The sequence below is a fragment of the Kitasatospora sp. NPDC057738 genome (assembly GCF_042798815.1).
Taxonomy (GTDB): Bacteria; Actinomycetota; Actinomycetes; order Streptomycetales; family Streptomycetaceae; genus Kitasatospora; species Kitasatospora lactacystinica.
Genome location: NZ_JBHVJT010000031.1, coordinates 28,913 through 70,725 on the forward strand (window position 1 = coordinate 28,913; position 41,813 = coordinate 70,725).

Annotated in this window: 35 protein-coding genes; 14 read left to right on the forward strand and 21 right to left on the reverse strand. The window is 74.7% G+C overall.

The features are described 5' to 3' along the window. Window positions 1-111 precede the first annotated feature (111 nt). Together ACFVGO_RS18670 and ACFVGO_RS18675 are read right to left on the reverse strand one after the other, a co-directional pair. On the reverse strand, window positions 112-528 hold the full coding sequence (locus tag ACFVGO_RS18670) for a hypothetical protein (RefSeq protein WP_380632911.1): 417 nt from the start codon (window positions 526-528) through the stop codon (window positions 112-114). Between the two features lie 6 nt (window positions 529-534). Beyond that, window positions 535-1,083: a universal stress protein gene (locus ACFVGO_RS18675; RefSeq protein ID WP_359900302.1), complete on the reverse strand. Its 549-nt coding sequence runs from the start codon at window positions 1,081-1,083 to the stop codon at window positions 535-537. 280 nt (window positions 1,084-1,363) lie between these two features. On the opposite strand from ACFVGO_RS18675, the gene ACFVGO_RS18680 reads away from it, so the two are divergent. From ACFVGO_RS18680 to ACFVGO_RS18690, 3 genes are all read left to right on the forward strand, one after another. Continuing rightward, window positions 1,364-3,154, forward strand: a complete 1,791-nt coding sequence (locus ACFVGO_RS18680; RefSeq protein ID WP_380632913.1) for an oleate hydratase — start codon at window positions 1,364-1,366, stop codon at window positions 3,152-3,154. A 122-nt stretch (window positions 3,155-3,276) separates the two neighbouring features. After that, complete coding sequence (locus ACFVGO_RS18685; protein WP_359900298.1) at window positions 3,277-3,624, forward strand: GntR family transcriptional regulator; 348 nt, start codon at window positions 3,277-3,279, stop codon at window positions 3,622-3,624. Then, window positions 3,621-4,634, forward strand: coding sequence for a DUF1648 domain-containing protein (locus ACFVGO_RS18690; RefSeq protein ID WP_380351115.1), 1,014 nt, complete (start codon window positions 3,621-3,623; stop codon window positions 4,632-4,634). Before ACFVGO_RS18685 ends, ACFVGO_RS18690 begins: the two co-directional genes overlap by 4 nt. Window positions 4,635-4,739: 105 nt before the next feature. Here ACFVGO_RS18690 and ACFVGO_RS18695 read toward each other — a convergent pair whose 3' ends face one another. Further along, window positions 4,740-7,538 (reverse strand): hypothetical protein, encoded by a 2,799-nt coding sequence (locus ACFVGO_RS18695; RefSeq protein ID WP_380632916.1) that lies wholly within the window; start codon window positions 7,536-7,538, stop codon window positions 4,740-4,742. A gap of 454 nt (window positions 7,539-7,992) precedes the next feature. Between ACFVGO_RS18695 and ACFVGO_RS18700 the strand changes: the two genes are divergently transcribed. After that, complete coding sequence (locus tag ACFVGO_RS18700; protein WP_359900292.1) at window positions 7,993-8,742, forward strand: hypothetical protein; 750 nt, start codon at window positions 7,993-7,995, stop codon at window positions 8,740-8,742. A gap of 145 nt (window positions 8,743-8,887) precedes the next feature. Next, on the forward strand, window positions 8,888-9,727 hold the full coding sequence (locus tag ACFVGO_RS18705; RefSeq protein WP_359900290.1) for an SAM-dependent methyltransferase: 840 nt from the start codon (window positions 8,888-8,890) through the stop codon (window positions 9,725-9,727). A gap of 111 nt (window positions 9,728-9,838) precedes the next feature. Here ACFVGO_RS18705 and ACFVGO_RS18710 read toward each other — a convergent pair whose 3' ends face one another. Both ACFVGO_RS18710 and ACFVGO_RS18715 read right to left on the reverse strand, forming a co-directional pair. Further along, window positions 9,839-10,474 (reverse strand): response regulator, encoded by a 636-nt coding sequence (locus ACFVGO_RS18710; RefSeq protein WP_380351156.1) that lies wholly within the window; start codon window positions 10,472-10,474, stop codon window positions 9,839-9,841. A gap of 50 nt (window positions 10,475-10,524) precedes the next feature. Next, window positions 10,525-11,754 carry a sensor histidine kinase gene (locus ACFVGO_RS18715; RefSeq protein ID WP_380632919.1) on the reverse strand — a complete coding sequence of 410 codons (1,230 nt, stop codon included), beginning with the start codon at window positions 11,752-11,754 and terminating at the stop codon, window positions 10,525-10,527. A 126-nt stretch (window positions 11,755-11,880) separates the two neighbouring features. Between ACFVGO_RS18715 and ACFVGO_RS18720 the strand changes: the two genes are divergently transcribed. Together ACFVGO_RS18720 and ACFVGO_RS18725 are read left to right on the forward strand one after the other, a co-directional pair. Next, on the forward strand, window positions 11,881-12,804 hold the full coding sequence (locus ACFVGO_RS18720; protein ID WP_380351108.1) for an ATP-binding cassette domain-containing protein: 924 nt from the start codon (window positions 11,881-11,883) through the stop codon (window positions 12,802-12,804). Further along, the gene (locus tag ACFVGO_RS18725) at window positions 12,801-13,676 is read left to right on the forward strand and encodes an ABC transporter permease subunit (RefSeq protein ID WP_380351106.1); all 876 of its coding nucleotides are present in this window, start codon (window positions 12,801-12,803) and stop codon (window positions 13,674-13,676) included. The genes ACFVGO_RS18720 and ACFVGO_RS18725 overlap by 4 nt, the downstream gene beginning before the upstream one ends. 118 nt (window positions 13,677-13,794) lie before the next feature. Here ACFVGO_RS18725 and ACFVGO_RS18730 read toward each other — a convergent pair whose 3' ends face one another. Together ACFVGO_RS18730 and ACFVGO_RS18735 are read right to left on the reverse strand one after the other, a co-directional pair. Next, window positions 13,795-14,436, reverse strand: a complete 642-nt coding sequence (locus ACFVGO_RS18730; RefSeq protein ID WP_359900280.1) for a maleylpyruvate isomerase N-terminal domain-containing protein — start codon at window positions 14,434-14,436, stop codon at window positions 13,795-13,797. After that, window positions 14,433-15,938: an MFS transporter gene (locus ACFVGO_RS18735; protein WP_359900278.1), complete on the reverse strand. Its 1,506-nt coding sequence runs from the start codon at window positions 15,936-15,938 to the stop codon at window positions 14,433-14,435. Before ACFVGO_RS18735 ends, ACFVGO_RS18730 begins: the two co-directional genes overlap by 4 nt. Window positions 15,939-16,228: 290 nt before the next feature. Here ACFVGO_RS18735 and ACFVGO_RS18740 point away from each other — a divergent pair, with 290 nt between their 5' ends. After that, window positions 16,229-18,295, forward strand: coding sequence for an MDR family MFS transporter (locus ACFVGO_RS18740; protein ID WP_359900276.1), 2,067 nt, complete (start codon window positions 16,229-16,231; stop codon window positions 18,293-18,295). A 2-nt stretch (window positions 18,296-18,297) separates the two neighbouring features. Here ACFVGO_RS18740 and ACFVGO_RS18745 read toward each other — a convergent pair whose 3' ends face one another. From ACFVGO_RS18745 to ACFVGO_RS18755, 3 genes are all read right to left on the reverse strand, one after another. Beyond that, a complete protein-coding gene (locus ACFVGO_RS18745; protein ID WP_380632923.1) occupies window positions 18,298-18,867 on the reverse strand; it encodes a Uma2 family endonuclease in 570 nt (189 codons plus the stop codon). 290 nt (window positions 18,868-19,157) lie between these two features. Further along, window positions 19,158-20,417: an MFS transporter gene (locus ACFVGO_RS18750; RefSeq protein ID WP_359900272.1), complete on the reverse strand. Its 1,260-nt coding sequence runs from the start codon at window positions 20,415-20,417 to the stop codon at window positions 19,158-19,160. A 104-nt stretch (window positions 20,418-20,521) separates the two neighbouring features. Continuing rightward, window positions 20,522-21,193: a GntR family transcriptional regulator gene (locus tag ACFVGO_RS18755; protein ID WP_359900270.1), complete on the reverse strand. Its 672-nt coding sequence runs from the start codon at window positions 21,191-21,193 to the stop codon at window positions 20,522-20,524. A 192-nt stretch (window positions 21,194-21,385) separates the two neighbouring features. Between ACFVGO_RS18755 and lysA the strand changes: the two genes are divergently transcribed. Both lysA and ACFVGO_RS18765 read left to right on the forward strand, forming a co-directional pair. Then, window positions 21,386-22,732, forward strand: coding sequence for a diaminopimelate decarboxylase (gene lysA, locus ACFVGO_RS18760; protein WP_380632926.1), 1,347 nt, complete (start codon window positions 21,386-21,388; stop codon window positions 22,730-22,732). 9 nt (window positions 22,733-22,741) lie between these two features. Next, the gene (locus ACFVGO_RS18765) at window positions 22,742-23,668 is read left to right on the forward strand and encodes a LysR substrate-binding domain-containing protein (protein WP_359900267.1); all 927 of its coding nucleotides are present in this window, start codon (window positions 22,742-22,744) and stop codon (window positions 23,666-23,668) included. Between the two features lie 65 nt (window positions 23,669-23,733). Here ACFVGO_RS18765 and ACFVGO_RS18770 read toward each other — a convergent pair whose 3' ends face one another. The 7 genes from ACFVGO_RS18770 to ACFVGO_RS18800 all read right to left on the reverse strand — a co-directional run bounded on the left by ACFVGO_RS18770 (window position 23,734) and on the right by ACFVGO_RS18800 (window position 32,907). Then, complete coding sequence (locus tag ACFVGO_RS18770) at window positions 23,734-24,597, reverse strand: serine hydrolase (RefSeq protein WP_380632929.1); 864 nt, start codon at window positions 24,595-24,597, stop codon at window positions 23,734-23,736. Continuing rightward, window positions 24,594-26,222, reverse strand: a complete 1,629-nt coding sequence (locus ACFVGO_RS18775) for a D-aminoacylase (protein ID WP_359900263.1) — start codon at window positions 26,220-26,222, stop codon at window positions 24,594-24,596. The genes ACFVGO_RS18770 and ACFVGO_RS18775 overlap by 4 nt, the downstream gene beginning before the upstream one ends. Window positions 26,223-26,251: 29 nt before the next feature. Then, on the reverse strand, window positions 26,252-27,052 hold the full coding sequence (locus tag ACFVGO_RS18780) for an amino acid ABC transporter ATP-binding protein (protein ID WP_380632931.1): 801 nt from the start codon (window positions 27,050-27,052) through the stop codon (window positions 26,252-26,254). Next, on the reverse strand, window positions 27,049-28,059 hold the full coding sequence (locus ACFVGO_RS18785; protein ID WP_380632933.1) for an amino acid ABC transporter permease: 1,011 nt from the start codon (window positions 28,057-28,059) through the stop codon (window positions 27,049-27,051). The genes ACFVGO_RS18780 and ACFVGO_RS18785 overlap by 4 nt, the downstream gene beginning before the upstream one ends. Before the next feature lie 31 nt (window positions 28,060-28,090). Next, complete coding sequence (locus ACFVGO_RS18790; protein ID WP_359900259.1) at window positions 28,091-28,981, reverse strand: ABC transporter substrate-binding protein; 891 nt, start codon at window positions 28,979-28,981, stop codon at window positions 28,091-28,093. Window positions 28,982-29,207: 226 nt separating this feature from the next. Further along, window positions 29,208-30,017 carry a hypothetical protein gene (locus tag ACFVGO_RS18795; RefSeq protein WP_359900257.1) on the reverse strand — a complete coding sequence of 270 codons (810 nt, stop codon included), beginning with the start codon at window positions 30,015-30,017 and terminating at the stop codon, window positions 29,208-29,210. 118 nt (window positions 30,018-30,135) lie between these two features. Then, window positions 30,136-32,907, reverse strand: coding sequence for an SdrD B-like domain-containing protein (locus tag ACFVGO_RS18800; RefSeq protein WP_380351092.1), 2,772 nt, complete (start codon window positions 32,905-32,907; stop codon window positions 30,136-30,138). Window positions 32,908-33,288: 381 nt separating this feature from the next. Here ACFVGO_RS18800 and ACFVGO_RS18805 point away from each other — a divergent pair, with 381 nt between their 5' ends. After that, on the forward strand, window positions 33,289-34,263 hold the full coding sequence (locus tag ACFVGO_RS18805) for an NAD-dependent epimerase/dehydratase family protein (protein ID WP_380632936.1): 975 nt from the start codon (window positions 33,289-33,291) through the stop codon (window positions 34,261-34,263). A gap of 165 nt (window positions 34,264-34,428) precedes the next feature. On the opposite strand, the gene ACFVGO_RS18810 is transcribed toward ACFVGO_RS18805, so the two are convergent. Further along, on the reverse strand, window positions 34,429-35,466 hold the full coding sequence (locus ACFVGO_RS18810; protein ID WP_359900365.1) for an aldo/keto reductase: 1,038 nt from the start codon (window positions 35,464-35,466) through the stop codon (window positions 34,429-34,431). A gap of 117 nt (window positions 35,467-35,583) precedes the next feature. Here ACFVGO_RS18810 and ACFVGO_RS18815 point away from each other — a divergent pair, with 117 nt between their 5' ends. Continuing rightward, window positions 35,584-36,219, forward strand: coding sequence for a TetR/AcrR family transcriptional regulator (locus ACFVGO_RS18815; RefSeq protein WP_359900251.1), 636 nt, complete (start codon window positions 35,584-35,586; stop codon window positions 36,217-36,219). 163 nt (window positions 36,220-36,382) lie between these two features. On the opposite strand, the gene ACFVGO_RS18820 is transcribed toward ACFVGO_RS18815, so the two are convergent. Further along, entirely contained in the window at window positions 36,383-36,997 is a 615-nt protein-coding gene (locus ACFVGO_RS18820) for an SUKH-4 family immunity protein (protein WP_380632937.1), read from the reverse strand. A 114-nt stretch (window positions 36,998-37,111) separates the two neighbouring features. Further along, window positions 37,112-38,230, reverse strand: coding sequence for a TerD family protein (locus ACFVGO_RS18825; RefSeq protein WP_380632938.1), 1,119 nt, complete (start codon window positions 38,228-38,230; stop codon window positions 37,112-37,114). A 296-nt stretch (window positions 38,231-38,526) separates the two neighbouring features. Between ACFVGO_RS18825 and ACFVGO_RS18830 the strand changes: the two genes are divergently transcribed. Further along, window positions 38,527-39,786 (forward strand): pyroglutamyl peptidase, encoded by a 1,260-nt coding sequence (locus ACFVGO_RS18830; protein ID WP_359900245.1) that lies wholly within the window; start codon window positions 38,527-38,529, stop codon window positions 39,784-39,786. 50 nt (window positions 39,787-39,836) lie between these two features. On the opposite strand, the gene ACFVGO_RS18835 is transcribed toward ACFVGO_RS18830, so the two are convergent. Continuing rightward, window positions 39,837-40,337, reverse strand: coding sequence for an inorganic diphosphatase (locus ACFVGO_RS18835; protein ID WP_359900243.1), 501 nt, complete (start codon window positions 40,335-40,337; stop codon window positions 39,837-39,839). 295 nt (window positions 40,338-40,632) lie between these two features. On the opposite strand from ACFVGO_RS18835, the gene ACFVGO_RS18840 reads away from it, so the two are divergent. Next, window positions 40,633-41,709: a restriction endonuclease gene (locus ACFVGO_RS18840; protein WP_380351086.1), complete on the forward strand. Its 1,077-nt coding sequence runs from the start codon at window positions 40,633-40,635 to the stop codon at window positions 41,707-41,709. Window positions 41,710-41,813 lie beyond the last annotated feature (104 nt).

The following is a 41,813-nucleotide window of genomic DNA, read 5'->3' on the forward strand; positions in this document are numbered from 1 at the left end:
GGTCCGCGGGCTCTGAGGGAAAGCAACGTGGACAACCGCGCCTGGGGCGACCGGGGAGGGGTGGCAGCCGGAGTGGGCCGGCGAAGGGAGAAGACCGTCGCGGGCGGCGCCTCAGCGCGGGCCGTCGGGGCGCGGCGGGAACGCCCCTACGGTGCGGCGCGGAAGGGCGGCGGACAGCGCCGCCAGCAGCGCGGCGGCGGTGAACAGCGCGTAGTGCCCGGCCTCCGGCCCGGGGCCCGCCCAGCCGAGTTCGCCGTGGCGGTGTTCGGAGAAGGCGTTGTGGCAGAGCCAGGCGGCCAGGCCGATCAGCGGTGCGTCAACCGGCCGGGAACGACGGCCGACCAGGGCGCACAGCGCCAGGTGGGCGAGGTACGGCAGCGGGCCGGCGTGCAGTTCACCGACGGCACCGAGGGCGAGCGCCAGAGCGCCGCCGGCGAGCAGCGCGACGGCGCCGGAGGTGCCGTCCGGGAACCGGTAGAGCACCGGGCGGCAGCGCCGCCCGCCGGGCCGGGCCGAGTACATCCGCACCGCGGACTACCGCTGCATCGAGGCGAGTTCGCGCTCGGTGGCGACCGGCAGGTGCCATCGGGTGCGCCGGTGCAGGGCCTCCAGGTCGTGCAGCAGCTCGGGCACCGGGACGGTCAGCACCGGACAGCCCGCCCGCCGGGCGCAGTGGCCGGGCACCGATCGCCGCAGCCGGCGGTGCAGCGGGCCGCCGCTGCGCCCGAGGACCAGCAGGTCGTCCGGGCGGTCGGCGATGTGCAGCAGGGCCGGTCCGGTCTCGCCGCGGACCACGACCGGGCTCAGCGGCACGCCGGGGTCGGCGCCGCCGAAGGCCTCGTCGAGGGCGTCCCGCAGCCGCCGTTCGGCGGCCTCCCGGACGGCGGCGAGCAGCGGCGGGCAGGGCGAGCGCCGGTAGCCGTGTTCGCCGCCGGGCGGCTCCCAGGCGAGCACCGGCACCAGGACGGCGCCGCGGTCGCGGGCCTCGGCGACGCCGCGGTGCAGGGCGGCCAGGCTTCCCAGCGACCCGCTGACCCCGACCACCACCCTGGGGGCGGCCTTCGAACTCCCGTTGCCGTGCATGATCCGTCCTCGTGTGGTCGTGTTCGCCGTCGTCCTCCACCCAACCGCCGCGACGGTGCTGACCTGCTCTCCTTGACGGCTTCCTGACGTTCCGGCCGGTGTTCCCAACGCGCTCCATACGCGGCCCGCCGGGTGTCCGGACCGTCCGGATCGTCCGGGCCTCACCCGTTCGGCGTACTCAACAGGCGAGGGTCACCGCCGGATGGGTGGATGGAGACGGCCCGCCGGGATGCGGCATGCCCGACGGGCGGTTCTGTCGAACGTTCTAGGGAGCACGGGCTTGTACTACAGCAGCGGCAACTACGAGGCGTTCGCCCGGCCGAGGAAGCCCGAGGGGGCCGAGCGCAAGCGGGCGTGGTTCGTGGGGTCGGGGCTCGCGGCGCTGGCCGGGGCGGCCTTCCTGGTCCGGGACGGACAGGTGCCCGGCGAGCGGATCACGATCCTGGAACGGCTCAAGCTGGCCGGCGGCGCGCTGGACGGGATCGAGGTGCCCGAGAAGGGCTTCGTGGTCCGCGGCGGGCGCGAGCTGGAGGACCACATGGAGTGCCTGTGGGACCTCTTCCGCTCGGTGCCCTCGCTGGAGATCGAGGGCGCGTCCGTGCTGGACGAGTTCTACTGGCTCAACAAGGACGACCCGAACTTCTCCCTCCAGCGGGTCACCGAGCGCCGCGGCCAGGACGCCCGCACCGACGGCCTGTTCGCACTCGACGACAAGGCCCAGAAGGACCTGGTCCGGGTCTTCCTCGCGACCCGCGAGGAGCTGGAGGGCAAGCGGATCGACGAGGTCTTCTCGCGGCACTTCCTGGACAGCGACTTCTGGCTGTACTGGCGGACCATGTTCGCCTTCGAGGAGTGGCACGGCGCCCTGGAGATGAAGCTCTACCTGCACCGCTTCATCCACCACATCGGCGGCCTGCCGGACCTGTCCGCGCTGAAGTTCACCAAGTACAACCAGTACGAGTCGATGGTCCTGCCGCTGACCCACTGGCTGATGGACCAGGGCGTCCGGTTCCGGTACGAGGTCGAGGTCACCGACATCGACTTCGACGTCTCCCCCGCCACCCGGGACGCCCCCGGCCGCAAGCAGGCCACCCGGATCCGCTGGCGGGAGGCCGGCCGGGAGGGCGGGGTGGACCTCGGCCCGGACGACCTGGTGTTCACCACCATCGGCTCGCTCACCGAGAACTCCGACGACGGCGACCAGCACACCCCGGCCCGGCTGGACGAGGGCCCGGCCCCGGCCTGGGACCTGTGGCGCCGGATCGCCGCCAAGGACCCGGCCTTCGGCCGCCCCGAGGTGTTCTGCGGCAACATCGCCGAGAGCAAGTGGGAGTCGGCGACCGTCACCACCCTGGACCCGCGCATCCCGCACTACATCCAGAAGGTCGCCAAGCGCGACCCGTTCAGCGGCGGCGTGGTCACCGGCGGCATCGTGACCGCCCGGGACTCCTCCTGGCTGCTGAGCTGGACTGTCAACCGCCAGCCGCACTTCAAGCAGCAGCCCGCCGACCGGATCGTGGTCTGGGTCTACTCGCTGTTCGTCGACCGCCCGGGCGACTTCGTGCGCAAGCCCATGCAGGCGTGCACCGGCGAGGAGATCACCCAGGAGTGGCTGTACCACCTGGGCGTGCCGGTCGGCGAGATCCCCGACCTGGCCGCGAACGCCGCCCGCTGCGTGCCGGTGATGATGCCGTACGTGACGTCGTTCTTCCTGCCCCGGCACGCGGGCGACCGGCCGGACGTGGTGCCCGAGGGCGCCGTCAACTTCGCCTTCATCGGCCAGTTCGCGGAGACCACCCGGGACTGCGTCTTCACCACCGAGTACTCGGTGCGCACCGGCATGGAGGCCGTCTACCGGCTGCTCGACGTCGAGCGCGGCGTGCCCGAGGTGTTCAACTCCACCTACGACGTGCGCAAGCTGCTCGCCGCCACCACCCGGCTCCGCGACGGCGCCGAACTCGACCTGCCCGGGCCGGAGTTCCTGCGCAAGCGGCTGCTGCGGCGGCTGGAGGCCACCGAGATCGGCGAGCTGATGCAGGAGTTCGGCCTGATCGAGGACGAGCGGAAGTAGCCGACGAGCGGGGGGGTAGCCGACGAGCGGGGGTGGCCGCGGGCGGTGAGCACCGCCCGCGGCCAGTGGCAGTGGCAGTGGCAGTGGCACAAGACATGGATGGTGCTATCGTCAGTAGCACTATGTTGCTGAAGCTGGACATCGGGGACACCCGACCGCTGCACGAACAGGTCGCCGGCGCGATCAGACGGGCCGTCGCCGAGGGCGAGTGCGCCCCCGGGGACAAGCTGCCCCCGGCGCGGGAGCTCTCCCGGGCGCTGGGGGTGAACACCAACACCGTCCTGCGCGGGCTGCGGACGCTGCGCGACGAGGGGGTGCTGGAGTTCCGCCGGGGCCGCGGCATCACGATCGCGACCGGCGCCGACACCCGCTCCGAACTGGTGGACCGCGTACGGCAGTTGGTCGAGGACGCGGCCCGGTTCGGCTACAGCAGGAACGATCTCGTGGACATGATCAGGGGGATGTCGTGACGGACGACGGCACAACGAAGGAAGCGACCACGGCGGAACGACCGGCGGCTCGCGGTGCCCTCTGGGCCGCGGCGGCCTGGTCCGTCGGCGTGCTGGCACTGCTGGTCGCCCTGCCGCTGGTGGCGCGCCACCGGCTGCCGGACCCGCTGGCCACCCACTGGGGCGGGCGGGAGCCGAACGGCTCGATGTCGCTGACGGCGGCCGCGCTGTTCCCGGCCGCGTTCTGGGCGGTCCTGGTGCTCACCTCGGTGGCCGTGCGGCGGTACTGGGCCGACCGGTCGCCCGGGGCGGCGGCGGCCACGCTGGCGGCCGGCGGGGTGCTGCTGACGGGGGCGCAGACCTCGATCGTGCACGCCAACCTCGACCGCGCCCGCTGGCAGGACGCCGCACCGATGGGCGTCGAGGTGGTCCTGATCCTGCTGGCCACCGGCCTCGCCGGGCTGCTGGCCCTGCTGGCCGGCCGCCGCTTCGGCGGCCGGCCCGAGCGGCTCCCGGCGGCCGGGGCGGATCCGCTGGAGATGCCCGCGGGCGAGCGGTTCGTCTGGCTCTCCCGGGCCGCCAACCCGTGGCTGCAGCTGGCCGCCGCGGTGTTCGCGCTGGTGACGGTGGCGGGAGTGCTGGCCGCCGCGAGCGGGGTCGCCGAGCTGGACTGGGCGCTGGTGGTGCCGTTCGCCGTCGTCTCCCTCGCGTGCCTCGCCTGCTCCTCGGTGCGGGCGCGGGTGACCGCCGGCGGCCTGACCGTCGGATTCGGCCCGTTCGGCCGGCCCGTGCGCCACTGGTCCCCCGCCGAGCTCGAATCCGCCCGCGCCGAGCAGCGCACCGCCGCGCAGGCGGGCGGCTGGGGCTACCGGATGAACCGGCTCGGCACCACCGTGATGCTGCGCGGGGGCGTCTGCCTGGTGGTCCGCACCCGTCAGGGCACGGACTTCGCGGTCAGCGTCGACGACGCCGAGCGCGGGGCCGCCCTGCTCAACGCGCTGATCGCGCGCACCGGGCAGCCGGCCGGCTGAACCGTCCCGGCGGAGGCGAAGGGGCGGTTCGGCCACCACGGCCGGACCGCCCCACCGCTTCCACTGCTCGCACGGCTCGCACCGCTCGCACCGCTTCCGCCGCCGTCAGGACTCCCCCGCGCGCAGTTCGGTGGCGATCTGCCGCCGTCCCGCGACCAGCGTCTCCAGCACCACCCCGAGGCAGGCCACGAGCGCCAGTCCCGCCGTGGGCAGCAGCACCGGCAGCACCGCCGGGCCCAGGCCGTCGCCGGCCTCGGCGCCGATCAGGGTGGAGAGGTCGAAGGCCGGCCCGAGCAGGACGGCCGCCACCGCCGCGACCACCGCACCGCCGACGGCCGCCGCCAGCGTCCGCGGCAGTGCCTCGGCGACGATCAGCGCCAGCCCCTGACGGGGTCGCAGGCCCATGGTGCGCAGCCGGGCGAGCACCGCCGTCCGGTCGGGCGCGGCGCGCAGCAGCGTCAGCAGGACCGCGAGGACGGCGAATCCGGCACTGGCGGGCGCCGCGTACCAGAACAGCCGCCCGGCGGCCTGCTGCAGCGGGTCGGCGGCGAGCTGCGCGGCGTACTCGCGGCTGCTGCCCACCGCGTAGGCGGGCGGCAGCCCGTGGTCGCCCTTGCCGTCCGCCGCGGCGTTCTCCGAGATGAGCTTGGCGAGGCCGGTCGGCTCGACCAGGCCGCGTTCCAGGAGGAGCGATCTGATCCGCCCGGGGTCGAGGCCGTCGCCCACGGCCAGCCACCCGGTCCACCGGCCGAGCTCCGGCAGGCGTTCCACCGCCGGACCGCTGGGCACCACGACGAAGGGCAGGGCCGGCTCCGGCAGCGCCGGCGTCGCGGTGACGATCCCGGCGACGGTGGTGCGCAGCTCGCTCGCGGTGGACAGGTGCACCGTCGGCGCGCCGGCGCCCAGCCGCGCGGCCAGGTCGCTGCTGAACAGCGCGGGCACCGGGGTGTCCGGGCCGCCGGGGGTGCCGGCGAGCTTCGCCGGGTCGAACCCGCCGGCCCCGAGGGTGCGGGCGATCTCGGCGTACGCGGTCGGCTCGGCGACCACCAGGGTCACCTTGGTGTAGTTGTTCGCGTCGGCGCCGACGAACAGCGCCCGGGGGTCCACCCGGACCGCCGTCGCGCCCCGGGTCTGCGGAAGGTCGCCCGCGGCCTTGAGGAACGGTTCCGGCAGGGTCGCGTAGCCCGGGACGGAGACGGCGACGTCGCCGCCGGTCGCGAGGCGCGCGGCGCTCAGCCTGCCGCGGTCCACCGCGTCGAGCAGGGTGGCGCCGAAGCCGGTCGCGGTGACGGCGATCAGCAGGGCGAGCAGCGGCAGCGCGGAGGGCCGGCGCCGGCCGGAGTGGTCGCGGGAGGCCCGGGAGAGGCCGAGGAAGCCGATCAGGCCGCGGCCCCGGCGGGCCAGGGCGGCCAGTCGGCCGATCACCACGGGCTCGATCCGTGCCAGCAGCAGCCCGCCGGCGACGGCGAGCAGCAGCGGCGCGGCCACCAGCAGCGGATCCGCTCCCCGGCCGGGGTGGCCGACGCCGCGCCGGCGGACCTCGGCCACCGCCACCGCGGTGACGGCCAGCAGCGCGACTTCGCCGATCAGCCGGCGCCACGGCCCGGTCCGCCGGGGGTGCGTCCGGAGCAGGGCGGCGCGCACCGGGAAGGCGAGCAGGGCGAACAGGGTGGCGACCAGGCCGGCCGCCACCGCGAAGCCCCACCGGGGTGTGGGCAGCAGCACCAGGGCGAGCACCGCTCCGAGTACCGCGGCGGGCAGGACCGTCACCGCGCTCTCGCCGAGCAGCCGCAGCAGCACCCCGCCGCGCGAGCAGCCACGGGCCCGGAGCAGCCGCAGTTCGGCGGCGCGCCGGTCGGTGCCGAGCGCGGCGGCCAGGCAGAGCACCACGGCGGCGACGCCCGCGACGCCGGCCGGGCCGACCGCGCCCAGCGCCATCGCTGCCCGGTAGCGCTCGGCCGCCCAGGTGAGGACCACGGGCAGCGTCGAGACGACCCGCAGATCGGCGCGCCCGGTCGCGGTGACCAGGGCGTCGGCCTCCGGCCCGGCCAGCAGGGGCGCGACGGCGGCGCGGGTCCGTTCCAGCCGGTCGGCGCGCAGCGGGGCGGGGTCGACGGAGACCCGCCAGAAGTTCTGGACGGACGGGCTCCAGGCGGTCAGCGCGCCCACGCTGCCGTCGTCGACGAAACCGGTGACCTCCTGCCAGTTGCCGTGCTCCGCGTCGAGCCCCAGGCAGGGGCGGTTCGGGCAGCCGATGCCGACCCAGAACGGGTCCGAGGGGTCGTTCTGCCGGTAGATGCCGGTCACCACGGTGGTCCGTCGGCTGTCGGGGCCGCTGCTGCCGTTGTCGAGGACGTCTCCGACCTTGATGCCGATCGCCTCGGCGGCCTCCCGGCTCACCACCGTCGGCACCGGGGCGCCGGCCGCGGCGGGGCCGGGCCAGCCGCCCTCGGTCAGGGTGACCCGGTCGGCGAGGCCCTGCAGCCGGATCAGCAGGATCCTGGGCGGGATGTCCTGGCTCACCCGGTGGTAGCCCGGGTTGTACACCGGGTTGGTCTCGGTCCTGGTGCCGTGCGCCAGGCGGTCCGGTGCCAGCGCCACCGTCGCGCCGACGCGCGCCACGATGTCCCGGTCGACGGCGTCGAGGGCGGCGGCGGTGTCGGTCGGGCGGGCCTTGGAGGCGAAGTGCAGGCTGGTCGCGTGGATGCCCTTCTGGCGCACGAAGTCCCGCAGCGCCGCGTCCGCGTTCCGGTCCGTGACGCGGGGGACGGCCACGGCCAGCAGGACGGTGACGAAGGCGAGGGCGGCCGTCAGCAGGGCCGCCGAGGGGCTGGCGCGCAGCCGGGTGCGGACCCAGCGGGCCGGACGGAGGGCGGTCCCGGCGGGGTCGGCCTTGGTGGTCACGGTTCCTCCACGAGGCGCAGCGGGACGGCGGCCGCCGATCGGCCGGGGTGGACACGGCGCACGGCGGCGCACGGGTCACCGGTGCGCGGGGCTCCGGCGACCGGACAGCGGACGATGCTGTCAGATCCGATCGCCGATCGGAAGGGAATCGCACGAATCAATTCCCGCTAGGTCGGTGAGGATTGGGCTGGTGGCAGCCGCCTTTCCGGTTCTCCGCGGGGGAGTTGAACCGGTGGAGCCGTCACGGCCGTGGTGGATGGTGACCCGAGGTTCTCCGGACGGTCATTGAGGGCGTAAACCGCTCAAATCGGTGGTGCTTCGAACGCCGATGCGGGTACACAAGGTGACGGTCGCTCAGGTGTGTGGCGGCGCCCGTCCGACGCCGCCCCACCCCGTCCCCCGCGACCGGAGGAACAGCGGGCCGAGGAGCCCGTGGAAAGACAAGGAGGCGTCCGTGACGCACGACTCGCGCACGCAGAACTCCCCCGGTGTCCGGCGGAGCATCCAGGACGTTCGAACCATCGCGATCCTTCGCCTCGGCGTCGGCCTGATCGGCGTCCTGCTGCCGCCGGCCCTGCCGTTCGGCAACTGGCTGGCCGCCGAGGTGACGGGGCGCGGCACCGACGACTTCTGGCCGGGCTCGATGAGCGCCGCCTACTACACCGACACCCGGAACCTCTTCGTCGGCGGACTGTGCGCCCTCGGGGTGTTCCTGATCTGCTACCGCTTCGACCGCCGGGACGACCGCTGGAGCACGGCCGCCGGGTTCTTCGCGGTCGGGGTCGCGCTGTGCCCGACGGCCCCGGCGGGCGCCTCCGGCCTCCAGCGCACCGTCGGAGTGTTCCACCTCGTCTTCGCCGGCCTGCTGTTCGTCATGCTGGCGATGTTCTGCCTCCACTCCTTCCGCAATCCCCGCTCCACCCAGCCGGCCCGGGTGAGCACGGCCTACCTGGTGGCCGGGGTGGTGATCCTGGTCGCCCTGGCGCTCTCCGTCCTGGCCGGGGTGACGGGCCTCGGCTCGGGCTGGTCGGTACGGCCGCTGTACCTGTGCGAGTGGCTGGCGACGTGGGCCTTCGGCATCGCGTGGACAGGCGCCGCACTCGAACTGGCGGCGCACGGCCGGGGCGACGCCGGGTCCGCCGCCGTCCCCCGTCAGCCGGGCGCCGCCGCGCTCGACCCGGAGCACCCGGAGGCGCGGGCCTGAGACACCCGGAGGCGCGGGCCCGAAGCGCCCGGAGGCACGGGCCTGAGGGCCCGTCATTCCGCCGCACCGGTCGACCGTTACCATGCGCACCATGGGCCGCCACCTCGGCGGTCGCTGACGGACGCCCAGCAGCGGGAGAACGAGCATGGCGAACGAGATCCGGGCGGAGCGCGGTCCGCACGAGGATTACCCATCGGTGGACCTGCGGATGGACGTTCCGCACTCCGCCCGGGTCTACGACTACCTCATCGGCGGCAAGACCAACTTCGAGGCGGACCGGGTCGCGGCGCACGCCTCGGTGCAGGCCTGGCCGTCGCTGCCGATCTCGATGCGCACCACCCGCGACTTCATGCAGCGCTCGGTGCGCCGACTCGCCGAGCAGTACGGCGTGCGGCAGTTCCTGGACGTCGGCACCGGCATCCCGACCTCGCCGAACCTGCACGAGATCGCCCAGGCGATCGCCCCCGAGGCCCGGGTCGGGTACGTGGACAACGACCCGATCGTGCTGACCCACGCGCGGGCCCTGATGGACAGCACGCCCGAGGGCCGCACCTGTTACGTGGACGCCGACTTCCGCGACCCGGAGTCGATCATCAACAACCCCCGGCTGCGCGAGGTGCTCGACTTCTCGCAGCCGGTGGCGCTGTCGCTGATCGCGATCGTCCACTTCGTGCTGGACGAGGACGACCCGCAGGGCATCGTGCGCCGCTTCATGGACGCCCTGGCCCCCGGCAGCTTCCTCGCCCTGACGGTCTTCACGGGTGACACCGACCCGGTGGGCGTGGGTGGCGTCGGCCGCGAGTACAACGCGCGCGGCATCCCGCTCCAGATCCGCGACAAGGCCGAGGCCGAGGCGTTCTTCGAGGGCTACGAGCTGCTCGACCCGGGCGTCACGCTGGTGCACAACTGGCGGCCGGACGCCGACGCCCCGCCCGTCCGCGACCGGGACATCGCGATGTACGCGGGCGTGGCGGTCAAGCGCTGAGCCCCGGCTCCTCGTGATCGAGTGCCGAATCGTTTCTGCGATGGGCCCGGCCGACCGGCCGGGCCCGTTCCAGCAGGACCGTTGAAGGCAAGCCCGTTCCAGCAGGACCGTTCAAGCGGATACGGAGACCAGGCCCGCCTCGTAGGCCAGGATGACCAGCTGCACCCGGTCCCGGGCGTCGAGCTTGGCCAGCAGCCGTGTCATGTAGGTCTTGACGGTCGCGATGCTGAGCACCAGTTCGGCGGCGATCTCGGTGTTGGACAGACCCCGGCCGACCAGGGTGAGGATCTCCCGCTCGCGCCCGGTGATCGCCGCCAGCCGCTCGGCCGCCACCGCAGCGGCGGCGGGGGCGTGCCCACCGCCCCCGGGCCACTGCGGGCGGCCGGCGATGAACGCCCCGATCAGCCGCCGGGTGACGCCCGGCGCGATCAGCGCGTCCCCGGCGGCGACCACCCGCACCGCCCCGAGGATGTCGTCCAGCGCCATGTCCTTGACCAGGAAGCCGGACGCCCCCGCGTGCAGCGCCGCGTACACGTGCTCGTCCTCGTCGAAGGTGGTGAGCACCACCACCCGGGTCGGCCCGCCGTCGGCGGTCACCAGCCGGGTGGCCTCGATGCCGTCCATGCCTGGCATCCGGATGTCCATCACCACGACGTCCGGCCGCAGTTCGGCGGCCAGCCGGACGGCCTCCGCCCCGGTGCCCGCCTCACCCACCACCTCGACGTCGTCCGTCTCCGCGATCACCATCTCCAGCGCGGCGCGCACCAACGGCTGGTCGTCCACCAGCACCACCCGGATCACGCGCCCGCCCCCTCGACCGGGACCGGCCCGGGAACCGAAACCGATCCCGGCACCGGCACCGGCAGCCGGGCGGCCACCCGGAAGCCGCCGCCGGGCAGCGGCCCGGCCTCGAACTCCCCGCGCAGCAGGACGGCCCGCTCCCGCAGCCCGGCCAGCCCGAACCCGGCCCCGGGCGCCCGGCCCCGGCCCCGGCCCCGGTCGGTGACCTCGACGGACAGCTCCCCCGCCGTGCGGTGGTCCACCGCCACCACGCAGGCGTCCACGTCCGCGTGCCGCACCACGTTGGTGACGGATTCCTGAACGATCCGGAAGGCCGCCAGGTCGACCTCCGGCGGCAGCGGCCCCGGCTCGCCGTGCCGCCGGACCTCCACCCGCACCCCCGCCGCCGTGGTCGCCCCGGCCAGCCGGTCGAGGTCGGCCAGGCCCTGCGACAGCGTCGCCGAGGCCTCGCCGTCGGCCCGCCGCAGCGCGACCAGCATCCGGCGCAGCGCGGCCAGGGTCTCCCGCCCGGCGGCCTCGATCTCGCCCAGCGCCTGCGCTGCCCGCTCCGGCCGACGGTCGATCACCCGGCGGGCCGCACCGGCCTGGAGGGCGACGATGCCGAGGCTGTGCGCGACGGTGTCGTGCATCTCGCGGGCGATCCGCAGCCGTTCGGCGGTGACCGCCTCCTCGGCCGCCCGGGCGCTGAGCGCCTCGGCGTGCTCCCGGTTCTGCCGCACCGAACGGCCGACCAGCCAGGCGACCAGCGCGAGCAGCGCGGCGCCGTCGGCCGAGCCGATGTGGGTGCCCGTGAAGATGCCCACCGTGCTGCCGCGCACCAGGCCGATGTGCAGCACCAGGAAGACCATGACCAGCGCGAACGCGGCCCGGGAGCTGCGCCGGGGCCGGTCGGCGGTGATCAGGCAGAGCGCGGTGTCCACGGCCAGCAGCGCACCGGGCGGCACCTGGGCGCCGCCGGCCCAGCCGTCGGTCTCGGTGAACGCGGCGACCAGCAGCAGGGCGACCGAGAGCACCGGCAGCCGCCGCACCAGCGCCGCGCCCGTGAAGGCGAGCACCGTGTCGGCCAGGGTGAACGCCCAGCCGCCGTGCGCGGCGGCGCCGGGGTGCTGCGCAGCGGCGCCGCCGAGCCGTACGGCGGGGTAGCCGGCGGCCGCGCACCAGGCGAGACCGACCCAGACCTCGGGCGGGACGCGCCGGAACAGCGGCGGGGAGGGGGTCGTGGACATGGTTCGAGATCGTAGCGACGGCCGCCGCCCGCCGTCATCCAGCCCTGGTTGTACGACCGCGGGTGACCTGCGGTGTCGACGCCGGTCCGATGCGCCCGGCCGGTTCCCCCGGGCACCGTGGACCCCATGATCGAAGTTACCGAACTGACGAAGCGCTACGGCCGCGGCCGGCACGTCCGCACCGCCGTCGACCGCCTCTCCTTCACCGTCCGGCCGGGCCTGGTCACCGGCTTCCTCGGGCCCAACGGCGCGGGCAAGTCCACCACGCTGCGGATGATCCTGGGCCTCAGCACCCCCACCGCGGGCACCGCCACCGTGGCCGGCGTGCCCTTCGCCGACCGGCCGCGCGGACTGCGGCACGCCGGTGCGCTGCTCGACGCGGGCGACGCGCACGGCGGGCGCACCGGCCGGGCCCACCTGCGGGCGCTGGCCCGCGCCAACGCGATCCCGGCCGCGCGGGTCGATCAGGTGCTGGAGGAGGTCGGGCTCGCCGCGGCGGCCGGGCGCCGGATCGGCGGCTACTCGCTGGGGATGCGCCAGCGCCTGGGCATCGCCGGCGCGCTGCTCGGCGACCCGCCGGTGCTGCTGTTCGACGAGCCGCTGAACGGGCTCGACCCGGAGGGCGTGCTCTGGGTCCGCGGGCTGTTCCGGCGGCTCGCGGACGAGGGCCGCACGGTCTTCGTCTCCAGCCACATGATGGCCGAGATGGAGCACACCGCCGACCACCTGGTGGTGATCGGACGCGGGCGGCTGCTCGCCGACGAGAGCCTCACCGGGTTCGCCGCCCGGGCCGGCCGGGCCGCCGTCACCGTCCGGTCCGCCGAACCCGACCGGCTGGCGGCCGTGTTGACGGCGGCGGGCGCGGCCGTGCGGCCCGGCCCGGACGGCACCCTCGCGGTGAGCGGCCTGGACGCCACCCGGATCGGTGAACTCGCCCTGGAACAGCGCCTGTTGCTGCACGCCCTGACCACCCGGGGCGCCTCCCTGGAGGAGGCGTTCATGGACCTGACCGCCGACAGCGTCGAATACCTCGCCGGAGAGCCCCGATGAACACCCTGCCCACCCGCACCGCCGCCCTGCCCACCCGCACCGCCATCGAGCCCACCGGCGCCGCCACCGAGCCGCGCGCCCGCTTCGGCGACCTGCTGGCCGCCGAGTGGATCAAGTTCTGGTCACTGCGCTCGATCCCCTGGGTGCTCGGCCTCGGCGCCCTGGCGAGCATCGCCGCCAACCTCAAGTCCGCGGTGTACACCCGCGACCACTGGACGCCGGGCGAGGGCGATCCGGCGGTCATGGCGCAGACCGCGCTGAACGACGCCTTCAACGTCGTCTCCGCCGACATCCTGATGCTGGTCGCGGGCGGCCTCGGTGCGATCGTCATCGCGGGCGAGTACGCGACCGGGCTGATCCGCACCACCCTGGCGGCCGTGCCCGACCGCCGGGCGGTGATCCTCGCCAAGGCCTGCGTGCTGGCCGCCGTGCTGTTCGGCTACGGGGTGCTCACCGTCGGCGTCTCCTTCGGCGGGAGCCAGGCGATCCTGGCCGGGACCGGCATCGGACATTCCGTCACCGACCCGGCCGCGCTGCGGTACGTCGCGGCGGCGGTGCTGTTCGGCCCGGTCTGCGCCCTGGTCGGGCTCGGCCTCGGCACTCTGATCCGGCACAGCGCGGGTGCCGTGGTGGGGACCGTCGTGGTGCTGTTCTTCCTCCCCTCGCTGGTCACCGAGCGCTACCGCTGGAGCGCCGACCTGCTGCACGCCCTGCCGATGCCCGCTTGGCAGCGGCTGGCCCGGACCACCCTGGCGGGAATGCGCCCGTCCGAGTACCCGGCCACCGTCACGGGCGCCTGGGTCACCTTCGCGGTGTGGTCGCTGGCCTCGGTGGCGGTCGCCGCGGCCGCGGTCCGCCGCCGGGACCACTGACGGCCGGGAGGGCGCCCGGAGCGGAAGGCCCGCAGCGGATGGGCCCGCAGTGGAGAGCCCCGCACCGGATGGGCCCGCAGTGGAGGGCCCCGCACCGGAAGGCCCCGAGCGGAGGCGCTCAGAACGCCGCGATGCTCCCCGGCGCCCGCTCGGCCCGGCTGAGCGCCCGCAGCACCGCCGCCCGGCCGTGCCGCCGGGCGGCCAGCCGGGTCAGCAGGACGACGACGGACTCGAAGGCCTCCGGCGGGAGTTCGGGGCCCGGCACTCCGACGCTGACCGCCAGGTCGTCGCCGTGGACGGCCAGTTCCATCGTCCGGGTGGCCAGCAGGTCGTCCAGGGTGAGCGACCACGGGCCCCAGAACGGCAGCCGGACCGGCCGGGTGCCGTCCGCCGCCGCGAGCGTGCCCGCGAGCTCCGGCAGCACGGCGGCCAGCCGGCGGTGCAGCGCGGCCGGACCGTCGGCCGCGAAGGCCTCGCTGCCCTGCCGGATCCGCACGTTGGCGTCCGCGTCGAGCGCGGCGCCGACCCAGGCCGAGCGGGCGTAGTGCTCCAGCAGGCCGACCACCGGCTCGGCCGGCACGGCGGCGGCCAGCAGCTCCGGCAGGCAGAGGACCTGGTAGGCCAGGTGCCCGGCCAGCCCGCCGACGCTCCACCGCGCCAGCGCGCTCGGCCGCTGCCAGGCCCGGGCCACCTCCGGGCGGCGCAGGAGTTCCTCGGCCGTACCGGCGGCGGCCAGGAAGTCCCTCCGGGCGCCCGTCACGGCCCGTTCCCCACCCGCGGCCCGGCGGCCCGGAAGCCGCCCCGGCCCGAGGCCATGTCGGCGACCGCCACCAGCAGCGCCGTCAGCACCAGGCCGGCCGCCACCGTCACGCCCAGCTGGAAGGCCAGCGCCCAGTCCGGGCGGGGGCCGGCCGCGTGGGCGAAGAACACCGAGCCGACGACGGCGATGCCCACCGCCGAGCCGACCCGCTGCGCGGTCTGCATCACCCCGCCCGCGCTGCCCGCCCGGGCCACCGGCACCTGCTGGAGGGTCAGCGTCTGGTTCGGGGCGATCACCAGCCCGCTGCCCACCCCGGCGACCAGCAGCGGCAGCGCCGTCGTCCAGCCCACCCGGGGCCCCGACCACAGCTGCACCGCCAGCGCCGAGGCCAGCAGCCCGGCCAGCACCAGCACCAGTCCGGCCACCACCAGCCGCCGCCCCAGCCGGCTCACCAGGCGCCCGCCCACCGCCGCGGACACCCCCGAGCCGACCGCGAACGGCGTGATCGCCAGGCCCGCCGTCAGCGCCGAGTAGTGCAGGCCCGCCTGGAGGTAGAGCGTGAAGATGAAGAAGATCGCGGTGAACCCGGCGAAGTACACCAGCGACAGCAGCGTGCCCGCCGCGTACGGCCGCACCGCGAACAGCGCCATGCTCACCAGCGGTTCGCGCCGCCGCCCGTAGTGCAGTTCCCAGCCGACGAAGGCCGCGAGCAGCACCGCCGCCAGCGGCAGCAGCAGCCAGCGGGCCGAGCCGTGCCACTGCTGCGCCTGGACGAACGGCAGCAGCAGCGCGACCGTCCCGGCGCCGAGCAGCAGCACACCGACGGGGTCGAAGTCCCGGTGCCCGGCCCGCTGGTCGGCGGGCGGGGGCCCCGGGAGCAGCCGGCGGGCGATCGGCAGCACGGCGACCCCGATCGGCAGGTTGACCAGGAACACCCAGCGCCAGCCGTCCTGCGGGCCGACCAGGTGGATCAGCAGCCCGCCGAGCAGCGGCCCCACCGCGGTGGACAGTCCGATGGTGGCGCCGAGCGCGCCGAAGGCCCGGCCGCGCTCGGCGCCCTGGAACAGCACCTGGATGAAGCCGGACACCTGCGGCACCAGCACCCCGCCGGCCGCGCCCTGGAACAGCCGGGCCAGCACCAGCCACTCCTGGCTCTGCGCCGCCCCGGCGAGCGCGCTGGCCACCGTGAACAGCGCCAGCCCGGCGAGGAAGACGGCCCGTCGGCTGCGCGCGTCGCCGAGCCGCCCGGCGGGCACCAGAACCAGGCCGAAGGCCAGCGCGTAGCCGCTGAGCACCCACTGCAGACCGCTGTCGGACATGTGCAGCCCGGCCCGTACCGTCGGCAGGGCGACGTTGACGATGCTGACGTCCAGCAGGGTCATGAAGCCGGCGACCAGGCAGACGGCGAGCGCCCGCCAGCGCCGGGTGGCGGCCCGGGCGCCCACGGCGGTGGCGCCGGGCCGGGGCGGGTGCACGCTGCTGCGCGGGGGGTCGGCGTTCATGGGGAGCCTCTTCCCGGGGCCGGGGCGTCCGGGTCGGTGGATGATCGCCGGTCGGCTTCGTTCGGCCCGTCGTCGGTCGGCTTCGGTCGGCTTCGGTCGGCTTCGTTCGGCCCATCGTCGCCCGGGCCTCCCGGGGCCGCCACCCGGGCCACCGCCCGGGCCTGCACTCGGGGCTGCACTCGGGGCTGCACTCGGACCTGCGCTCGGGGCGCCGCCCGAGTCGCCGCCCGTCCTCACCCGAACGGCCGAACCGGATCGCGACCGCCGCCCTCACCCCGGAGGCTGACGGCATGACCGTCGCCACCGAGACCCCGCCCTCCGCCCCTCCGGTGCTGGACGTCCGGCAGCGGAACGTCGTCTTCGCCACCATCGTGCTCGGCATGCTGCTGGCCGCCCTCGACCAGACCATCGTCGGCACCGCCCTGCCCACCATCGTCGCGGACCTCGGCGGGGCCGCGCACATGTCCTGGGTGGTGACGTCCTACCTGCTGGCCGAGACGGTGGCCACCGTGCTGGCCGGCAAGTTCGGCGACCTGTACGGGCGCAAGCTGCTGTTCCAGGCCTCGGCGATCGTCTTCGTCGGCGGCTCGTTCCTGTGCGGCCTGGCCACCGACATGACCCTGCTGATCGCCTGGCGCGCCGTCCAGGGCTTCGGCGCGGGCGGCCTGATGGTCACCTCCATGGCGCTGATCGCGGACGTCATCCCGCTGCGCGAGCGCGGCAAGTACCAGGGCGCGATCGGTGCGGTGTTCGGCGTGGCCACGGTGATCGGGCCGCTGCTGGGCGGGCTGTTCACCGACCACCTGTCCTGGCGCTGGGCGTTCTACGTCAACGTGCCGATCGCGGTGGTGGTAGTGGCCCTGGCCGCCCGGACCATCCCCTCGGTCCGCTCGGCGACCCGCCCGGTCGTCGACTACCTGGGCATCGTGCTGGTCGCGGTCGGCGCCGGCGCGCTGATCCTGGCGACCAGTTGGGGCGGCAACCAGTACGCCTGGAGCTCCGGGGTGATCATCGGCCTGTTCGTCGGCGGCGCGCTGGCGCTCGGCCTGTTCTGCTGGGTGGAGACCCGGGCCGTCGAACCGATGCTGCCGATGCGGCTGTTCCGCAACCCGGTGTTCACGGTCTGCTCGGTGCTCAGCTTCATCGTCGGCTTCGCCATGCTCGGCGCGCTGACCTTCCTGCCGACCTTCCTCCAGTACGTGGACGGCGACTCGGCGACCGTCTCCGGCGTGCGGACGCTGCCGATGGTGATCGGTCTGCTGATCGCCTCGATCGCCAGCGGCAACGCGGTCAGCAAGACCGGGAAGTACCGGGTGTTCCCGATCGTCGGCACGGCGGTGATGGCGCTCGGCCTCTACCTGCTGTCCCGGCTGGAGCCCGACACCGGATCCGCGCTGGCCTCGCTCTACATGTTCGTGCTCGGCGTCGGCATCGGGCTGAGCATGCAGGTGCTCACCATCGCCGTGCAGAACACCGTCGACTACGCCGACCTCGGCACCGCCACCTCCGGGGTCACCTTCTTCCGCACCATCGGCAGCTCCTTCGGCACCGCGGTGTTCGGCACCATCTACGCCAACAGCCTGCAGACCGAACTCGCCGACGGGATCGCCACCGCCGCCCGGCTGACCGGCGCCGACCCGGCCGTGCTCAGCCAGGCCGCGCAGAGCCCCCAGGGCCTGCACCAGCTGCCCGCCGACCAGGCCGCGCCGATCGTCCAGGCCTACTCCGACGCCCTGCACACCGTGTACCTGTGGACCATCCCGGTGGCCGTCATCGGCTTCGTGGTGTCCCTCTTCCTCAAACAGGTGCAGCTGCGCGACACCGCCCGGGCGGGCTCCACCGACATGGGCGAGGCCTTCGCCCAGCCGACCACCGCCGACTCCGACCCGCACCTGGAGTACTCGGTCTGCCGGATCGTGCGCGGGGTGGACCTCGACGCCGTCCGGACGATCGTCGCCGGCGCCGGCGCCCGGGTGGACCTGGCCGGGGCCTGGGCGCTGATGGAGGTGGCCGGCCACACCAGGGCCGTCGGCCACGCCTCGCTCGACCTCATCGCCGCCCGCAAGCGGGTGCCGCCCGAGGTGCTGGAGCCGGTCTTCGACCGGATGGCCGCCGAGGGCTACCTCCTGCGCGAGGGCGACGCCCTCTCCCCCACCGAGGCCGGCACCCACGAGGTCCGCACCCTCGCCCACGCCTGGTCCGACTGGCTCAACGCCCGCCTCGACGCCGACGCAGGCCGCCCCCGCAGTCCCCAACTGCGCGCCGCCGCCGACGCCATCGCCTGGCGCCTCCTGGTCGAGGACCTCGCCAACGGCCTCCCCGCCCACGCCCGCCCCAAGGACGACGCGAAGGTCTAGCCCTACAGCCGGGAGGTGTCGAGCTCCAGGTCGAAGGGCGCCGGGAGGAGAACGGGCGTGCCGAAGGGGTGCGGCCCGCTCTCCGCGGCGTAGCCGAGCCGGGTCGGCTCGCTGTACAGGGTGCAGCTGCGGTTCTGGCGGTCGACCAGGAGGTAGAGCGGAGCGCCGTACTGGCCGTAGCGACGGCGCTTGACGACGCGGTCGGTCTCCGCGTCGGACGGTGAACCGACCTCGACGATCAGGAGGGTCTGGTCGGGCAGCAGTGCGCCTTCGGTCTTCAGGGCGAGTTCGGCCGGCACGACGGCCAGGTCCGGGATGTACCAGTTCTCGCTGCCCGGCAGGTCGAGGTTGCCGGACCCGGACACCAGATCGAGCTGGTCCATGCGGGGGCCGAGCCGGCGGCGGACGATCTCGGCGGCGGACTCGTTCGCCCATGACGGCGACACGGGGGTGATGACTCCCTCGATGATCTCGGTACGGTCGCCCGCGATGTGCCGGATCGCGTACTTCAGTGCCCGCTCGGGGTCGCTGACGGTGCTGTAGTCACCGGGGACCTGGGGTGCCGTACTCACAGCGCGTCTCCTTCCGTCGTGCGATTCTCCCCCGGATCATGCGGTCGCCCCGCTCGTCGACCGACATTGGATGCACACTGACCGTTCGTGCTCGCAACAAGACCGGTTCGCAGAGCATCGTGGGCCCCCCCCCCCGAGAGGGGGGGGGGGGACAAAAACAAAAGGCCAAAAGGGGGGTTTGGGGGGGGAGGGGAGAGGGGGGGGGGGGGGTGTGGGGGGGAGAGGGGGTGGGGGGGGGGGGTGTGGTCCCCCCCGGGGGGGGGGGGGGGGGGGACCCCCGAGACCGACGGTCAGCGGGAGGCTTCGGCGGGGATCGGGGCGGGGGCGGTGCGGCGGGAGGAGAAGGCGATCACGGCGAGGCTGGCGAGGGCGAGGGCGGTCACCGCCGAGAGCATCACGGTGTAGGAGGCCACGGATGAGAGCGCCGCGAGCACGGCGGGCAGCAGGAAGCCGGAGTAGCAGAGGGCGTAGTAGACGCCGGTGATGCCGGCCAGGTCGTCGGGGGTGACGAGGCGCTGGATCTCCAGCAGCCCGGAGACGACGCCGATGCCGTAGGCGGCGCCGAGGAGGACCGCCCCGCCGAGGCCGAGCAGCGGGGAGCGCACCGCCGCGTCGCCGGCGCAGACGGCCATGCCGCAGGCCATCAGCACCATGGAGGCGACGACGCCGCGCGCCGAGTCCAGCGAGTCCAGGCGCTTGGCGAGGGGCTGGACCAGGGCGCCGGTGCCCAGGGTGAGGACGGTCAGCAGGGTCGCGTAGGCCAGCGACCAGTCGCCGAGCCGGTCGCCGACCAGCTGCGGGGTCACCGCGTACGCGACGCCGGCCGAGCCGAACACCCACGGGGCCATCGGCAGGACCACCCGCAGGAAGCGCCGGTGCCCGGCCGCCGGGACCTTGAGGTCGGCCCAGAGGCTGCGGACGGCGGCCGAGCGGGCCCGGGTCTCGACGGCCTTCGGGAGCAGGAACAGCGCGGGCAGGGTGACCAGCAGGTGGGCGAGGTACGGGGTGACCATCGGCCAGGGGCCCCACTGGGCGAGCGCGCCGGCCACGCCGGCGCCGAGGCCGAAGCCGACGGTGAGGGCGAGGGAGGCGCGGCGGGCGCCGGCGCCCTGGTCGGCGGACGGGTCGTGCGGGGCCCGGGAGAGCTCCTTGACCCAGCTGGTGCCGACGGCCATCGCGATGCCGACGGCTGTACCGGTGAGGAACCGCCCGGCGTAGATGGGGAGTTCGCCCGTGACGCCGCCGCACAGCACGCCGCTGGCGGCGAGCGAGGCGACGACCGCGCCGATCATCAGCGGACGGCGCCCGTAGCGGTCCGAGGCCGCACCGCCGACCAGCAGTCCGGGGACCAGGCCGAGGACGTAGGCCCCCAGGAAGGCGTCGACGGTGACCTCGGAGTAGCCGCCGAGGTGGCGGTACATCAGCAGCAGCGGGGTGAACTGGTTGCCGCCCCAGCCGCAGCAGAGCATGGCCAGGGCCGCGACCAGCCAGGGCCTCCCCCGACCGGTGGGCGCGACGGGACCGGCGGACGGTGGCCGGGTGGTGCTCATGGTGGTGCTGCTCCTTGTCGGATGGTGGTCCCGGCGGTCCGTCGGGGTGCGCGGCCGTCGCCGCGCGGGAGGAGAGGGGAGGAGTTGCTCAGCGGTGCAGTGGCTCAGCGGTGCGCGTCCAGGTGGGCGCGCAGCGCCTCGGTGAAGCCGGCGGCGTCGCGGGCCGCGATGCGCTCGACCAGCGCGGTGTGCTCCTCGACCAGCGCGGCCAGCCGCTGCGGCCGCCGCTCCGGCCGCACCTGGAGCAGTTGCACGGCCATCCGCCGCTGGCGGTCGCGCAGCGTCTCGTAGAAGCGCTCGGCGAGCGCGTTGCCGGAGGCCGTCACGATGCCCCGGTGGAAGGCCTCGTCGGCGTCGGCGAAGGCGCCGAGGTCGGCCCGGCGGGCGGGTTCGCGCTGCTGGTCGATCAGGTCGGTCAGCTGCCGCAGCAGGTCGTCGAGCGGCTCGGCGCGGCGGGTGATCCGGCGTACCGCGGTGCTCTCCAGCGCCTCGCGCAGCTCCAGCACGTCCTCGGCCTCGCCGGGGCCGACCGGCACCACGACGGCTCCGCGCTTGGGGAAGAGCTGGAGCAGTCCTTCGGCCTGGAGCCGCAGGAAGGCCTCCCGGACCGGGGTGCGGCTGAGCGAGGTGCGCTCGGCGATCTCGCCCTCGCTGATCAGCGTCCCGCCGGGGAGGCCGCCGCCGAGGATGAGGTCCTTGGTCAGTTCGTACGCGCGGTCCGCGGCCGGGACGCGGGATGGGACCGGGACGCGGGCGGGAGGCGGGGTGTCGGCCATGGACCACACCGTAGCACCATAGATGCAAGCTTAGATGCAAGCTTAGATGCAAGGCCCGGGACAGGGCCGCCCGCGGGACGGAGCATCGGTTTCCGTACTGCTCAGGGCCGGAAGAATGCGCTTTCTCACCCCCTCCGCAGGACCGAGGATGGGCGGGGCCAACCAGCTCCCCGGGAGGAAGCCGTGTCCCCTGTGTCGCCAGCCCTGTCGCCCGTCGACCCGGGCCTGCTGCCGCTCACCGCCGAGTTCCGCCCCGAGGGCCTGTCCGTCGGCGGGGTGCTCCTGGACGAGGCGGCCCGCCGGTACGGCACACCGCTGTTCGTCTACGACGAGGAGCACCTGCGCCGCCGCTGCCGCGAGGCGGTGGCCGCCTTCGGCCGGGGCAACGTCGCCTACGCCTCCAAGGCCTTCCTGTGCACCGCGATGGCCCGCCTGGCCGCCGAGGAGGGCCTGCTGCTGGACGTCGCCTCCGGCGGCGAACTGCGCACCGCCCTGTACGCCGGGGTCGACCCGGACCGGATCGTGCTGCACGGCAACAACAAGGACGAGGCCGAGCTGCGCACCGCGCTCACCGTCGGCCTGCGCCACATCGTGGTGGACAGCTTCGACGAACTGGACCGGATCGAACGGCTGCACCACGAGGAGGGCCTGCCCCCGGCCCGGATCCAGCTGCGGGTGGCGCCCGGGGTCGCGGCCGGCGCCCACCAGGCCATCCGGACCGGCGGCCACGACTCCAAGTTCGGCTTCGGCCTGGCCGGCGGCGCCGCCGCGGCCGCGGTGCACCGGGCCGGGACCTCCGCCGCCGTACGGCTGGAGGGCGTCCACGCCCACGTCGGGTCCCAGGTGCTGGACCCGGCCGAGCTGGCCGACGGCGCCGCCGCGGTGGCCCGGTTCGCGGTGGAGCACGGCCTGCGCCGGCTGACCGTCGGCGGCGGCCTGGGCGTGGCCTACCTGGGCGGGCAGACCGCCCCCTCCTTCGCGGACTGGGCCGAGCGGGTCCGCGCGGCGGTGCGCGGCGCCGGCTGGAACGGCCCGGTGGGCGTCGAGCCCGGCCGGTCGATAGCCGCCCGGGCCGGGCTGACCCTGTACCGGGTCGGCACCGTCAAGCGGATCGAGGGCGTGCGCACCTACGTCAGCGTGGACGGCGGGATGAGCGACAACCTGCGCCCCGCCCTGTACGGCGCCCGCTACGAGGCCTTCCTGCCGCGCTGCCCCGAGGCGCCCCGCCCGCGGCGCGCCCGGCTGGTCGGCAAGCACTGCGAGAGCGGCGACGTGATCATCGACGACGCCGCGCTCCCCGTCGACCTCCGGGTCGGCGACCTGCTGGCCACCCCGGTCACCGGCGCCTACGGCTACGCCATGGCGTCCAACTACAACAAGCTGCCGCGGCCCGCCGTGGTCTTCGTCCGCGACGGCGAGGCCCGCCTGGTGGTGCGCCGGGAGACCGAGCACGACCTGCTCCGGTTGGACACCGCCGCCGACGGGACGGCGCGACCGACCGGGGAACCGGTGGCCGCACTCCCGGCGCACACGGCCTAACCTGGGCCGATGCTGAACAGCGCCCGACTGCACGTCCTCCTGGAGATCGCCCGCCGGGGCACCATCGTGGCCGCGGCACAGGCCCTGCACCTGAGCCCGTCCGCCATCTCGCACCAGCTCGCCCGTCTGGAGCAGGAGCTGGGCGTCGCGCTGGTGGAACGGGCCCCGCAGTCCCTGCGCCTGACGCCCGCGGGTGTCCGGCTGGCCGAGCACGCCCAGGCGATCGCCGATCTGATGGCCGTCGCCCAGGACGACCTGCGGGCGCACGCCCAGGCCGCGGCCGGCGTGCTGCGGATCGGCTTCTTCGCCTCCGCCGGGCTGGACCTGCTGCCCCGGGCGCTGGCCGCCTTCGCCGCCGGGCACCCGCAGGTGGAGCTGGAGCTCATCATGGGCCAGCCGCACGAGCTGGTCCCGGACCTGGAGGCCGGCCGGCTGGACGCGGCCGTCGTCTTCGAGCACCCGCTGGACCCGTGGTGCCGCCGGGCGGCGGTGGACGTGCGGATGTACTTCGACGAGCCGCAGCTGGTCGTGGTGCCGCTGCGGCACCGGCTCGGGCGGCGCTCGGTGGTGCGGCTGGCCGAGCTGGAGGGCGAGAGCTGGATCGGCACCCACGGCGGCAGCACCGGCGAACCGGTGCTCGAACGCGCCTGCGCCGCCGAGGGGTTCCGTCCCCGGGTGCGCTGCCGCAGCGACCACTACCAGGTGACCATCAACCTCGCGCGGGCCGGCATGGGCGTCGCGCTGATCCCGGCGCTCGGCCTGGCCGACAGCGCCGGGGTGCACGTGTGCCGGCTGGACCATCCGCAGCTGCACCGCCGGATCGGGGTGGCCACCCGGCCCACCAACCGCAATCCGGTGCTGCGCGCCTTCCTCGCCGAACTCGGCTCCGCCGCCGGGGAGATCAGGTCGCTGCTGGACATGCGGTGGGGCGACTGAGCTCCCCCACGGCCTGAGCCGGCCGGCCGTTGAGCCCACCGGCCGACCGGCTCGGGCGGTTCGGCTCAGGCGGGTCGCTGGGCCCAGGCCGCGAGGGCGCGGCCGACGTCCCGGATCGCGTGCACGGCGGCCCGTTCGGTGCTGGGCCCGAGCGCCACGTCCCAGTGCGCGACGACCGCGTAGGCCACCCGGCGGGCGCCCACGATGACGCCCGCGTCGGCCCGCACCCCGGTGTCCGTTCCGGTCTTGTTGGCGACCAGCAGGCGGCCGGGCAGCGGCGCGGGGAAGCCGGGGGCGAACGGGTCGTGGTCGATCAGCGCGGGCACCAGGCCGTGGTCGGTGTTGGCGCGCATCCAGCCGAGCAGCCGGGCCGAGGCGGCCGGGCCGGCCATGGTGCCCCGGACCGCGAGGGCCACCAGCCGGGCCAGGTCGCGGGCGGTGCCGGTGGCGAAGACCGGCGGGACGTCCGGCCCGCGCTCGTCGCGCACCCGGTCGTGCAGGGTGAGCCGTTCCAGTCCGAGCTCGCGCGCCAGCCGGGCGGTGGCCGGCAGGCCGACCAGCCGCAGCAGGGCGTTGGTGGCGGTGTTGTCGCTGACCGCGGCGGTCAGCCAGGCCAGGTCCTCCACCGTCCAGTCGGGGCGGCTCAGCCGGCCGAGCAGGCCGGTGCCGCCGGTGACGTCCTCGGGGAGGATCTCCACCGGATGTCCGGCCGTCAGTTCCCCGGATTCCAGCCGCCGGGCGACCTCGGCGAGCAGCAGCAGCTTGGAGGCGCTGGCGACGGGCAGGACGACGGTGTCGTCCACCCCGACCGCGCCGGCGTCGACTCCGCGGTCCGCCTCGGCGGCGTCCACGTCGACGGCGGCCACCGCGAGGGTCAGCGGCAGGGCCGCGGAGCTGCGCGCGGCGGCGGCCACCTGGGCGAGGCTCATCGGACCCGCACCACCTCTCCGGCCCGGATCGCGGTCGGCCGGCCGCCGCGCACCGCGACCCGCCCGGCCACCACGACGGTCTCCACGCCCACCGGCGGCAGCAGCGGCCGCTCGAAGGTCGCGCCGTCCAGGACGGCGGCCGGGTCGAGCACCACCAGGTCCGCGACGGCGCCGTCCCGGACCACGCCGCGCCCGGCCAGCCGGAACCGTTCGGCGGGCAGGCCGGTCATCTTGTGCACCGCGAGCTCCAGCGGCAGCAGCCCCTGCTCGCGCCCGTAGTGACCGAGCACCCGGGCGAAGCTGCCCGCCCAGCGGGGGTGCGGGCGACCGGGTTTGGGCACCCCGTCCGAGCCGATCATCGACAGCGGGCTGGCCAGCACCCGGCGGACGTCGTCCTCGCGCATCGAGTGGCTGATGATGGTCACCTCGCCCTGCGCCTCCAGCAGCAGGTCGCAGACGAGGTCCACCGGGTCGGCGCCGCGCTCGGCGGCCAGGTCGGCGATCCGGCGGCCCTCGGCCGTACGGCGGGCGGGAGCGGCGGCCACCGAGATCAGGTCCCAGCCGCCGTTGCCGACGGTGTTCTCCCAGCCCTCGACGCCGTGCGCGATGTCCGCCCGGATCCGGTCCCGGACCTCCTTGCTGCGCAGCCGCTCCAGCAGCGCGGCCGGCCCGCCCTCGCTGGTCCACGGCGGCAGCATCGCGTGCAGCACGGTGCTGCCGGCGGTGTACGGGTAGACGTCGCAGAGCACGTCCACGCCCTCGGCGCGGGCCTGCTCCAGGCGCGGCAGGGTCCGCAGGGTGGCGCCCCAGGCGTGCCGTCCGGCGGTCTTGTGGTGGGAGACCTGGAGCGGGGCGCCGGAGCGCACCGCGATCTCCAGCGCCTCCTCCAGCGCCTTCTCCACCTGGGACATCTCGTCGCGCAGGTGCGTCACGTACGGCTTGCCGTGCCGCGCGGCGACCTTCGCCAGGGCCACGATCTCCTCGGTGTCCGCGTAGACGCCGGGCGGGTAGATCAGCCCGGTGGAGAGTCCGGCCGCGCCCTGGGTCAGCGCCCGGTCGAGCAGCCCGCACATGGCGGCCAGCTCCTGGTCGGTGGGCGGGCGGTCCTCGAAGCCCATCACTCCGGCGCGCAGCGTGCCGTGGCCGACCAGCGAGGTGATGTGGTTGCGGCGCAGTTCGGGCCGCTGGCCGGCGGCGAAGGCGTCGAAGTCCTCGGCGGGCAGCACCGGTCCGAGGCCGAAGGAGACCCGCAGGTGCTCGGCCAGTTCGGGCAGCCGCCCGGGCAGTGCCGGGAACAGGCTGATCCCGCAGTTGCCGCTGATCTCGGTGGTGACGCCCTGGAGCAGCGGGGCCAGCCGCAGCTCGTCCAGGGCGTCGCCGTCGGTGTGGGTGCCGCCGCCGAAGGGGGCGGCGAGCGCGTCCGAGTGGGTGTGGACGTCGATGAAGCCGGGGGTGACGACCCGCCCGGTGACGTCCAGGGTCTCGGCCGCGGTCACGGCGGTGCCGGGCGGCAGTACGGTGACCCGGCCGTCGGCGACGGCGAGGTCGGCCGGGCGGGCGGGCGCCCCGGTGCCGTCCACCAGGGTGGCGCCGCGCAGCAGCAGGTCGACCGGGGTCGTGGTCACGTCCGCTCCCATCAGTCCCATCGCTCCCATCAGAGCACCGTCGAGAGGAAGGCCCGGGTGCGGTCGTGCCGCGGGGCGGTGAACACCTCGGCCGGGCTGCCGGCCTCCACGACGGCGCCCTGGTCCATGAAGACGACCCGGTCGGCGACCTCGCGGGCGAAGCCCATCTCGTGGGTGACGACGATCATCGTCATGCCGCTGCGGGCGAGGTCGCGCATCACGCCGAGCACCTCGCCGACCAGCTCCGGGTCGAGCGCGGAGGTGGGCTCGTCGAAGAGCATCAGGGTCGGCTCCATGGCCAGTGCCCGGGCGATCGCGACCCGCTGCTGCTGGCCGCCGGAGAGCTGGGCCGGGTAGTGGTCGGCGCGGTCGGCCAGGCCGACCCGGGCGAGCAGTTCGCGGGCCCGGCGCTCGGCCTCCCCGCGGGGGCGGCCCTTGACCGCGATCGGGCCCTCCATGACGTTCTGGAGCGCGGTGCGGTGCGGGAAGAGGTGGAAGCGCTGGAAGACCATGCCGATCCGCTCGCGCTGGTGGCGGATGTCGCGCGGCCGGCGCTCGCGCAGCCTGCTGCCGGAGGCGCCGTACGGCTCGTAGCCGACCGGTTCGCCGTCCACCTCGATCCGCCCGGCGTCGATCTTCTCCAGGTGGTTGAAGCAGCGCAGCAGGGTGGACTTGCCGGAGCCGGAGGGGCCGATCACGCAGAGCACCTCCCCCGCCCGGACCTCCAGGTCGATGCCGCGCAGCACCTCCAGCTCCCCGAACCGCTTGCGTACCTTCCGGGCCGACAGGACCACCTCGGCGGCAGCCTTCCCCAGGTCCGTGGTCGTCACTTGACCTCCCCCTTCTTCACGCGCTTTCCCGCTCCGCCGCGCCCGGGGCGCAGGTTGGCCAGCACTCGGCGGTGCAGCGCCGGCGGGGCGCCGGCCGGGTTGAACCTCCGCTCCACCGCGTGCTGGGCGACGCTCGCGATGGTGGTGAGCACCAGGTACCAGATGGACGCGACGATCAGCAGCGCGATCACCTCGAAGTTGGCGAGGTAGAGGTGCTGAGAGACGGTCATCAGGTCGGCGCCGGCGATGACGGAGACCAGCGAGGTGGTCTTCAGCATCGAGATGAACTGGTTGCCGAACGGCGGGATGATCACCCGCATCGCCTGCGGCAGCACCACCCGGGTGAGGATCTGCCGGTTGGACATGCCCAGCGAGGCGCCCGCCTCGCGCTGCCCGGGGTCGACGCTCTGGATGCCGGCCCGGACGATCTCGGACATGTAGGCGCCCTCGTTGATCGACAGGCCGAGCAGCGCCGCCACGAAGCCGGTGATCAGGGTGTTGGACTGCCAGCTGACCAGCTTGGGCCCGTCGAACGGGATGCCGATGCTGATCTCCGGGAAGAGCAGCGCCAGGTTGAACCAGAAGATCAGCTGGACCAGCAGCGGGGTGCCGCGGAAGAACCAGGTGTACGCGCCGGCGGTGGTCCGCAGCACCGGGCTGTCGGACAGTTGCATCACCGCGGCCACCACGCCGATGACGATGCCCACCACCTGGGAGATCAGGGTGAGTTGGACCGTCACCCAGAGCCCTTCCAGGATCACGCCGTCGAACTGGTACTTGGCGACGATGTCCCAGTGCAGGTTGGGGTTGACGATGACGGTCCAGGCGAGCCAGACGGCGACGAAGGCGGCCGCCAGCACGGCGAACCAGCGTGCCGGGCGGGGCCGGCCGGTCACCTCGAAGGTCAGGTCGTCGTCGACGGGGCCGGCGGCGGCCGTTCGGGGTGCCGGGGCGGGCGTCGCGGGCGCGGGCGTCGCGGGGTCGGCGGGGATCCCGGGGTCTCTCATGTCGGTGCTCATCTCGTCGGTGCCGCCGTTCTCACTGCGCCGCGTTGACGGTGGCGCGCTCCACCGCGCTGCCGCCGACCTGGTAGGTGTCCAGCACCTTGCGGTACTCGCCGCTCTCGATCAGCTCCTGGAGCGCCTTCTGCACCGCGTCGCGCAGCCCGGCGTCCTTCTTCGCGACCGCGATGCCCCACGGCGCGGTGCCGTACTGCTCCGGCAGCACCTCGTAGGAGCCGCTGTTCTGCACGAACATCTGCGCCACCGGGTAGTCCACGATCGTGGCGACGGCCCGCTCGCTGTCCAGCTGGAGCAGCCCGGTCGGGGCGTCCTCGCTCTGCGAGATCGCCATCCTGGTGGCGCACTTGGCGTTCTGCTGCTCGCCGATCTCCAGGTTGGAGCTGCCCTTGGCGAGGACCACCTTCTTGCCGCAGAGGTCCTCGATGGACTTGATGCCCTCGGGGTTGCCCTTCTTCGTCATGATCACGCCGCCGGTGCGGAAGTAGTCGACGAAGTCGACGGCCTGGCGGCGCTGCGCGCTGTCCGTCATGGAGGACATCACCAGGTCGTAGCGGCCGGCCTGGAGGCCGGGGATCAGGCCGTCGAAGGAGGAGTTGGCGAGCTCCAGCTTCAGCCCGAGCCTCCCGGCGACGGCGGCGGCGAGGTCCGGGTCGACCCCGGTCAGCTCGGTGGTGCCGGTCTTGTACATCTCCATCGGCGGGTAGCCGACGGAGGTGGCCACTCTGAGCACGCCGCTCTGCTTGTTCTTCGCCGGGAGCAGCTCGGCGGCGCTCTTCCCGGAGTTCTGTCCGGCCTGCGCCGCGCCGGCGGCCGGGGAGCCGCCCTGGTCGGAGCGCCCGCAGGCGGTGGCGGCCAGGACGACCAGGGACAGTGCGGCCAGACAGCGCAGGGAACGGGGGCGGTTCATCGGCTACTCCCTCGGGCGGTGACGGTGCGCCGATGCTGGCAGCCGGGTCCGGGTGAACGGAAGATGATGAAGCCATTGCTGCCTCACCAACGATTTTGGTACGGCTGACCGCCCTGTCCTGCGGGCTTCCGGCCGTACCCGGCCGTGCCCGGCCGGCCGGGTCAACCGGTCAGCCGTCAGCCGGTCAGCCGTCAGCCGGTCAGCGGCGTCAACCGGGTCAGCCGGGTCAGCCGGTGAGCCACGGGGCCTCGGGCAGCTTGGCGTCCGCCTGCCGTCCGGTGAGCTCGACGGTGGTGGGGGTGCCCAGCCCCGGCATCCGCATCGTCACCCGGCGCAGCCCGCCGTCGCCGTCGACCCAGTAGGTCAGCGGCGAGCGGGCGCCGTCGGGCGCGGAGCCCTGGGCGCGCGGACCGGCGAAGCGGTCGTAGCCCTTGCCGTCGATCCGGTCCCGGCCCAGCCAGCGGGCCCCGGACTGGGCGAGCAGCAGCGGGTTGTCGGGGCGGTCCGCGCCGAGCTGGACCAGCAGGTTCAGTCCGGCGTCCAGCGGGTCCGCCGTGTAGGTCCGCGGTGACCAGCCCTGGCGCGGGATGCGCTCGGCCTGCTGCCAGGCCGGGGCATCGGTGGCGGGGGCGGTGGCGGTGTCGGTGCCGGCCCGGTCGGGGGCCAGCCCGAGGCCGCCGGTGTCCCAGACGATCAGGCCGTGGTCCAGCGGTCCGCTCGCGCCGGTGGTCCGGTAGCGGCCGACCCCCCGGTGGTTGCGGTAGTCGACGACCCCGTCGACCCGGATGGTGACGCCCCCGCCCTCCTCGGCCGTGAGCGTCACCGCCACCGGGCTCGCCTGGTAGAGGTTCAGGCGCGACAGGGCGAGCCGGCCGGCCTCGTCGGTGGTCACCGGGCGTTCGACGGCCTCGTCGGAGACCGTCCGGTAGACGGCCACGCCGCCCGCCGCGGCGCCGCACACCACGATCGCGATCAGGGCCTTGAGCCAGTGGGACCGCCGTGGTCCGCGGCCTTCGGCCTTCGTCCTGCGGGGCATGCAGCCGCTCCCTTTCCTCGGTCGGACACAACAGTCGGGCGGGCCCGGGGACCAACGGTCCCACGAACCCGCCCGATCGGGCCCGCTGCCGGGCCCCCTTCACGCACCCCGCGCGGGGCTAGCCGCGCCGGGCGGCCTTGCGCCTGCGGGCCATCAGCACCGTGGCGGTGCCGAGGGCGATCAGCGCCGCCGCGCTGGTCAACACGATCGGCATCCCTTCACCCGCACCGGTGTTGGGCAGGTGCCCGGACGCCGGGGGCACCGGGGCCGGGGGCACCGGAGCCGCCGACGTCGGCGCCGGGGTCGGCGTCTCGGTCGGGGTGGGTGTCGGGGTCGGCGTCGGGGTGGGGATCAGCTTGTTGACGGCCGTCACCTCCACACCGGCGTCGAGGTTCGCCGAGGTCAGCTTGAGCGGGCCGAGGACGGTGACCTCCGGCGCCGCGTAGCCGTCCGGCGGGCTCAGCTCCTGCCAGTAGTACGTCCCCGGCACGCCGGTGCCCTGGCAGATGCCGTCGGCGCCGGTCGTGCAGGGCTCACCGACCTTGGTGTCGGGCTTGTCGCCGGTCGGCTGGAGCCCGTCGGTCCCGTTGGTCTCGTGCCACAGCTGGAACTTGGCGCCGGCCAGCGGCTTGCCGTCCTGGTCGTGCTTGACCAGGCGCAGCGCACCCTCCTGCAGCCGGAAGCCGAAGTCGTAGGTGTGGTCGTTCTCGCCGGGGCCGCCGGTGGTCAGCGCCCGCTCCGGGAACCTGCCGTCCTTCGGAACGATGCCCTTGGAGTCGATGAAGTGGTTGTCACCGACGTCGTGGTCGGTCGGCACCCACTGGAAGAGGGGGCCGTCCTTGGCGTAGTCCGCCGGGTTGTCCAGCTTGATCGTGTACTTGGTCCTCGGCTTGAGGCCGCCCTCGACGTTGCTGTCGTCGAAGTAGTACTCGCCGCGCTTGGTCGTCTTGGTCGTACCGACGAGCTTCCCCGTCTCGTCGTACAGGTGGACGGTGGCACCCGGAACCGGCTTCTGGCCCGGCAGTTGGAGGCCGCTGCGCTCGGGGTCGTACCAGACCCGGTTGCCGATCTGGAGCGGAGCCTGGTCGCAGAGCACCTCCAGGTCGCCCATCGCGGCGCCCTTGCCGAACGGCGGGATGCCCGGGCCCGTGTTGAGCCGCACGCCGCCGTCCGCCTTGCCGTCGCGCTTCTGGAAGGCGCTGCCGTAACCGAAGGCCTGGCTGTCGCTGTCGTAGCCCGAGGTCACGATGGAGTCCTCGGCCTTCGAGAACGCCATCCCGGCGTTGGCGGGGTTGTTGTGGCCGATCCGGGCGTTGTCGAAGAACCGCTGGCCCCGGGCCTTGGACCCGCATCCCAGGTTGGTGTCCAGCACGTAGGTGCCGTTCTCCGGGCAGGCCTTGAGGAGGTCACCGCCGGGCAGGACCTTGGACATCGCCCCGCCGGTCGGGCTGGCCGCCGACTGGTCGCCGAAGCGGTCCCGGAAGGCGAGCAGCATCGAGCCGTCGGTCTCGAAGGCGATCTCGGCGACCGCCGGCTCGGGGTTGGCCAGGTAGTTGGCCCCGCAGGCCTGGCCGTTCTGGGTGGTCGGGAAGGTGTCCTGCCACGGGAACCAGGCGGTGCCCGGGCACGGGGTGCCGACCGTGGTGCCGCGCGGGTAGTCGAGCGGCTGGTTCAGCACGGCCGGCTTGAACGCGCCCGTGGACAGGTCGAACGGCAGCACCACGGCGCGCAGGTCCGAGGCCTTGCCGGTGGACTCGCCCGAGCAGACGCCGCCGAGGAAGCCGGTGCCGTCCTGGATGCCGAGGCCGTACGGACGCCAGTCCCCCGGCGCCGGGCAGCCCGGGTCCGGGATGGCGTAGGCGGCCTTGGGCGCGGCCGCCGTCGCCGCGGTGGCGTCGTAGCGGTAGAGCTTGCGGTCGTTCAGGTTGACGACGAAGAGGTCCTTGCCGTCGTCGGTGATCTTGATGCCGCCGAGGCTCTCCTTGCCCACCGCGGCCAGGAAGCCGTCGTCGTTGCCCGGGCTGTGCGGGGTGGTGCCCGCGTCCGGGACGGTGGCGAACAGCGTGGTCTTCTTCGTCGCCCAGTCGGTGACGTAGATCCCGCCCGGGCCGCCGGGGCCGTAGCCGGTGGTCCGCTTGGCCTGGGCCGAGGAGAACACCCGCCGGTCGGCCTTGTTCCAGGCGATGCCGTACAGGTTTCCGGTCTGCCCGGCCGTGGCCACGTCGGTCAGGGTGAAGCCGGTACCGGCCGTTCCGCGGGATTCGTACGGGAAGGACACCAGCGTGTGCTGGGCGTCCCCGTCCTGGGGCGGGTTCTGACAGGTCGACACCAGCGGCGCGTTCTTCTGGCAGTAGTCGCCCGGGCTCCAGAGCCCCGTGGTGATCTCCACCTTCTTGCCGCCGGAGAGGTCGACGAACTCCTCGTTGGAGCTCAGTTTGTTCGCCCCGCCGTCCAGGCCCTCGCGGGAGGCGAAGGCCGGGTAGAGCACGCCCGGCTTCGGATTCACCACCTGGACCCGGTACTTGCCGCCGGTCAGCTTGCTCGCGGCCGGTGCCAGCGTCACCGTGCCGTCCGCCGCCGTGGTGCCCTCGACGGAGACCCCGGCCTCGTCGGTGAGCGTCACCTTCACGCCCGCCATGCCCGATTCCAGCCCGGGCGTCCACACACCGTCGGTGTCCACGGCCCGGATCACGTGGACCGCCACCGTACCGTCACCGGTCTGGGGGAAGGCCGGAGGGGCCGCCGCCAGGGACCAGGAACCGGCCAGCACGGCCAGCGTCACCGCGCCGCCCGCGGTGCGAAGGCCCGCGGCACGGCGGCCGGGCGGGCCCGTCCGCCGCCCGCCGGGGCCGCGCGCGGCACCGGCGGTTCGTTCACTTGTCGTCGTCATCCCTGCTCTCATCGTCAAGTTGGGCCTGCCGCCCGACCTCATGAGCGAGTTCGAGAGTGGCGGAAAGCCGCCATTGTTAGCGGGAGCTTAAAGGGACTTCACACAAGTTCGCCGGGGAACAAGGAACTTTGACCCGTCATCAGGCGTTACGAGACCGTCGCGGCCGTTCGGCCGACCCCCGCCCGCACCCGGCTGACCAGCGGGGACCTTCCGGCCAGGCCTCTCCGCCGACGATCGTCGACCTCCCGCGCCGTTGACCGTCGAACACGCTTCCCGCCGGAACCCCGCACATCCACCCCGACTCATCCACCCCACGCACAACTTGAGCAACGATCGCGCACCGATTGGCCCCGGTGCGGGGCGGGCTGGCACGATGTCCGAATGCGCATTCTGGTCATCGGCGGCACCCGCTTCATCGGCTTCCATTTCGCCGAGGCGGCCCTGGCCGCCGGGCACGAGGTCACGGTGCTGCACCGCGGCCGTTCCGGCGCCGGGCTGCTCCCGGACGCCACCCACCTGATCGCCGACCGCGACGCCGACCTGTCCGCGCTGCGCGGCCGCAGCTGGGACGCCACCGTCGACCTCTGCGCCTACTTCCCGCGCCAGGTAAGGGAGTTGGCCGCCGCCCTCGATCCCGGCGCGGCCGGGCGCTACCTGCTGGTCTCCTCGCTCTCGGTGTACGACGCCCCGGCCGCCCCGGGCTTCGCCGAGGACTCCCCGCTGCTCCCCGCCGACGGCCCGGAGGCCGCGGAGGTCACCGCCGAGAGCTACGGCGTCCTCAAGGTCCAGTGCGAGCGCGCCGCCCGGGAGGCCTTCGGCCCGCAGACGCTGCTGATCCGCCCGACGTACGTGATCGGCCCCCGCGACTACACCCACCGCTTCGACCACTGGGTGCAGCGGCTCGCCCGGGGCGGCGAGGTGCTCGCCCCCGGCCGGCCGGACGCGCCGCTCCAGGTGGTCGACGTCCGCGACCTCATCGCCTGGATGCTCGGCCTCCTCGCACAGGGCGCCCGCGGCGCCTACCACGCCGCCACGCCCCCGCCGTTCGGCATGGGCGACCTGCTGGACGCCGTCGCCGCCGCGGTCGCCCCGTCCGGCACCACCCTCACCTGGGTGTCCGAGGACTTCCTGCGCGCCGCCGGCGTCCCGGAGCGCGCCCTGCCGCTGTGGCCCGCCGCCCCGGAGATCCGCGCCACCAGCACCGCCGATCCGGCCGCCGCCCTCGCCACCGGCCTGACCCTCCGCCCGGTGGCCGAGACCGCCCGCGACATCCGGCCGTTCGAGCCCCTGCCGGACGCCCTGACCCCGGAGCGGGAGGCCGAACTCCTCGCCGCCTGGCACCGGCGGCAGGCCTGAGGGCCGCGGCCACAGCCGCCGCAGCCACCACCGCAGCCACCGGCGTGGGGCCGACCGCCGCCCCGCAGCAGCCGGTCCGGCCCCGGCCCGGACATCTCCCGGGCCGGGGCCCACGCGCCGCTCGCGCACCGCTTCGCCCCCGCGCCGCCCGGCCCGCGAGGCCGCTCAGCCCGCGACGGGCGGGTTGAGCCGGGCGAAGGCCTCCTGCCGGCGGTACGGGAAGTACGGGTACGGCGCGGTGCGCGTGCTCGCCGCGTCCAGCCGGGCCACCTGGTCCTCCGTCAGCGACCAGCCGACCGCGCCGAGGTTCTGGCGCAGCTGCTCCTCGTTGCGGGCGCCGATGATGACCGAGGAGACGGTCGGACGGCGCAGCAGCCAGTTGATCGCCACCTGGGGGACGGTGCGGCCGGTCTCGGCGGCGACCTCGTCCAGCGCGTCGACCACCCGGTACAGCAGCTCGTCCTCCACCGGCGGGCCGTAGTCGGCGGTGTCGTGCAGCCGGCTGCCGTCCGGGAGCGGCTGCCCGCGGCGGATCCTCCCGGTGAGCCGGCCCCAGCCGAGCGGGCTCCAGACCAGGGCCCCGACGCCCTCCTCCCGGGCGAGCGGCATCAGCTCCCACTCGTAGTCGCGGCCGACGAGCGAGTAGTAGACCTGGTGGGCGGCGTACCGCGGGCGGCCGTGCCGGTCGGCGAGGGCGAGGGACTTCATCAGCTGCCAGCCGGAGAAGTTGGAGACGCCGGTGTAGCGGATCTTGCCGGCCCGGACCAGGTCCTCCAGGGTCGCGAGCACCTCCTCGATCGGGGTGCCGGCGTCGTAGGCGTGCAGCTGGAAGAGGTCCAGGTGGTCGGTGCCGAGGCGGCGCAGCGCGTCGTCCACGCTCCGCACCAGCCGGGCGCGGGAGGTTCCGGCGTCCTGCGGGCCGTCGCCGGTGGGCAGTCCGGCCTTGGTGGAGATCAGCACCTGGTCGCGGCGGCCGCGGATCGCCTGGCCGAGCACCTCCTCGGAGGCGCCGTCGGAGTAGACGTCGGCGGTGTCGAAGAGGGTGACACCGGCGTCGATGGCGATGTCGAGCAGCCGACGGGCCTCCTGGACGTCGGTGGTGCCCCAGGCGCCGAACAGCGGGCCGCGGCCGCCGAAGGTGCCGGTGCCGAGACTGAGGGCGGGCACCTTCAGCCCGGACGCGCCGAGCCTGCGGTACTCCATGTCGGTGGCGATGGTCATGACGGTTCTCCCCTCGGAGCCCCTAATGGGACTCCCGTTCCGTTAGGATGCCCTGAATCTAGCAGACCCCGCACTTCTAATGGAACAGGAATCCCGTTAATGGCCGTCGAGCCCTCCACGCCCGAGCCCTCCACGCCCGGCACGGTCCGCCCCGGCGGCCGGACCGCCCGGGTCCGCGCCGCCGTCCTGCGCGCCGCCGAGGACGCCCTGGTCGAGCACGGCTTCAGCGGCCTCGACCTCGGCGACATCGCCCAGCGGGCCGAGGTCGGCCGCACCACCGTCTACCGCCGCTGGGGCAGCACCACCGCCCTGGTCGCGGACCTGCTCGCGGACATGGCCGAGCAGTCGCTGCCGCGCACCGACAGCGGCTCCCTCGCCGGGGACCTGCGGGCCAACGCCCGGCTCGTCCAGCGCACCCTGGCCGACCCGCGGCAGGGCGCGCTCTTCCGCGCCGTCATCGTGGCGGCGACCTGCGACCCGGACGCGGCCGAGGCCCTGCGGCACTTCTACCGGCGCCGGGTCGAGGAGTGGGCGCCGTGCGTCACCGCGGCCGTCGAGCGCGGCGAACTCCCGCCGGACACCGACGGGTCCGAGGTCGTCCGGGCGGTCTCGGCGCCGCTCTACTACCGGATGCTCACCACCGCGGAGCCGCTGGACGAGGCGTCCGCCGACCGTGCGGCGGAGGCCGCCGAGGCGGCGGCCCGGGCCGGGGCGTACCGGCGCCGGGACGCGTAGGGCCGGTACGCCCCGGACGCGAACGGCCGGCCCCCAGGGACGCGAACGGCCGCACAGCGCCGAAGCGTTGTGCGGCCGTCGGGCCCGGGCGGGCCGGGGTGGGCCCGGAAAGGCCCGGAAAGGGCCGGGAAGGGCCGGGAAGGGCCGGGAAGGGCCCGGGGCGTCAGCCCTCGTCCAGGTCCTCGTACTCCTCGCGCAGGTTCTCCAGCAGGCCCACCCAGAGGTCCGACTCCTCCGGCCCCTGCCCCGCCGCGGCCACCAGCGCGGCGAACTCGTCCAGCGCGGCCCTGGCGTCCCCACCGCGGATCCGGCCCTCCAGGCGGGCCAGCAGCCCCAGCGCGCCGATCACCTCGGGCAGCGAGTCGGCCGCCCGGCCGCCGTAGCCGCTCCCGTGGTCCCAGCCGTTCGGGTCGTAGATCCGTACGGCGCCGGTGTCGCCGGCCACCATCAGGTGCTGGTCGTCGAACGTGCCGACGCAGTACCCCCAGTTGCTCGGCGGGGTGTCGTCGTCCGGGGTGCGCTCGCCGAACAGCTCGTCCAGGTCCGCCTCCCACATCCCGCGCTCGGGCAGCTTCGTGGCGTCGAAGCCGAGGAATTCCAGTTCGACGGCCGGCACGCCGACCTCGCTCAGGAACGCCCGGGCCTCCTTCGACGTCAGCCGCTCGGGCAGCGCCGCGGGCTCGGGCCGCCACAGCGTGCCGGGGCCGAAGCAGGACTCCAGCCAGGCCGCGTCGGGGTTCCGGACGGCGGCCGTCAGCTCGGCGTCGGTCGTGGTCATCGGTGCGTCTCCCCCGGTCGGAACGGTACTCCGGCGCCATTCAAGCGCACCGCTCCGACAGCGGGGGCCGCCGGGGACGCCCCGACGGCCCTTCCGGGACTCCGGTCCGACGGCCTAGAAGAAGCCGTCGTCCTCGTAGTAGTTGTTGACGACGACCTGCGGGTCGTCGTCGAAGGCCTCGTTCAGCAGCGCGCCGCCGACCAGGCCGGCCGCGCCGGCGCCGATCAGCGCACCGGTGCCGAAGCGACGCCCGCCCTGGGCCTGCTGGCCTGGCACCTGCGGCTGGCCCTGCTGGACCGGCTGCTGGACCGGCTGCGGGTAGCCGACCGGCTGCGGGTAGCCGGCCGGCTGCGGGGTGTAGAACGGCGGCACGTTGGTCTGCACCCGCTGGGCGCAGGCCACGCAGGCCTCGATCTGGCGCGGCACGCCCCACTGCGGCGACCAGTACACCGCCGTGGTGCCGGCGCCGTGCGAGGGGTCGAAGAAACACGTCACGGGGGAACTCCCTGGTCCTGGCGGGGTCGTCGGAACGGCGGGTACGGCGGCGGGCAGCACGGCCGGCACCGCGGCCGCGACCGGAACGGGCGGCGCGACCGGCGGCGCGAGCGGGGCCACGGGCGGCACGGGCGGGGCGACCGGCGGCTTCACCGGGGCGGGCGCGGCGGCGGGTGCCGGCTGCAGGACGTCCACGCCGAAGTCGGCGGCGATGCCCGCGAGCCCCGCGGCGTACCCCTGCCCGACCGCGCGGAACTTCCAGTCCGCGCCGTGCCGGTACAGCTCGCCGAACACCATCGCCGTCTCGCTGCCGGCCTCCGGCGCCACGTCGTACCGGGCCACCTCGGCGCCGGTGTCCGGGTCGGCGACCCGGATGTGGGCGCCGCGGACCTGCCCGAAGGACTGCCGCCGCTGCGCCGCGTCGTAGATCGCCACCGCGAAGACGATCTTCTCCACCCCGGCGGAGACCTCCGCGAGCCGGACCTCGATCTGCTCGCGGTCGGGGCCGCCGCCGGACCCGCCCCGGTGCCGGACCGAGCCGTCCGGGCTCTGCAGGTTGTTGAAGAAGACGAAGTGCTGGTCCGAGGCGACCTTCCCGTCCGCCCCGCAGAGCAGCGCGCTGGCGTCCAGGTCGTACCCGGCTCCGGCCGTCCAGCCGAGGCCCACCCGGACCACCCCCAGCCCGGGGGCCCGCTTGCCCAGGGAGACGTTGCCGCCCTTCGTCAGGGCCACGCTCATGGAACTCCTCCACCACCGTACGAGTACCGCTGTTCGACCACGACAACGCTGTAGAAGTTGCCTCGGTTCCCGGTCGAACCATCAGTTTTCCGTCAAGGCCGGAACGTCGCCCCACCAGCGACGGAGCACCGCCCCACCAGCGGCGGAACACCGTCCGGGCGCCCCGGCGGCGGCCGGAGGAGCACCGCGGTGGGCGCGGGCGCGGCCGCTCCCCCGGACGGGCGGAGCACCCGGCAGCGGGGACGCCGGGCCGGCACTCTGGCGGGCCGTCAGGTCCGGACCTATTGTCAGCGGGCATGACATATCTACGCCGCGCCGCCGGACTGGCCGCCGCGCTCACCGGAACGCTCGCCGCCCTGCTGGCCCCGGCCGCCGCCCAGGCCGCCCCGGCCGGCTGCCGCACCTCCGCCACGGTGCCGCTGGACGCCGAGCAGGCCCGCCTCCAGGACGCCCGCACGACCGGTTTCACCGAGCGCTCCGGCCTGGGCGAGCTGCCCGGGGGCTTCCCCTCCGCCCTGTGCGAGGCCCGCAACGCCCGGCAGGCCGAGCGGGTGGTGACCGCCTGGGGCCGGACCCTCTGGCAGGCCGGACTGGACCGCGCCCAGGGCCGGCGGCCGAGCGGCGAACTGCCCGCCCGGGACGACCGCCCGCTGTACTGGACCAGGCTCGCCATGACCGTCCAGCTCGCCCGCTGGCAGCCCCGGTTCGGCGTCGACCACGCCGCGCTGCGGTCCCGTTTCGAGGACGCCTCGCGCGGTCTGGACGACGGCTTCGACTCCGCCCGCGGCGTCCGGCGGATCTTCGTCAGCGGCTTCGACCCGTTCGGCCTGGACACCGAGCCGCGCCGCGCCAACCCCTCCGGCTCGGCCGTCCTGCAGTTGCACGGGCAGCGGATCACGCTCGCCGACGGCAGCACCGCGGAGGTCCGGGCGGTCGTGCTGCCGGTGCGCTACGGGGACTTCGACAGGGGGATCGTGGAGCGCGCCTTCGCCCCGCACCTGCGGCCGGGCCGGCAGTCCGCCGACCTGATCACCAGCATCAGCCAGGGCTACCCGGGCAAGTTCACCCTGGAGGAGTGGGCCGGGCGCGCCCGCTCCGCCGACCCGGCGACCGACAACGTCGCCGCGCTCTCCGGCGGCACCACCCAGCACCCGGTGGACGCACCGGGGCTGGCCCCCGGGCCGCAGTTCGTCCGCACCACCCTGCCGACCGACGCCATGAGGGCCGTCCAGCAGCCCTACCCGGTGCTGCTCAACACCTTCGTCACCGAGATCCCGGCGGGCGCCACTGCGCCCGTGTTCCGGCCGGACGGCCCCACCCCCGGTTCCCGCGCGGTCTCCGGTGGCGGCGGCGGGTACCTCTCCAACGAAGTCGCCTACCGCTCCAACCGGCTGCGCACGATCCTCGCCCCGGGCCTGCCCGGCGGCCATCTGCACACCCCGGTCCTGACCGGCCTGCCGGCCGACCCGAACCTGCTCACCGCACCGGAGTTCGAGCGGAACGAGGCCGCGATCGGCGACGAGGTGCGGGCGATCCTGAGCACCGCCCGGCTCTGACGGACCGTCCGGGGGGGCGCTGGCGCACCGGCCCGCCCCCGGGCGCCCGTTCAGACCGGGTCGGCGAAGCGGGTGCCCACCGCGCGGGCGCGCGACTCGGCGATCTCGGCGTAGGCGGCGTCGCGCCCCGCCCAGTGCGAGCCCTCGACGGACTTGCCGCGCTCCAGGTCCTTGTAGACCAGGAAGAAGTGGGTGATCTCCAGCAGGTCGAACCCGCGCAGGTCGTCGATGTCCCGCAGGTCCGCGTAGCGCGGGTCGCGGGCCGGGACGCAGAGCACCTTCTGGTCCGGGCCGCGCTCGTCGCGCATCACCCACATGGCCACCGCCCGGCAGGTCCGCACGCAGCCGGGGACGGCCGGCTCGCCGCCGAGCACCAGGGCGTCCAGCGGTTCGCCGTCGCCGCCGAGGGTGCCCTCGACGAAGCCGTAGTCGGCCGGGTAGCGGGTGGCCGTGAAGAGGGTGCGGTCCAGGCGGATCCGGCCCGCCGCGAAGTCCATCACGTACTTGTTCCGCGACCCCTGCGGGATCTCGATCATGACCTCGAACTCCACCGCGGCCTCCTCCTCGGCTCCTGGGGGAATTGTCCGCCGTCCGGACGGCCATCGAAAGCACCCCCGCCGTTCGACCGGCGCCGCCACCCTCCGGCGCGAACGCCCCCGACCCGGACGGGCACCCGCGCCGCCCGCGCCCGGGCCCTCGACCCGCACCCGCACCTGCCGCGGCGGCGGCCCGTATCGGCCCAGGTCTCGATTGTGCGGCGGAACCGACGGCCCGACAGTTCTTCGTCCACGATTCCCCTACCGTGACGCCTGCAACAACCGTCACCACGCAAGAGGGGGCACGCCCATGTCCCGGAGCCGGAAGCTCCACCGCCTCAGCAACCCCGACGCCGACGAACGCCGCGCCCAGCGCGCGCTGTTCCGTCACCTCCGCGACGACACCAACGCCAACCGCGGCCGGATGGCCAGGCGCGTCCGCGAACTCCAACTCCTGCTGGCGATGGACCCGGTCGAGTTCGAGGGCCTCATCGGCCGGCTGATGGAGGCGATGGGCATGAAGGTCGAGCTCACCGCCCGGTCGCGGGACGGCGGCGTGGACGTCCGCGGCATCGACCCGGACCCGTTCCGGGGCGGCAACGTCATCGTGCAGGTGAAGCGGTACCGGGACACGGTGACGCCCTCCGCGGTGCGGGACCTGTACGGCACGCTGCGGCACGACCGGGACGCGACCAAGGCCGTCCTGGTCACCACCAGCAAGTTCGGCCCCAGCTCGCACCAGTTCGTCGCGGGCAAGCCGATCAGCCTGATCAACGGCTCCGAACTGGTCGGGCTGCTCAGGCACCACGGCTTCGACGAGGTGTTCGCGGACGCCCAGGACGGGGCCTCCGCCACGGCCGGCGCCCTGGACGACCTGCCCGCGATCGAGGTGGCCACCGAGCCCTCCCGGCTGCTCCTGCACTGGACCGGGGAGGAGGAGTACGACATCGCCGCGCTGGTCTGCACGGGCAACGCCGCGCTCTCCGACGACCACCTGGTCTTCTACAACAACGGCTCGACGCCCGACGGTTCGGTGCGGCTGGTGACCGGCTACGGCGACGCGAACGCCTGCCTGATGGTCGACTTCGACGCGCTGCCCGCCGAGGTCGACCGGCTGGTCGTCATCGCCGCCGCCGACACCGAGAACCACCCCGGGGCCACCATGGGCGGATTCGCCGGGCCGGCGCTGATCCTGGAGGCGGGCTCCGGGCAGGACGCGGCCGTGGTGCACCTGGCGGACGGCGCGGAGACCAACACCGCGATGCGGCTCGGCCGGTTCGACCGCGATCCCTCCGGGGACTGGGAGTTCACCCCGGCGCTCGCCGGGTACCCGGGCGGGCTGCGCCAGGCCGTGACCGCGTACGGGCTGGAGGTCGTGGACGCGTGACGGCGCGGGGGGCCCCGCCCCCCCCCGGTGCCCCCCGGTTCTACCCCCCTCGCCCCCCCCCCCTCCCCACCACCCACCCCCCCCCCCACCCCCCCCCCCCCCCC

What these genes read in the sequence shown, in the direction of transcription:
- ACFVGO_RS18675 (WP_359900302.1), bottom strand. Translation starts at nt 1,083, where the DNA reads ATGCACGGCAACGGGAGTTCGAAGGCCGCCCCCAGGGTGGTGGTCGGG.
- ACFVGO_RS18685 (WP_359900298.1), top strand. Translation starts at nt 3,277, where the DNA reads ATGTTGCTGAAGCTGGACATCGGGGACACCCGACCGCTGCACGAACAG.
- ACFVGO_RS18705 (WP_359900290.1), top strand. Translation starts at nt 8,888, where the DNA reads ATGGCGAACGAGATCCGGGCGGAGCGCGGTCCGCACGAGGATTACCCA.
- ACFVGO_RS18710 (WP_380351156.1), bottom strand. Translation starts at nt 10,474, where the DNA reads ATGGTGATCGCGGAGACGGACGACGTCGAGGTGGTGGGTGAGGCGGGC.
- ACFVGO_RS18715 (WP_380632919.1), bottom strand. Translation starts at nt 11,754, where the DNA reads ATGTCCACGACCCCCTCCCCGCCGCTGTTCCGGCGCGTCCCGCCCGAG.
- ACFVGO_RS18720 (WP_380351108.1), top strand. Translation starts at nt 11,881, where the DNA reads ATGATCGAAGTTACCGAACTGACGAAGCGCTACGGCCGCGGCCGGCAC.
- ACFVGO_RS18725 (WP_380351106.1), top strand. Translation starts at nt 12,801, where the DNA reads ATGAACACCCTGCCCACCCGCACCGCCGCCCTGCCCACCCGCACCGCC.
- ACFVGO_RS18735 (WP_359900278.1), bottom strand. Translation starts at nt 15,938, where the DNA reads ATGAACGCCGACCCCCCGCGCAGCAGCGTGCACCCGCCCCGGCCCGGC.
- ACFVGO_RS18740 (WP_359900276.1), top strand. Translation starts at nt 16,229, where the DNA reads ATGACCGTCGCCACCGAGACCCCGCCCTCCGCCCCTCCGGTGCTGGAC.
- ACFVGO_RS18750 (WP_359900272.1), bottom strand. Translation starts at nt 20,417, where the DNA reads ATGAGCACCACCCGGCCACCGTCCGCCGGTCCCGTCGCGCCCACCGGT.
- ACFVGO_RS18755 (WP_359900270.1), bottom strand. Translation starts at nt 21,193, where the DNA reads ATGGCCGACACCCCGCCTCCCGCCCGCGTCCCGGTCCCATCCCGCGTC.
- ACFVGO_RS18765 (WP_359900267.1), top strand. Translation starts at nt 22,742, where the DNA reads ATGCTGAACAGCGCCCGACTGCACGTCCTCCTGGAGATCGCCCGCCGG.
- ACFVGO_RS18770 (WP_380632929.1), bottom strand. Translation starts at nt 24,597, where the DNA reads ATGAGCCTCGCCCAGGTGGCCGCCGCCGCGCGCAGCTCCGCGGCCCTG.
- ACFVGO_RS18785 (WP_380632933.1), bottom strand. Translation starts at nt 28,059, where the DNA reads ATGAGAGACCCCGGGATCCCCGCCGACCCCGCGACGCCCGCGCCCGCG.
- ACFVGO_RS18790 (WP_359900259.1), bottom strand. Translation starts at nt 28,981, where the DNA reads ATGAACCGCCCCCGTTCCCTGCGCTGTCTGGCCGCACTGTCCCTGGTC.
- ACFVGO_RS18795 (WP_359900257.1), bottom strand. Translation starts at nt 30,017, where the DNA reads ATGCCCCGCAGGACGAAGGCCGAAGGCCGCGGACCACGGCGGTCCCAC.
- ACFVGO_RS18800 (WP_380351092.1), bottom strand. Translation starts at nt 32,907, where the DNA reads ATGACGACGACAAGTGAACGAACCGCCGGTGCCGCGCGCGGCCCCGGC.
- ACFVGO_RS18805 (WP_380632936.1), top strand. Translation starts at nt 33,289, where the DNA reads ATGCGCATTCTGGTCATCGGCGGCACCCGCTTCATCGGCTTCCATTTC.
- ACFVGO_RS18810 (WP_359900365.1), bottom strand. Translation starts at nt 35,466, where the DNA reads ATGGAGTACCGCAGGCTCGGCGCGTCCGGGCTGAAGGTGCCCGCCCTC.
- ACFVGO_RS18815 (WP_359900251.1), top strand. Translation starts at nt 35,584, where the DNA reads ATGGCCGTCGAGCCCTCCACGCCCGAGCCCTCCACGCCCGGCACGGTC.
- ACFVGO_RS18820 (WP_380632937.1), bottom strand. Translation starts at nt 36,997, where the DNA reads ATGACCACGACCGACGCCGAGCTGACGGCCGCCGTCCGGAACCCCGAC.
- ACFVGO_RS18825 (WP_380632938.1), bottom strand. Translation starts at nt 38,230, where the DNA reads ATGAGCGTGGCCCTGACGAAGGGCGGCAACGTCTCCCTGGGCAAGCGG.
- ACFVGO_RS18830 (WP_359900245.1), top strand. Translation starts at nt 38,527, where the DNA reads ATGACATATCTACGCCGCGCCGCCGGACTGGCCGCCGCGCTCACCGGA.
- ACFVGO_RS18840 (WP_380351086.1), top strand. Translation starts at nt 40,633, where the DNA reads ATGTCCCGGAGCCGGAAGCTCCACCGCCTCAGCAACCCCGACGCCGAC.